The organism is Methylophilus sp. UBA6697 (assembly GCF_002454655.1).
In the GTDB taxonomy this organism is placed as follows: Bacteria; Pseudomonadota; Gammaproteobacteria; order Burkholderiales; family Methylophilaceae; genus Methylophilus.
On the sequence record NZ_DKJH01000005.1, the window covers coordinates 57,672 to 115,342 of the forward strand.

Sequence of the window (57,671 nt, forward strand, 5' to 3'; positions counted from 1 at the left end):
GGTTTGATTTTAATGNNGGGGTGCGCTTCTTTATTTCAGCAGCTAGATTTACTCCAGGCTGGTCAAATAGCGCTCGGCATCCAGCGCTGCCATACAACCGGTGCCGGCACTGGTGACGGCCTGGCGGTAGATATGGTCTTGCACGTCGCCGGCAGCAAATACACCAGGAATATTGGTGGCAGTAAAATTACCCTGACGGCCGGTTTGCGTCACAATATAACCGCCTTCCATCTCCAGCTGGCCTTCAAAAATCTGCGTATTTGGCTGGTGACCAATGGCGATAAACACGCCTTTGAGAGCAATATCTTTGGTGGTGCCAGCATTCACATCTTTCACGCGCATGCCGGTTACGCCAGTGTTGTCGCCTAATACTTCATCCAGCGTGTGGAAGGTTTCCAGTACGATCTTGCCTTCCTTGACGCGGTCCATCAGTTTATCGACCAGGATCGCTTCGGCCTTGAATTTGTCGCGGCGGTGTACCAAGGTCACCTTGCTGGCAATATTAGCCAGGTACAAGGCTTCTTCAACGGCCGTATTGCCGCCGCCAATCACGGCGACTTCCTGGTTGCGGTAGAAAAAGCCATCACATGTGGCGCAGGCAGATACGCCTTTACCGGCAAAGGCCTCTTCACTTGGCAAGCCCAGGTATTTAGCTGACGCACCCGTAGCAATAATCAGGGCATCGCAGGTGTACTCACCGTTATCACCAACCAGGCGGATCGGTTTTTCTTTGAGGTGCGTGGTGTGGATATGGTCAAAAATCATCTCGGTATTAAAACGCTCGGCGTGTTGCTGAAAACGCGCCATCAACTCCGGACCCATGACGCCATTGGCATCGGCAGGCCAGTTATCGACCTCAGTGGTTGTCATCAGCTGGCCGCCTTGGGCCAGGCCGGTAATCAACACCGGGTTGAGGTTAGCGCGAGCAGCATAGACCGCTGCGGTGTAGCCAGCAGGGCCTGAGCCAAGAATCATTAAACGGGCATGTTTTGTTGCCATGATGGGATTTCCAGTGTTTGGTGAATTATTTTTATGTAGATGGGGATGGGCATCTGTGATTTAAATGCCCATCTCACTTAATGTCTTTAAAGAAAGGTTTCAGTCGCCTTACTCAAGCAAACTGCGTAACATCCATGCTGTTTTTTCATGCAGTTGCAGGCGTTGGGTCAGCAAGTCAGCCGTGGCTTCGTCAGAGGCTTTTTCTGCTGCCGGAAACACACTGCGCGCCGTGCGGCAGACTGCTTCGTGACCAGCAACCAGTTCACGGATCATGTCGTTGGCTTTAGGTACATCAATGGTTTCTTCAATCGAGGTCAGTTTGGCAAACTGGGCATAGGTGCCAGGCGCATACACGCCCAATGAACGAATACGCTCTGCCACCAAGTCAACCGCCAGTGCCAGCTCGGTGTACTGGGTTTCAAACATCAGGTGCAAAGTGTTGAACATTGGTCCAGTGACGTTCCAATGAAAATAGTGCGTTTTCAAATATAAAGTGTAGGTGTCAGCCAGCAGTTTGGACAAACCCTGCGCGATTTCCTGGCGATTTTCATTGTTAATTCCGATATCCATATGCTCTCCATGGGTGTGATTTATAGATGTGATTTGTTTATTTTAGAACCTCGTCTCCCTGACTGCAATTTGATTTTGCTATAATCATTTAAGTTCACTCTTGCAAAGAAAGAGACAACATATTGTTTTTTAATAAGAAAAAAGTTGCTAACGTCCGTCTTGAAAAAGTTTCGACGGAGAAACAGCTGCGTGATGCCAAACTGCTGCGTGAGGTGTCATGGATTGCGCTGGCCGCATTGGGCGTGTTCCTGGCGGTGATTTTAGCGACTTATTCGCATGAGGATCCAGGCTGGACACATGCGATTGGCGAACATGACATCATCCACAATGCGGGCGGGACTGTGGGCGCCTGGGTGTCAGATATTTTCCTCTCTTTATTTGGTTTCTCATCGTGGTGGTTTGTGGTGCTGGCCTTTTACATGGTCTGGCTCATGTACCAGCGCTTGCATCTGGACCCGGTTGAAAAGCATGACTGGTGGTTGAATGGTGTCGGCTTTGCCCTGATGCTGCTGGCTTCTGCAGCACTGGAGTCTGGTCACCTGGTGAGTTTTCCGGCCGATTTCCCGCTCAAGCAAGGTGGCGTGATTGGTAGTGGCATTGATCATCTGCTACGCAATATGTTTGGATTTGCTGGCTCTACCATGCTGCTGCTGGTGTTGTTTGCCATTTCGTTCAGCCTGTTTACCAGCTGGTCACTGATCGCCATGAGCGAGCAATTGGGCGAGTGGGTGATCCAGTTTTACCAGTGGAGCCTGCTCAAATACCAGGATAGTCAGGACCGTAAAGTGGGTCGCCAGGCATTGCAGGCACGCGAAGAGTTTGTCGAGGCCGAGCGCAAGCGGGTTGAAGACCGCAAGCCGGTTGAAATTACCGTGCCGGAAGTGGTGATTGAACCCAGTGAACGTGTGGTGAAAGAAAAGCAGGCTGTGTTGTTTGCTGCGATTGAGCAGGAAGGCTTGCCGCCACTGCATTTGCTGGATGCGCCTAACCAGTCGGTTGAGTTGCAATCTGCCGAAACACTGGATTTCACCTCGCGCCTGATCGAGCGCAAGCTGATGGACTTTGGCATTGAAGTCAAAGTGGTCACGGCACAACCTGGCCCGGTGATTACACGCTATGAGCTGGACCCGGCCCCCGGCGTGAAGGGTAGCCAGATCACCAACCTGGCCAAAGACCTGGCGCGGGCGCTGTCTGTGATCAGTGTGCGCGTGGTCGAAACTATCCCTGGCAAAAGCTTTATGGGCCTGGAGATTCCTAACCCTAAACGCCAGATTGTGTCGCTGTCTGAAATCATGGGTAGCCAGGCTTATGCCGACCAGAGCTCGCCGCTGGCGATTGCCATGGGTAAAGATATTGCTGGCAAGCCGATTGTGGCCGACCTGGCGAAAATGCCGCATGTGCTGGTGGCAGGTACCACCGGTTCCGGTAAGTCGGTGGCGATTAACGCCCTCATTTTAAGCTTGTTGTATAAGTCAGAAGCCAGCCGCGTGCGCATGATCCTGATCGACCCGAAAATGCTGGAGCTTTCAGTCTATGAAGGTATCCCGCATCTGCTGGCGCCGGTGGTGACGGATATGCGCCAGGCCGCTAACGCATTGAACTGGTGCGTGGCAGAGATGGAGCGTCGTTACAAACTGATGTCTACGCTAGGTGTGCGTAACCTGGCCGGGTATAACCAGAAGATACAGGAGGCGAAAAAGCAGGGCGTCTCGATTCCGCATCCGTTCAGCTTAACGCCGGATGAACCAGAGCCATTGGAAGAAATGCCATTGATCGTGGTGATGATCGACGAATTGGCCGACCTGATGATGGTGGTGGGCAAGAAAGTGGAAGAACTGATTGCACGACTGGCGCAAAAAGCGCGTGCTTCAGGCATCCACCTGGTGCTTGCCACACAGCGGCCATCGGTAGACGTGATTACCGGCCTGATTAAAGCCAANNGACGTATTGACCGGCCTGATTAAAGCCAACGTGCCGACACGCGTTGCGTTCCAGGTGTCGAGTAAGATTGACTCGCGCACCATTTTAGACCAGATGGGCGCTGAGACTTTGCTGGGGCAGGGCGATATGCTTTACCTGCCGCCAGGCAGCGGTTATCCGCAGCGTATTCACGGCGCGTTTGTCAGCGATGGCGAAGTGCACAATGTGGTCAATTTCCTCAAGGCACAAGGCGAACCAAACTACATCGAAGGCATTCTCACCAATGAGACTGAGGGTGGCGATATGGATGCCTTGCCGGGTGGCAGTGATGCTGGCGGTGAAAAAGACCCGTTGTATGATGAAGCGGTGGCGATTGTGTTGAAGACACGCCGTGCCTCAATTTCATCGGTACAACGCCAACTGCGTATCGGTTACAACCGTGCTGCAAGATTAATTGAAGATATGGAACGTGCCGGACTGGTCTCTGCCATGCAAAGTAATGGCAATCGTGAAGTACTGGTAAAAGCTGGAGGGGACCATGAATAAAAAATTGATCAAAGCGCTGATCGCGTTTAGCGGCTGGTGTGTGATGTCAGCGGCATTGGCCGATGGCGTCGATGATTTAAAACAGTTTTATCAAAGCACACAAGCCATGCGTGCCAACTTCAAGCAAACGGTGTTTGACCAAAAAGGGCGCAAATTGCAAGAGGTCAACGGCACCATGTTGTTGCAGCGCCCGAACAAGTTTCGCTGGGATTATCAAAAGCCTTACGAGCAGCAAATTATTAGCGATGGCCGTCAGGTGTTTTTGTTCGATGTCGATTTACAACAAGTCACGGTGCGCACGGTGGATAAAGTGTTGGGCACCAGTCCGGCCGCATTGCTGGCGGGTGGGCCAAATGTCGAAGAAAGTTTTCGCCTCTCGCGTTTGCTCGATTTTGAAGGGCTGCAGCGCGTGCAGGCTAAACCCAAGCAGAAAGACAGCGGTTTTCAGGTGGTGATTATCTCGTTTGACCATAGCAAATTGGCCGAAATGCGCCTGGTGGATGCTTTTGGGCAAAGCACGCATATTGTGTTTTCCAATGTTGAGGCCAACCCAAGCCTGAATACCAACCAGTTCCTGTTCTCGATTCCCAAAGGGGTAGATGTGGTGGGCGAATAATCGCCTGCGCATCAAAACTAGCATGTCCTCTCTGTTTGAACCACAAACGCCTGCTTCTGCGCCTCTTGCGGAGCAGCTACGCCCCAAAATCCTGGACGAAGTCGTTGGGCAAACGCATTTACTCGGTGAAGGTAAACCTTTACGTCGCGCGTTTGAGTCTGGCAAATTGCCATCCATGATTTTGTGGGGGCCACCGGGTGTCGGTAAAACGACCTTGGCACGCCTGATTGCACAAACCGCAGAGGCTGAGTTTGTGCCTTTGTCCGCTGTGTTGTCGGGCATTAAAGATATCCGCGAAGCCGTAGAGCGTGCTGAGCACACCTTGCAACAAACCGGGCGTAACACCATTTTGTTTGTCGATGAGGTGCACCGGTTTAATAAAGGCCAGCAAGATGCTTTTTTACCGTATGTTGAAAGTGGCCTGATTACGTTTATTGGGGCAACTACCGAGAACCCTTCATTTGAGGTGAACAGCGCACTGTTAAGCCGTGCTCAGGTATTTGTGCTGAATGCATTGACTGAGGACGAACTGGCCGAGCTGTTAGAGCGCGCACGGCTGAAGGTGGCGCCAGACATCACATTGGATGATACTGTCACCGAGCAAGTATTAGCCTACGCTGACGGCGATGCCAGGCGCTTGCTCAACTTCGCCGAAGGCTTGTTCAATGGGGCTGTCTCGGCCAAAGTTGACAGCATAGACGAGTCTTTTTTGCAGTCGACCATGGCCAGCAAGTTGCGCCGATTTGACAAAGGTGGCGAAGCTTTTTATGACCAGATTTCTGCCTTGCACAAATCCGTGCGTGGCTCTAACCCGGACGCGGCGCTCTATTGGTTGATGCGTATGCTGGATGGCGGTGCCGAGCCCTTGTACCTGGCGCGCCGCATTATCCGCATGGCTTGGGAAGATATCGGCCTGGCCGATCCACGCGCCATGCAGATCGCCAACGACGCAGCACTGACATTCGAGCGCCTGGGTAGTCCCGAAGGTGAGCTGGCGCTGGCGCAAGCGGTGATTTACCTGGCCGTGGCCGCTAAAAGCAATGCAGGCTATATGGCCTATAATCAGGCCAAGGCCTTTGTGGCGCAAGACAAGTCCAGGCCGGTGCCGCTACACCTCAGAAATGCGCCGACCAAACTGATGAAAGCGCTGGATTACGGCAAAGAATATCGTTATGCGCACAATGAGCCTGGTGCCTATGCGGCGGGCGAGCATTACTTTCCAGATGATTTGGAAGCCCAGCCATTTTACCAACCCACACCACGTGGTTTGGAAGGTAAAATAGGCGAAAAATTGCAGCACCTGAAAGAACTGGATAGAAAAGCGAAAAAGTAATTCTGCCGCAGATAAACGCAGATGCACGCGGATAAAAATAGAAAGCATATATGTTAGATATACAACAACTGAGAAATGATTTGGATAATGTAGTCGCCCGCCTGGCGGCACGCAAGTTTGCTTTTCCGGCAGCGGAGTTCACCGCACTGGAAGCACAACGTAAAACCATTCAGACCAATACCGAGAATCTGCAAGCCAAACGTAATGCTGCTTCCAAGCAAATTGGCATTGCCAAGTCCAAAGGTGAGGATGCCAGTGCGATTTTGGCCGAGGTGGCTGGTTTGGGCGACGAGCTAAAAGCGGCAGAAGCGCAGTTGAGCGAGATTCAGGCTAGTATGCAGGCGCTGATGCTGAATGTGCCTAATTTGCCGCATGACAGCGTGCCTGTGGGCCAGGATGAAAGCCAAAATGTAGAAGCACGTCGTTGGGGCACACCACGTAGCTTTGACTTTGAAGTCAAAGACCATGCTGACGTTGGCGCACCATTGGGATTAGATTTTGATACCGGTGCCAAACTCTCTGGTGCGCGTTTTACGCTGATGAAAGGCCAGATTGCCAAATTGCATCGTGCGATTGCCCAGTTTATGCTGGATACGCAAACCGACAAGCATGGCTATACCGAGTGTTACACGCCTTATATGGTTAACCGCGAAACTTTGGTTGGCACCGGCCAATTGCCCAAGTTTGAAGAAGACCTGTTTGCGACGCCGCATAATGACAGCAAACTGTACCTGATCCCCACTTCAGAAGTCACGCTGACCAACACCGTGCGCGACGAGATTGTGGCGGCGGATAGTTTGCCGATTAAATTAACCGCACATACGCCTTGCTTCCGCTCAGAGGCGGGTTCTTATGGCCGTGATACCAAAGGCATGATTCGTCAGCACCAGTTTGATAAGGTTGAAATGGTGCAGATTGTGCATCCTGACACCAGCTATCATGCGCTGGAAGAGATGGTTGGCCATGCGGAAGCGATTTTGCAGGCACTGGAATTACCTTACCGCGTCGTTTCATTATGTACTGGCGATATGGGCTTTGGCGCGGCTAAAACTTATGATCTCGAAGTCTGGTTACCTGCGCAGAATACCTACCGTGAGATTTCTTCTGTGTCTAATTGCGAAGCGTTCCAGGCGCGCCGGTTACAGGCACGTTTCCGCAATGCTAATGGTAAACCAGAGTTGTTGCATACCCTGAACGGGTCTGGTTTGGCGGTGGGGCGTACGCTGGTGGCAGTGTTGGAAAATAACCAAAATGCCGATGGTAGTGTGACGATTCCTAAAGCTTTGCAGCCTTATATGGGTGGCAAGACCTTGCTAAGCGTGTAAGTTTAATCGCTGTGTTTAAGATGCCTTGGCTAACAACCAAGGCATTTTTATGTCTGCAATCTTGTAAGGGTCTACGCCTGGATCATAAATCGGGAAGTATTTCTGCATGATCTGGTAATAGCTTCTCACCAGCTCTGTATAAATGACCGGCGCGCCACAGCTACAGTAACCATGCCTGGCGTTGACGTAGTAAGCCGGGTCATTCAGTAGTTGGTAGCCGCGTTTCACGTCTGCCCAGCTGTCAGGATTCAATCCTAGTTTCTGCGCGATAATCCGCGCGTCTTCCAGATGGCCAACACCATTATTGTAGGCGGCCAGCGTCATAAAGGTGCGATCAGGCTCGGGGATGCGTGACGGAATGCGGTCTTTCATCCATAACAGGAATTTGGCACCGGCCATCACACTTTGCTTAGGGTCCAGCCGGTCAGTGACATTCATCATGTTGGAGGTTTGCTCGGTCAGCATCATCAAACCGCGCACATTGGTTGGCGAGGTGCTGTAATTATCCCAGTGTGATTCCTGATAGCTTAATGCCGCCAGCAAGCGCCAGTCTATGTCAGTGATTTCCTGCGCGCCTTTAAATAAACGCACATACCTGGGCAGCAGCGTTTGTGATTTGCTTAAAAACGCGGTGACATCCACAGGCTTCAAGCGTTTGGTATGACCATGGTAACGGTCCAGCAGGTTACGCAACGTGCCATCTTTTTCGATTTTCTTGAAAAAGGCCTGTACTTGTTTCAGTCGTTCTTCACCATGTAACTTGTTGAGCGCCCAGCCAATTTTATCGGCCTGGCCCAGCATCATGCCCGCATCCAGTTGCGGGTAGTTGTATTGCATGATGGCGATGAGGTGATTGTCTGCTACCGTAAAGTCGATCTCATTACGTGCAACAGCTTCGATCAGTTGCTCAGAACTGAGCTTGTCCGTTTCTTTCCAGGTGAGTGTCGGTGCTTTTGATTGCAACTCACGCATGCGCTCGACAAAGCTGGTACTTTTAGGCAGCACAATGCGCTTTTCAAATAAGGCATCGGCGTTATTGGGCTCACTATTCTTGTCACGGTTATACACCACCATGGCCTGCACCTGGTTAAAGGATGGGCCGAACAAGACCTGGCGCTTGCGTGCAGGTGTGATGCTGATGTCAGCCGCAGCAATGTCAGCATCGCCTCTCAATAGCGTCGGGAACACTTTGGCAAAACTGTCGACGACGATGAATTCGAGTTTGTAGGGCGGGCCCAGAAATTCGACAAAGCGTTTGGCGAGGTCATATTCCAGGCCGGCATAGTTATTCTGGCTGTCGATGAAGTAAGTACTGGGGCTGTTGATGGTGACAAAGCGGATGGTATACGGATCTGGCTTGGGTTTGGTTTGTGCCAGGTGTTTTTGGCCACTGTTGTCACTACAGGCGAGCAAGGTGACACATAGCGTGATCAGCATGGTTTTCAACCACACTGACCATATTGACTTGCCTGAACAGAACTGCATAAGACCTGAGTGGCGCTTAAACGCGAGTCTCAATCTGCCCTTGGTCCGCAATCAGGATGGTACTTGCCAGTTTGGCAAAAATGCCGTGTTCAATGACGCCGGGGATATTGTTAATCAAGGCATTCAAGCGATCGGCATCCAGGCTGGCATCAAAGCGCATGTCGAGCACCAGGCTGCCGTAACTGGTGATAGATAAACCGTCTTTGGCCACATTCTGGCGCAGCTCACCGACGCCACCAATGGCTTCCAGGCTGCGTTTGGCCGCTTGCCAGGCAAAAGGCATCACTTCAATTGGAATCGCAAAGTTTTCACCAATACGGCTAACCAGTTTGCTTTTATCTGCAACGACAATGAACTGTTTGGCTGCCTTGGCCAGCAGCTTTTCCATCACCAGGTCATAGCCACGGCCTTTGAGTAAAGCATTGTCTGGTGTGATTTCGTCTGCACCATCCACATACAGGTCGATCTGGCTGAGTTGCGATAAGCTCAACACGGTGAGTCCGGCGGATTGCGCCTTGATCATGCTGATATTGGAACTGGCAACGGTGGTGATGCGTAAGTTCTCGGTGCGCTGGCGCTCGGCCAGTGCGTCGATAAAGTAATTGGCTGTGGATCCTGTGCCCAGGCCTACGATCATGTCATTTTTAACGTAGCTGGCGGCTTCCAGCGCGACGGCTTGTTTGTCGTTCATCGTTTATTCTCCGTGCTGGTATCTCTGGTTCGCTCGGGCGTCTTGCGTGTCATTCAGTCACTGTCTGTGGACGCTTACAGTTATAATAGCAAACTCGGCAGATTCGCCAAGAAATACTCGTCTAACCCAAGCAATAAGATTCTAATTTTTTATGGCAGTTTCACTCCCCGTTATCGGGCATCCACAGCGTTTTTCTTTTCAAAGTCAGGGCCTGGATAGCCGGGCATTGGCCGAACTGGCCTGTGGTTTAAAAGCAACAAATACACCGTTGGTGGTGCTCACCGCGAGTGCGTTTGAAGCGCAGCGCCTGATGGACGAGATTCCATTTTTTGGCAAAGACATTCAGGTACATTTGCTGCCAGATTGGGAAACACTGCCTTACGATGTGTTTTCGCCCCACCCGGACTTGACCTCTGAACGCCTGGCTACACTCTACCAACTGAGCCAGAACCAAAGCAATATCGTGATCGTGCCGATGGCGACGGCGTTGCTCAGGTTGCCGCCGGTGGCTTACCTGGCGGCGCATACTTTTATGCTCAAAAAAGGCCAGAAGCTGGATGTGGATGCTTTGCGCAACCAGTGCGCGCAAGCGGGTTATCACCACGTGAGCCAGGTGATGGGGCCAGGCGAATTTAGCGTACGCGGTGGCCTGGTTGATTTGTATCCCATGGGCAGCGTGTTCCCGTACCGGATAGACCTGTTCGACGATGAAATCGAAACCATACGCACGTTTGATATTGATACCCAGCGCAGCGTGTATCCGGTCCCTGAGATCCGTATGCTGCCAGCGCGTGAATTTCCCATGGATGAAGCCGCGATCACACGCTTCCGCAGCCAGTTCCGCGAGTATTTTGAGGGCGACCCTCAACGTGCAAAAATCTATAAAGACGTTAGTAAAGGCACGCCTAGTGGCGGTGTAGAGTGGTATCTGCCTTTGTTCTTTGAGCAAACGGCTACCTTGTTCGATTACCTGCCTGCACAAACCGTGTTGTGCCTGCATGGTGACCTCGATAAAGCCGCGCAAACCTTTTGGACAGATGCCAATAGCCGCTACAAGCTGATGGCATATGACCCCGAAAAACCGATTATGCGGCCGGAAAGCCTGCTGCAAAAAGCCGATGAGTTTTTCAAGCAAACGCATGCATTTGCCCTGGTGAACCAGCAACTGGATATTAAGAAGAGTTTGCCTGCTGTCGATGTCGACCGTCGTGCAGAGCAGCCGTTACATAAGTTGCAGGGCTTTATCAGTCAGTTTGGTGGACGTGTGTTGATCGCGGCTGAGAGCTTGGGCCGTCGCGAAACCATTGCCCAATTATTCGCAGAACACGGCCTGACTTTCTCATTGGCTGAAGACTGGGCCGGATTTGCACAGTCTAATTTCCCGGTGATGCTAGGTGTGGCGCCACTGCATCAAGGCCTGGTCGATGGCGAATTGGCGGTGATTACTGAAGCTGAGTTATATGCCAGCACGGTGCGCCAGCAGCGCCGTCGCAACCAGGAAAAAGCGCGCAATGCCGAGGGTATGCTTAAAGACTTGTCCGAGCTGCGGCTGGACGACCCGGTGGTGCATGAGCAGCATGGGGTAGGGCGTTATAAAGGCCTGGTCAATATCGATTTTGGTGAAGGCGAAACCGAGTTATTGCTGATTGAATACTTTGGCGATGACAAATTGTATGTGCCAGTGTCGCAATTATTCCTGATTTCACGCTACTCCGGCGGCCCGCCAGAGAGCGCGCCATTGCATCGCCTGGGCAGTGGTCAATGGGACAAAGCCAAGAAAAAAGCGCTCAAGCAAATCCGCGATACGGCCGCAGAACTATTGAATCTTTACGCCCAGCGTGCGTCACGCCGCGGCCATGCGTTTACGTTGAGTCTGCATGATTACGAAGCTTTCTGTGAAGGTTTCCCGTTTGAAGAGACGCCAGACCAGCTGGAGGCGATTGAAAACGTCATCAAGGACATGCAGTCCGGCCGCCCCATGGATAGGCTGGTCTGCGGCGATGTGGGCTTCGGTAAGACCGAAGTGGCGTTACGTGCTGCGTTTGTTGCTGTGATGGGTGGCCGCCAGGTGGCGGTGTTGGTGCCAACCACGCTGCTGGCCGAGCAACATTATCAGAACTTCTGTGACCGCTTTGCCGAATGGCCGATCAAGATTGCCGAGATTTCACGTTTCAGGACTGCTAAAGAGCAGGCCGAGGCACTCAAAGGCCTGGCTGATGGCAGTATCGATATCATTATCGGTACCCACCGGTTGATCCAGAAAGATGTACAGTTCAAAAACCTGGGCCTGGCCATTTTGGACGAAGAGCACCGTTTTGGCGTACGCCAGAAAGAGCAGATGAAAGCGCTGCGTGCCGAGGTTGATGTGCTGACACTGACGGCGACGCCGATTCCGCGCACCCTGAGCATGGCGATGGAAGGCTTGCGGGAATTTTCTGTCATTTCGACACCGCCACAAAAACGCCTGGCGATCAAAACTTTCCACACGCCATATTCCGACGGCATTATCCGCGAAGCGGTGATGCGTGAATTCAAGCGTGGCGGCCAGGTATATTTCCTGCATAACGAGGTGGATACCATCTACGTGATGAAGGAAAAACTGGAGAAAATTGTCCCCGAAGCCCGCATCGCAATCGGTCACGGCCAGTTGCGTGAGCGCGAGCTCGAACATGTCATGCGCGATTTTTACCAGCAGCGCGCCAACCTGCTGCTGTGTACCACCATTGTCGAAACCGGGATTGACGTACCCACCGCCAACACCATGATTATTAACAAAGCCGATATGTTCGGCCTGGCGCAATTGCACCAGCTGCGTGGTCGTGTGGGCCGCAGCCACCATCAGGCGTATACCTATTTACTGACTGACCCGGACCGCAATATTACGCCACAAGCGCAAAAACGCCTGGATGCGATCCAGTTACTGGAAGATCTGGGTGCTGGCTTCCACCTGGCGATGCATGACCTTGAGATTCGCGGTGCAGGGGAGTTGCTGGGCGATAGCCAGAGCGGTGAGATGCAAGAAATCGGTTTTAATCTGTATTCGGATATGCTCAATCACGCCGTCAAGCAGCTCAAGGCCGGTAAAGAGCCTGACCTTGATGCGCCATTAGGCGTGACGACGGAAATCAATCTGCATACGCCTGCGTTATTGCCAAATAACTACTGCCCCGACGTGCATGAGCGCCTGGTGATTTATAAACGCCTGGCCAATTGTGAAGATGATGACGCACTCGACGCCATGCAGGAAGAGCTGATTGACCGCTTTGGCCTGCTGCCAGAGCCTGGTGAAGCATTGATCGCCTGCCATCGTTTGCGTATCGCTGCTAAACCGCTGGGCATTATCAAGATTGATGCTTCAGATGCTGCCATCCAATTACAATTTAATGTCAAAGCGGACCTGGATCCGATGAAACTGATCAGCCTGCTGCAACGTGATAAACGCTGCCGTATGAATGGGCCCGATAAATTACGTGTGAGTGTACAACTGGGTAACCTCAATCACCGTGTAGAATTAGTCAAAACTTTATTGAAGGAATTTATGTAATGTTGGAAAAACTATTAGCTGCGGTGGCCACCTGGATCATTAGTGTCATTTCAACCATGGGCTACGGCGGCATTGTGTTGCTGATGGCGATTGAGTCTGCGTGCATCCCATTACCTTCCGAAATCATCATGCCGTTTGCCGGGTTTTTGGTGACTAAAGGTGAAATGACTTTGTGGGGGATTGCGCTGGCTGGAGCAATTGGCTGTGTGGTGGGCTCTATCCCGGCTTATTATCTGGGCATGTATGGTGGCCGTCCGTTGGTCGAGAAGTTTGGTAAATATGTGCTGATCAGCAAAAAAGACCTCGATATGGCTGACCGCTGGTTTGCGCAGCATGGCGAGATTATCATTTTTATTGCCCGCTTATTGCCTGCGGTACGGACCTTTATTGCATTCCCCGCCGGTGTGGCGCGCATGAATATGACGCGCTTTGTGGCATATACCTTTGTTGGTTCTTTGATTTGGTGCTTTGTACTTGGCTATGTGGGCATGAAGGCAGGCGAGCATTGGGAGGATTTAAAAGTCTACTTCCATGAGTCGCATTATGTGATTGCTGCATTGGGTCTGGTATTCGTGGCCTGGTATGTGCGCAGGCATTTTAAAAATGAGGCTGAGTAATCAGTCGGCTTCAAAAAAATAAAAAGGCCGTTATGCGGCCTTTTTATTTGAACTGTCTAATCTATGACATCAACCAATGGCAGCACTTGCCGCTTTTAGGCGAGCATGGTTTCTGCCTCTGAGCTGTCAGCCTGATCATCATCCGCGGTGGCTACAAGCGCTAACAGGCTGAGGTCTGCATGCACAATCACATACATTGGGGTCGAAGGGTCTACAGTGGCGTTGGCAGCCACACTTGCCAACATGAGTGCACTGCAAGCGAATACCTTTGATAACACAGATTTCATCCATCACTCCACTGAATTGATATTGAAATAAGACTCTATCAAAGCTAGGCAAGAGATTTAAATAGCTCTTTAAGGCCAACGATTTAACAATTTAAATGGTGTACCCAGGTGAGCGGCGTCCTGTGAGTCGGTATTTGAACGGGCACAGAGCGCACTCATTTCCAAGTGACCACTTGAGACAAGACTCTACGCGTTTTCACTTTCGGCTCGTGTTTACGGTAGCCAAAGGCGACCATATAAGCCAAACCATATTCCTGTAAATTAACGCCAAATTGCTCGGCCAGCAGGGCGTCAGTTTCTTTTTGTTTAAAGCCTTCAATTGGGCATGAGTCTATACCGCGCATGGCCGCCACTGTCATCATATTTGCCAATGGCAGATAGCATTGCTTGCTGGCCCAGTCGAACAGTTTTCGTTCATCTGTGAGGTCAAAGTCTGATTGCTGGAACTGCTTGTAAAAGCCCAGGCGCATATTGGCGATGTCTTCCGGGTGGTGCTGCACGTCACGCATAAATTGTGGCAAGTAAGGGCTATCTGCATCCAGGAACGGCGATTTCATCGCCAGGCACAACACAAAATGGCTCGCTGTATCCAGCTTGAGCGGTGCGCCCCAGGCATGTTGTTTAAGGCTTTCGCGCAGTACCTTGTCTTGTACCACGATAAAATGCCAGGGTTCAAAACCGAATGAGCTGGGTGAGAGGCGGGCGGCTTCCAGAATCAACTCAAATTCTGCGGCGGGAATCTGTTTGCTGGCATCAAACTCCTTACAGGCATGGCGGAAATTGAACGCGTCCAAAATAGCTTTTTTTTCTATCATCATGTTTCCTTAGGGCATCTCAACAGGCGCTAATTGGCCTGTGCTTAAAAATAGAATTGCGGTTTTAACCGGCAGGCCTTCAGCCTGAAATAACTGCGCATAGTCAGCCAATTGCAATTTGAATGTGCTGGCTAATACGGTGAGATCATCCTTGGCTGATACTGGCATGGATTTATAGTCGACAATCCAGCGTACGCCATCGGCGACAAACGTCCGGTCTATGACCTTTTTACCTGCGCTGAGTTGCTCAATCGCCAACTCTGAGGCCGCTTGTGTATGCGGCTGTAATACCCAGCGCCCCTCTGTGGATTGCAACGTGGTTGTTAACAGCGTTGCCACCTGGTTCGCACCCTGGCTTGCTTCGTTGTCCGTATAACCCTGTTGTTTAAACCAACGCTGCATAGGGGGATGCAGCGATAGAAATGCATTTTTCTCATGCGTTTGCCAGGCCGCCAATCCTTGTTCAGCCACCAGTTGTAAATACAAGTGGGCGAGGGTGCCGATATCAGCCTCCAGTCGGCTGGCTTTACTTTCACTGGCTTCCACTTGATAGCCTGTATTTGCTTCGTGCTGGCTGGCCTGTAGAATCGCTGGCGTGCTGGCCTCGCGTAAGCGGATCAGCTTGGGCATAAATTGGCGAATATCGGCTTCTTGCTGCGCGCTGGGATAACGGCTGACGATATCGTGTTCGCTGGTAAACCACGCTTGGATAGCAGGCCAGAGCAGGTGCAGAAAACTGTTTTTGCGTGCTTGTGGTTCGCCGCTTTTGTCTGGCTTGGCGGCACCCAGTAAATGCAATTGCCGCTCGGCGCGGGTCGCTGCCACATACAGCACGCGTGCATCTTCATAGCTGGCGCGGGTTTTATCCAGGTCGTTTAAATAGTCATAGGCGGTGATGCTGGCCTGCTGGCGTTTGAGCACTGTGGGCACAAACGGTGCGGCGACCAGTTCGGTATGGCCATTCTCCATGGGGACTTCTTCCCAGATCACCAGCTTGGCGTCATCGGGTGGGTTTCCGCCGTCGAGGCCGGGCAGGATCACGGTATCAAACTCCAGTCCTTTGGATTTGTGGATGGTCATGAACTGCAAACTGGCATCGGCCTTGGCGTCGGGTGCGGCGTAGAGTTTTTGTACATCTTCAGCCAGTGCTTGCGGATTAAACTGGCCGTGTTGTTCTAATGCGGCGATACGGGCAAAAAAGGCCTGCACATCCTGCACATCACTTTCATTCCACAGGCAATGCGCGCCGCCCAGCCGCAGCCAGGTGTTATGCACCCAGCGGCTGACCGAGGTGCGGCCACGCCAGTGTAGTGCGCTTTGCATCACGTCGCGCACATGGCGCGCGCGTGCCTGACCATCTTCACTCAATCGCGCAAGTACTTGTTCATTTTGCAGCAGGCTGAGCACACTGCGTTGGCCATCCTGTCCAATCAGCGCATGCATATCGGCCAGCGTCAGCCCGCACCAGGGTGCACGCAATAGTGCCAGCCAGTGCACGCGGTCGGCGCGTTGATGCAGCGCATGCGTCAGCGTGAGCAGGTCCTGCACAATCTGGCGATTGGCTAATTCTTCAATTTCTACCGCCTGGAAGCTTAACTCGCTGTGGTTCCTGCGCATTTCCGTCACCAGTGCATGCAAATGTTTGCGCGCGCGTACCAGCACGGCAATGCTGGCGCCAGGTTTATCGGCGCGTGTTTGCTGGATGATGCGGATAATCTGCTCGGCTTCCAGGTGACGGATATCTGCCGGTTCTTCGTCTTCGCTATTCACTGGCGTGATCAAGGGGTGCACAAATACACCCGCACCCGTGGCCTCGGAGCGCGTGGCAACAAATGGCCGGTAAGCAATGGCGCCTTGCTGTGGCGCATCGTGTGCTGGCAGCATGCCGGCAAAGGTCTGGTTGATCCATTCCACCACCGGCGGGCAAGATCGGTTATTGCGCCACAGTTTGAGCGGTGTCAGCGCAATATCGGCGATGCCGTGGAGTGCGGCATTGAGAAACAGGCCGACATTGGCTTTGCGGAAGCGGTAAATTGACTGCATGGGGTCGCCGACAGCAAACAGCGTACGGCCATCGCCCGGCTGCCAGCCGCGTGTCAGTGCCTTGAGCAGGTCGATCTGCATCGGGCTGGTATCCTGAAACTCATCGACCAGTAAATGCTGGATGCGGTAATCTAGCCGCATGGCCAGCTCGGTGGCTTCATCGCCTTCTTGCAGTGCCTGAAACGCGCGTTGGGCGATTTCGACAAAGTCGACTTCATTTTGCGCCTGAAAACACAGCCACAATTGCGCGGCGGCAATATTCAATAACTGGCTCAGCGCCTGAATCATGGCATCGTCTGCACCATCAGCATCCGGTAACAGGCGGATGCGTGCCAGGTGACGTTCATTGTCGCTGTGCTGGGCCAAGTCAGCCAACAGTTCAGTCAGGGCTTCTTTATAGGGCTTGGCCTCGTCGGTCGCTGGCAAGCCCATGTTTTTATCCAGCCGTTTGCGCAAGCCACCACTACTGGTGAGTAGCAATTCTGTCAGCGCGCGCCAGGCAGGCAGGTCTTCTATGCTGGCACTCAATGGTATTTGCCAGTCCAGTAAAGCCGATAACGCATGCTCAGGCGGTAATTGGCTGGCCGCGTAACGCGCAATCGGCATCAGCGCTTGTTGCAGGCGGGCAGGGATGGCGTTCAGCGCTGCTTGCAATTCGCTTTCTATCAGATAAATCAACGCCGTTTGTGCCTGCGTATGGTCTTTGGACTGACTTAAATGCAGCCATTGCTCACGCTTGGCCAGCATGGACATGAGCAGGCTTTCCAGCCTGGCCTGGTCATTATCCATATAGCGCAGCACGCGGCGCACAGGTTCGCCCAAGCCGTCTTCATCCATGGTTTGCAGCGCCAGGCCAGCTGCTTCACGGTAATACGCCCAGGCATCTTCGGTGACGGCCGGTTGTGTGCCAAAACGGCTCAATAAGGGCATTTGGCGCGCCAGGTTGGCGCACAGCGAATCGATGGTGTAAATGCGCAGGCGCGCCGGGCTTTCCAGCAAATGCCATTGCAATTCAGCTGAACGCTGCAAGGCTTGTTGCCCCAGGGCATAAGTGATTTGTTTATGCGGTGCTTCCGGCAGCACGCCAGCTGCGGCCAGCAACAGGCTATCCAGGATACGCGCCCGCATTTCCGACGCAGCCTTATTGGTAAAAGTAATGGCGATAATTTCTTCTGGTGCCTGCACCGTTTGCAGCAGCTTGAGAAAGCGCTGCGTCAGCAGCTCGGTTTTACCGGCACCGGCCGGGGCTTCGACAATAAAGGATTCGATATCCAGCGCACGCTCACGGTTGGCCGCATCCAGCGCCAGCGCTTGCTGGAAGTCAGACTCAGTCATTTTCATGCGCCGCCTCCCGCCTGAAGGTGCTCAAATTGCAATTGCCGTTCTGGCAGACGCAACAAGGGCAGCACATCGCAATAGCCCAGGTCTTGCTCCGACTCAAATACCACGGCGGCTTCACCCGCTTTGAGTGCTTGCGCTGTGCGCGTGATCTGGGTGTGCCAATGCGCCAGCACCGATGGCCAGTCAGGGAACTGTGCAGGGTCAAACAATTTATTCTTCTCGTGGTTAAAGGCTTTGATGCCGGGCACAATGTCGTCTTCGGCGGCAACACCGGCAAAGCCGCCATCGGTCAGTCGCAGCTTGCCAAAGCAGACGGCGGCAATGTCGGCATCTTGTAGCAGGAAGGCGGCGTAAATCGGTAGTTGTGGTTCGCTGATCTTGTCCGACGCCCAGTTTTTAAAATCGGGCATGCTGCCGGTTTTGTAATCCACCACTACCAGGCGGCCATCATCCAGCGTATCGACGCGGTCAATCACCAGTTTGACCTGGATACCTTCAATCAGCGGTTTGTAGACTTGTTCGACTGAGGTCACAGCGAACGCTTGCGGACGTTCGCGTTCCACCTCCCATAACCAGGTCAGCGCCAGTTTACTCAGGCGCTCGGCTTCCAGTTGGCAAAACACGACAGAGAACGGTTGCGCGAATTCAGTATTAAACACAGCGATGACATCAGCCGCAATCTGGTCCAGTTGGGTTTTTAAAGCTTCTATATTGACCGTCTGCCAGTCTAGTGTCGATTGTTGCGACCAGAACGCCGCCAGTACGCGGTGAATCAGGTCACCGCGTTGCATGACATCCAGCCCGTTATGCGGCGTTTCCAGTTTGCGTGCCTTGAGGCGGTATTGATAAAACGCCCAGGCCGGGCAGAGCGCCTGCGCGCGCAGCAAACCTGTGCCGCCGCTGATATGTTCGCCTTCCAGGATGGGCGGGGCCTGATGGTCATCCAGCCATTGCCAGTCTTGGGTGCTATTGCCTGCCAGCGTTTCCGCCAGCGTAGCGGCCCCTGCGGTGGCAGTTATTTCCGGGATGGCCTGGATAAGCGGGCTCATGCGCAGCAAACGGTCACCATCCTGGCGGGCCGATGAAAAAATGATTTGTTTGGCCGAACGTAGCAGGCGCTGGTGAATCTGGCTGGCAAATGCCATTTGCACTTCGCTGCTGGCGTTGGGCGTGCCTGCCTGCCGTTGTAATTCAGCTGGGATCAGCGCGTTGGTGCGTGACAATGGCGGCCATACATGGTCGTTCATGCCCATCACCCATACGCCATCCAGCGGCTGTGCACTGGCTTCCAGCATGCCCATGACGGTGATATTCGGTAATCGCACGGTTTGCGGCTGGAAGATTTGCGCCTGGCACAGTTGCGATAGCCTGTGCAAAGCACTCATGGCATCGATAGGCCCCAACCAGCCATCGAGCGCCGCCAGTTGCGTCAATACTGCTTTAAACTTGGTCTGGCATTGATGTTCATGGCTGGATAAGCCGCGTTCACCCGGCCAGTGCGTGGCTGTCAGTAGTTCAGTAAAACTTGCCACCCAGGCAGAAGGGACTTGCTTGCGTGGCGTTTGTTTGGCCTGCGTTAACAAGCTGGTGAGGTCTGCGTGCAGCGCAGGGCACAGAATCGGGTATTCATCCTGCTGCTTGCGCGCCACAAAGCGGGCAAAGGTATAGGCGTTGACTTGCAGCGGCAACTGGCGGCGCATTTCGGCATCCAGTGCGGCGCGCGCGTCGGCTTCATAGAGTGCTTGTGACCAGTAAATATCAGCCAGTAAGGCAGACAGTTCGGATTGAGGCAATGGCGTGGCCTGGAATGCCAGGCGCAGCACATTCAGTGCGCTATGCACTAACGGCCAGCGACTCAACGGCAGCCCGAGTGAAAACTCATAACAGCGTGGTAATTCTGCCTGCGCTGGATGCAGGGCTTCGGGGTGGAAGGTATCGTCGAGCAGGTTGGCCAGGATTTCGCGTTGGCTATCCAAATCGGGCACGACCAGGGCCAGTTTTGCTTGCGGGTCAGCGGCTAGTTGTTGCTGCGCCCAATGCACCGCCGCGCGCATTTCGTCCATGGCCTCGGCAAATGTCATGCGTTGTGTCTGTTGCGCAGGCACGCTGTTGTCAAATGTTGTGATCTGCACGCCTGCGGATTGCAGTATGGTGATGAGTGTCTGCACATGCGGGTTGATGCGATCAAATCCAGCCAGTTGTATGTTGGCAGGTAAGGGCAGTGCATGCTGACTGAGTTGTTCGAGCTGCCAGGTCTGGTAACGCACGCTTTCCAGAGTGCCACTTTGCTTGCATAAGGTTTGGAACTGCTGGCGCCACTGTAGAAACTGCCGTGTTTCCTCGCTGACTGTCGCCATGTCCAGGCTGATATTCCACTCAATCAGGTAGCGGTTGGCCTCCATGGCCGCGCTGGCCAGACCATTGGTATTAAATAAATCGATAGCCGCATGCTGGCGTAAACAGTGCTGAATCGCCTGTTCCCAAAGCAGCGCTTCTTGTGTACTGGAAAGCATGCCCAGAGGCGCTTGGGCGATGTCGATTTGCCCACACAAGATGGCGTACTCCAGGCGCTGGTTGAGCCAGTCTTGCAACGGGAATACCTGTGGCGCTTGCCATTGTGACTGGCCTTGTTGTTGATAGGATTGCTGTAACCATTGCCGGATGCCTTGTGCCAGACGTGCCGAGGCGCAGAGAACCACAGGTGCGGTGTCGGGATTGGCAGCAAGCGTCATGAATAGATATCAGCAGGAATTATTATGTTCAGCGCAACATTTTATAAGATAATGCGATGAACAAACGATAAAAAACTTGCGGAGTAGTGACATGTCGGCTTTTGCCAAACTTTTAAAATGGGTTTTCTGGATAATCCTGCTGCCGGTCATATTGCTTGGTCTCTATACCTGGGGCAGCCTGAGCTGGGTCTACTCTGATGGTGAGCGCATCGGCTATGTGCAAAAACTGGCTCATAAAGGCTGGGTGTGTAAAACCTGGGAAGGCGAGTTGGTACTGGTGACTGTGCCGGGCACACAGGCTGAGAAGTTTTACTTTACTGTGCGCGATCCTGCCGTGATTAGCAAAGTGAATCAACTGGCCGGGGAGCGGGTACGCGTGATGTACAAAGAGCATAAAGGCGTGCCTTCAAGCTGCTTTGGCGAGACCAGTCATTATGTTTATGATGTGGACGTCATTAAAGAAGATTGACGCGTAGCGTGTCACTTTTTGTTGTTGCCAGCTTTATTCAGGCCTGCTGCTGGTCGGTTGAGCGTTTGCCACGGGCAGGCGAGTCGGTGGCAGCGACTGCTATGGCTAGCGAGACTGGCGGCAAAGGCTTCAATGTGGCCGTGGCCGCCCGCCGACTGGGAGCCCCAGTATCGGTCATCATCGCACTCGGTGAAGATGCCGCAGCAGAGGCTGCTTTACAGGTATTGCAACAACACGCTATTGCGCCGATTTACGCTTATCGGCTGTCGCCACAATCAGGCCATGGCGCAGGCTTGATCGGCGCCGACGGCGCCAATATGGTCAGTGTCTATCTTGGCCCTAACCGTTTGTTAACGGCAGCGCATGTTGCCAATGCGGCAGCCTCTATACAAGCGGCAACACTGGTCTATGCACAGTTTGAGACTTCATTGGCGGCGATTGAGAGCGCTTTTGCATTCGCCAGGCAAGCCGGGCGGCAGACTGTATTGAATCCTTCTCCCTGGCAGGTAATTCCGCCTGCTCTACTTGCGCAGACCAGCATGCTTATATTAAATCAATCTGAGGCAGCACAATTGCTGGCGTGGCCTGCCGAGCTTATGACGCAGACGCCTGAGATCGCAATGAATGCATTACAACAAGCGATCAGCCGGTTTTACCAAACGTGGTCAGGCGAGTTGCTGGTGGTGACGCTTGGGGCATGGGGTAGCGTGGCCATGACGCAGGCCGGGGAGTGGATTATTTCACCCGCGTTTGCGGTCTCGGCAGTCGACACACTGGGGGCCGGGGATGCTTTTGCTGCGGCGCTGTGCGTGGCCTTGGCGCGTGGAGATGCGTTGCCACAAGCATTACAGTTTGCCAACGCTTGCGGCGCTATCGTTGCCCAACAGCCGGGCGTGCTAGGTGCCTTGCCAGACGCCGCGCAGGTCAGCACATTCATGTATCAGCGCCAGGCTACACTTCCAGTTTGATCCGGTAAGTATAGGCATCACCACGGAAGGTGCCCTCCACGTACTCCACCAGTTGCTGCTGTTGCGAGTAAGACTTGCGTTTGAGCAGCAAGCACGGGCTGCTTTGCCTGAAATCAAACACTCTGGACTCTTCATCGCTACTCATCACGGCTTCTATCGATTGCTCCGCCCAGCTCAGCTTAATGCCACATTGCTGCTCGAGGTGGTTGTATGCCGATCCCGAGGTATCCCAGTCTGCCATGCCAGGCGCCAGTGTTAAATCATACCAGGCCACTTCGCGCGTCATCGGCACTTCATTGCCCAGGCGGATTCTGATCAGGCGCAAGAATGTCGAGGTAGAGGGGCGCTGGAAAATAGAGGCGATGGTACGGTCAGTGACTACCTCATGCGAAACAATGCGTGTGGAAGCGGTAATGCCTACTTCACGCATTTCTTCGGTAAAGCCTTTTAATTTACCCAAGGACGGACAGATTTTTGGCGCTGCTTTGACCAGTGTGCCTGCACGGCCATCGCTATCGATTTGTCCACTGGCACGTAACTCTTCATAGCAGCGGCGCACCGTTGTTCTACTGAGGTTCAGTGCTTCCGCCAGCATACGCTCTGAAGGCAAGCCGCTGCCATTTTCAATGGCCCCGGTTTCAATCAGCGTCAGGATATTGCGTTTGAGCTGTTGATAGTAAGGTTCAGAGGTCTTTTCACTGACCTTGAGCCTGGTAATCAATTCATCGTAATCATGCATCATCTCTGCATTATAAAACGACAAATCAATGGATGCGCATGCATTTCCGACGGTAACTTGTTAACTTAATTATTTATATTGTAAATATTTATTGCATTTATAAATCTGTTATGGAACCATATAGATACCAAAAAAATACCATAAAGGGAGAGTGCCATGACTGAGATTCAACAGAAGTACCAAGCGCTGGGAGGCGAGCAGGGGCCGTTAGGCCGTGCAGTAAACGAGGAGCAAGCCACGCCTAACGGCTTAGGTTTTTTTCAGGATTTTGAACATGGCATGATTTTCTATCATGCTGATTATGGCGCGCATGTGTTGTCTGAGGCGGTAGAAAACAAGTGGAAATCCAGCATGCTGGCCAATGATATGGTGACCGGGACGCAGCAGGCAATTCGTGATTACATGGGGTTTCCTATTTCAGATACGCTGCCGACGGGCGAGCGCGGTGAGGCCTGCTACTTTGAGCGCGGCATGATCGTCGTCAGGGCAAGTGGCAGCAGTGTGGTCATCTATGGCGAGTGTTATCAGGCATATCGTGCGCATGGTGACCTGCAGGGTGCGCTGGGTTTGCCGTTGAATGATCAGAGACTTTCCGCTGGCGGTGGTTATGCCGTGCAATGCGATCAGGCCGATATTTACTGGCATCCAGCAACAGGCGCATTTGAAGTACACGGCGCCATTTTGCAGAAGTACCGCAGTATGGGCGCAGAAAATGCATTTCTGGGTTACCCAATCAGTGATGAGCAGCCGGTATTCAATGGCAGCCAGCAAATTGGTGCAGTGAGTCATTTTCAATCCGGCACGATTTACTGGAGTGCTGCAACCGGGGCGCATGAGGTGCATGGGGATTTGCTGACAGCTTACCAAACCCACCATCACGGCCCGGCGGGCGAACTGGGCTTCCCTCTCTCAGATGAAACCAATTCGCCTAGCGATGTATGCCGTTTCAATAATTTTCAACATGGCATTTTGGTATGGCAGGCGGCGAATCGACAAGTCAGTTTGATTAACCGGCTCAAATTGGTGGTCACCCGGTTGGAAACGGATGAAGACGATGATGACTTACTGGTACGTACGCAAGTGCTGATTGATCATGTGCAAGGCCAGCAAAAACGCTTTGAAAAGCAGTTTGGCGAATATTCTAATCAAGGCACCAAAACCTTTAGCAATCCTGATGAAGGGTTTATTTGTGATTGCCCGATTAATGATGGCAATGCCATTTTGACGGTGAATATGCAGGCGTTTGATGTAGACGCTGGCTTGAACTTCAACGATGACTTGATTGCACAATTTAGCAAGTCATTTGGCATTGAAACCCTATGGGATAGTTCTTTGCCAGACCTGCAAGGCAATGATCTCGGGACGTTTGCGCGTGGCCCGGATGGCAAGTTCCGCGCCAGTTTTACCGTGTTTACAGATCAGCGTGTGGTGGACCCGACCGATAGCAGCCATTTCAGGGAAAACCTGTTCTGGAGTTTTAAAAATCCTAAGATTGCCGAGCTAAGTTTTGACACCTGTGCCGCTACCTTTAGTGATCTTGAGGCTGATGATACCTGGTTTTTTCATCCGTTTAACAAGGCGTTTTATGAAACGGTATACAAAGGCGCAGCCAAAACCGGCACTTGTTTTGGCATGTGCCTGGAGGCTATTTATGCGTTAAAAGGGGTGTCCAGTTCACGGCCATTTATTTCACAATATGGTTTTGATGCCCAGCGTACCAGGGATATTTCCATCAAGTTCGGCTATCAACTGGGCGGTAGCCAGGTGGGCTACATGATTGATGCGATCAAAAGTGGCCGCATGTGGGATCCGGTACAAAACTTTGAGTTTTCGCAAGCGGCGTTTGAGCAGAAAAACTATAGTCTGTTGTGTTTATCCGAAGATATCTCGCCGGTGGGCGGCCATGTCGTGCTGCCTTATCGCTGGGAAAAACGCAGTGATGAAGAGTGGCGTATTTATGTCGCCAACCCCAATTCGCCTTTCCCCAAAAGTAACAGCAATGAAGGCGGGGATAAGGTGATTACCATCAACCCCAAAACTAATACTTTTGTCTATCAGCATGGCAAAGAGAAAACGTGGAAAGGCGGGCAGGGCTTGTTTAATGGCGGGCGCATGTTTGCCATGCCGTTTAGTGAGTTATCGACGCAGCCGAGAACACCGTTTTGGGAAGCATTTTTGACCTTTATTACCGGCGGCATGTATTTGATTTTTGCCAGCGATTCGAGTGAGCTGGAGCAGGTCAGCAATGAGCAAGGTGAGACCTTGATCAATGCCGATGGCAGCTTGAATACTGATCGGGTGACGCGTATTAAAAACTTGTTCCCGGTTGAGCACCACGCGCAGAGAACATTTTCTGATGTCGCCAGACAAGTAGGCAAAATCAAAACCAGTCGCAATCTGAGTCAATTGTTTAAACGTCAGCAGTTTAATCTTTATTATCTGAACCAACCTTTAGTGCGCGGCAAGATGTATCCCGATGTGGTCTTGCATGTGAACCCCGATTTGGTGAGAACATTTCCCCGGCAGGCGCCAGAACAAAGCCCAACTGCGCAGCGTATAGGCAAACTGTCGACCAAGTTTAAAACCGGCATTCATACACAGCCACTCACTCACTCCGCTGCCAGCGATACGACACACACAGTCGCTCGTGATGTCAGCGAGCATGTACAGAGTTCGGCGATGTTGGGCGAGGTGTTGCGCAATAAACGGGCACTGACACTGAAGGTACGCAATCAAGCGCAGGGCGATTACCAGTTAGGGTTTGTCTCAGGTGGAGCAAAGCTGATGTTGACGGCCAATTCAATACAAAATAGCAGTGATATGGTCACCTTGTCTCTGGCTGGTAGCCGGCAACAATCATTTGTGTTTCAGGCAGGCGATCAAACCGCGAACAAGCAGCTGACGCTCACGCTCACCAGTTACGATAACCAGCGTCGCTATGAGCTCAGTGGGCTGCAACTACAAGCACAGCAAACCATACAATTGCAACATGATAATGCCTGCCGCAGTGTACGTTTGCAAAGTGCTGGCCAGCCAGTGGCGTTTGACTTGAAAGTGTTTGTCAATCATCAATCCGCAGCCGCGATGAGTAAACGCGTGGAGTTCCCGGCGGATGTGGCCTTGAACTTCAGCCCGCTGGATTGGACCGCACTGGAGCAAGGCGCGGTGGATACTGCATTAGAGTTGCAGTTGATTAATCCATTGGATGGCAAGTTAATCGAAACCAGACGCTTGTAAGACATGGCGTGACGTCAGCTGTCAAACGACCATGCGCCAGTGAGGGCGCATGGTCGTTTAGCCTGAAGATTAAGCAATCAGGCGTAAGGAGTCGAATTCATTCGCCTCGTCGGCATTGATTTTGAATTGGTTCACGGACTCAACCAGCGTGTGTACCTGTTCCAGCATGCTTTCTGCGGCGGCGGCCGCTTCTTCTACCAGTGCGGCATTCTGCTGCGTGGTTTCATCGATGGATGTCATGGATTCGTAGATTTGTTCCAGGCCGCTGCTTTGCTGGCTGGAGGCGGCAGAAATCGCCTGTATACTGTGGGAAACTTGCTGTACGGCGTTGACAATTTCATGCATGGTGTGGCCTGCCTGGCCCACTTGCTTGGCGCTGGCGTTGGTTTGCGAGACGGAGGCGGCGATCAGCTCCTTAATCTCTTTGGCTGAGGCGGCCGAGCGTTTGGCCAGGTTACGTACTTCGCCGGCAACTACCGCAAAACCGCGGCCTTCTTCGCCAGCGCGTGCGGCTTCTACGGCAGCATTCAAGGCCAGGATATTGGTCTGGAAGGCGATGCTGTCAATCACGCTGGTAATTTGCGCAATTTGTGCCGAGGTTTCATTAATCCCTTGCATGGTGGTGGTCAATGCATTGAAGGCTTCCCCCCCTTGCAAGGCCATCTGGTTCGCCTGGTTCGCTTGCAGGCTGGCTTGTTGGGCATGCTCGGCGGTTTGCCTGATGTTAGAGGTCAAGGTTTCCAGGTTAGCTGAGGTCTCCTGCAAGGCATTGGCTTGCGTTTCAGTGCGGCGCGACAGGTCATTGTTGCCTTTTTCAATTTCGGCAGCCGCGACATGGATGGTTTCAGCCGCTTGCTTGACGGTTTGTATCGGCGCCACCATACGTTGCAGAATTTCTTGTGAGCCTTGCAGCACTTCCCTGAAGTCCCCCGCGTGAGTCGTGACATCTACCAGGCTATACAACTGCCCCTGCTGTGCTTCGCCTGCGATCTGGCGTGTGTCTTCTACCAGGCGGTTCACCGCCAAAATGCAGGTATTCAGGTTGTTAATCAGCACCTTGAAGTCGCCGTGGTATTGATTGTGGATAGGTGCAGGAATATCACCGGCGGCAATACGTTTGACGCAATCTGCGGCCACATGCAACGGTGAAACTACCGCATCCAGCGTCTGGTTAATGCCCTGGATAATTTTGCGGAAGTCACCCGCGTGCGCTTCAACGTCGACGCGGGTATTTAATTGGCCTTGTTGTGCTGCAGAGGCCAGGTGGTGTACATCCGCAATCAGTTGATGGATGGCGCCTGTGCAATGCTTGAGGCTGCTTTGCATCAGGTTAAAGTCACCCACAAAGTGCTCTTCAATCTGTGTTGGAATATGACCTGTGGCCATCTGGTCCAGGTAGCGGGCAGTGGTTTGCAGAGGCACGACGACGGCGTCCAGGGTCTGGTTAAAACCTGCCACAATCTGTTGAAATTCCCCCTGGTGGCGTGACACATCGACGCGAATATTCAGTTGTCCCTGTTCGGCGGCCTGCGACAGGGTATGCACGTCGTTCATCAACAGGTTGAAGTTTTGGCGCACCTGCTCAATGCTTTGATTGATATAGCTGCGCTGGCCGGGGAAGGTTTCCAGTGGCTGGTTGAAATCGCCCTGGCCAAAGGCCGTCACCACTTGCAGGGATTTTGTCTGTGCCAGAATATGTTCTTCTACCATCTGGTTAATGCCGGTGGTGAGTTGCTGATACGCACCGTTAAATGATGTGCTATCAATGCGGTAATCAATCATGCCGGCGCGGTGCTGGCTGGACATCTCGTTGAGTGATTGCACAATGCTTTGAATGGTCGATTGCATACGATGCATTTCACGCAGCAATTTCCCGGTTTCGTCATTGCCCGTCGCTGCGTCTTGACTAATGAACTCACCGTTGGCGATATGCTGTGACAAGGTCAATGCCTGCTTGAGCGGCGTGGTAATCGAGCGTGTCATTTTCCAGGCGATGGCCATCGCCATTACCACCGCAATCAACAAGGCAATTTCAATTTGTTTATTGGCTTTGGCAATGGTGGAGGCAAACTGGCTCGAGGCATCAGTCACGCCTGCAATATTCATATCCATCAGCAAGCGCAACGAGTGGCTCAAGGGCTTGTCTGCACCTTTCACCGTGCTGTCAATGTCAGTCACGCTCATGCCGTCATTCTTCAACGCTTCGCAGCGTGCTATAGCGTCGCGGTAAGTGGTAATGGCCAGGGTAATATTGCCTAGAATCTCTTTCTCTTGCTGATTGAGTTCGCCTGTCGCCGCATAAGCCTTCATGGCCTGATCAATATCATCCATACTGTGCTGAAATTTGCTGGCTTCACGTCCGCCACGTAGCACATAGTTTTTAAAATGATGCACCGCATCGCCCAGGCCTTTGCTGGCGTTTTCAATCTGTGTCCTTTTCACCAGCTGTATGTTTTCAAAATGCTGCCAGGTGTGATGAATGTGGTTGAAGCCACGCCAGGCGATGACAAAAATAAAGGTGGTAAACAGGATCAGCAGCGCGTAACCCAGAAACAGCCGGGTGCCTACATTCAAACGGGCGATAGATTTTTTCATGCAATTCCTTACGATAACTCTTGGATAAATCAGCAACATTGCGTTGCCATGCACATCACGCTTTGTGACGCACAACTCATTTACGTAAAATAAATTGGCAAATGAAGCCTTTTCAAGAAAGCTTCACAAAAGATTCATAAAGCGACGTTGCTGGCCAAGCAAAAGGCAGTGATGGCTGCCGCAGGAATACGTTGTATGATAGGCGCTGAATAGATCGGACGTGGCGATAACTACGTACGCAATGGAATTGGAATGACATGGCTGAACAAAAAAATTACATTACGCCGGAAGGCTACGCCGCGCTGGAAAAAGAGTTTCAATACCTGATCAAGGTGGATAGACCCGAGGTGGTGCGTGTGGTGAGCTGGGCCGCTGGTAATGGTGACCGCAGCGAAAACGGTGATTATATTTATGGCAAAAAGCGCTTGCGCCAGATTGATGGGCGGATTCGTTTTTTGACCAAGCGCATGGATGCCGCAGAGATTGTCTACAGCAATACGCAGACCAATACAGAGAAAGTGTATTTTGGTGCCTGGGTGACGCTGTTTAACCTGGGCGATGACAGCGAAATGACAATTCGTATTGTTGGCCAGGATGAACTGGACCCGACGCAGGGCTATATTTCATGGGTGTCACCGATGGCAAAAGCGCTGTTAGCCAAGAATTTGGGTGACACCATACGCGTAGTGACGCCGGGCGCAGACACTGAATATGAAATTATCGATATCCGCTATGAGTAACGCGCTTTTAAAAAATGTAAGCCGCGACTTGAACTAATTCAATTTTGGCCTTATCTTACGGTTTAATATGCGTAAACGTCTTTGCCTGTTGCTGATTTGCTGGTTGCCATGCTTTGTCATGGCCGCTAACGTCATGTCTTTGCAAATGGCGTTGGCCGAGCACGCCTTGACGTCTGTTGCCCAGGCGCCATCAGCCGAGATGCCTTGCCATCACATGGCAGACGATCATCAGCAGATGCAACACGCGACTGACGACCATGCGCCCGCCAAGCACCATTGCACGGTGTGTGGCTTTTGCATGGTCAGTACCGGCGTTGCCCATTTAGAGACTTTCCCGCGCGTTGCCATCATTGCACAGACGGCTGCTGCCCCGTTGTTTGAGGCAGATCCCGTGCATTCACAAACTTATCCCCCTGCCATCAAACCACCCATATTCAGTTAACACACAGGACAAGTCCGTCCACGTTTTGTTTGTTTGATTGAATAGGGAGGCTTTATGCTTAAGCAACGCACTGTTGCACTCGGCGCCATCCTTCTAGGCCAGATTGCTTTGTCACTGCACGCAGCGGCACTGATGGGCTTTGAAGACAGCGCCATGCTTATGACCGAAATCGGTCGCTATAACCAGGAATGGATGTTGAACTACTCGCCTGCACTCGGGCATGCCATCGGCGTTGAGCAGATGCGCATGTCGGGCAAGGGTGAGCAGGCGACCACCATTTCCGGTATCAATTACACCGGCCTCATTAAACGCTGGAACATGCCTGCGGCGCAAGCCAACGTCTGGTTTAACGGCAGCGTCGGTGAAGCCCGTGGTCAGTATGACGGTTTTGCCTATACACCCAGCCTGCAGTTTGATGTCGAATCTACCCGGCTGTATTTTTTGGCCAAGGCCCGCATGATTCGTGCGCCCAATATGAACTACGACAGCGCTGCCGTGCAGGCCGGGTTTTCATTTTATGAAACCGGCTTTCACCAGACGCAACCGTGGTTTGTGATAGAGGCCAAGACCATGCGTAACAATGATCCTGGGCTGCAAATCACCCCGGCACTGCGACTGATTAACAAAAACTATTTTCTTGAATTTGGTGTGACCAATCCATGGCAGGGCGAGGGCTTTGCGCCGCGCCTGAATGCCATGTTTGTGTTTTAACCGATGCTATTTTTAAAGGATATTGAAATGAAAAAACTATTAGTGACTTTGATGTTATCTGCTTTAACCCCAGCTGCGTTTGCTGTGACTACGATCAAGGCCGAAGTCAACGGCATGGTGTGCGCGTTTTGTGCCAAAGGCATAGAGAAAAAACTCAATGCTTTGCCGCAAAAACAAGCCGCCTTTGTTGACCTGAAAAGCCGTGTCGTTGCTTTGCAATTAAAAGACGGCCAGGATGTATCAAATGAAGCGTTTAGCAAGGTGATCCAGGATGCCGGATACTCAGTGGGTAAGCTGGAGCGCGTCAACCAGACCGTGGACGCCATTCAGGCAGAAGTGGCCAAGGCAGAGAAGGCGGGCGGCAAGTGATGGCGGCAGAAATAAACCCTCTGCAAGCCAGCCGACGGCTGAATCTACTATCGTTATTCACCAGCGGTTCCACGCTGATTTGCTGCGCATTACCTGCGACACTGGTGGCCATCGGTTCTGTGGCAACGCTGACTAGCTTGATCAGTTATTTTCCACAACTGATCTGGATCAGTGAGCATAAGCCGCTGGTCTTTGGGCTGGCTGGTGCGATGCTGCTGATCGCTGGGTGGATGCAATGGCGCGCGCGTTTGTTGCCGTGCCCCACTGATCCACAACTGGCAGCGTTATGTACGCAAACACGACGCCAGAGTGTGTGGATTTACGGGTTTTCGGTGGCGATTTTTATGATTGGTGCTTTTTTTGCATTTGTTGCGCCTTTATTGATTGATTGAATTATCTGTTAGATGCGCATTGCGCATGAAAAAAGCCGACTGCATAGTCGGCTTTTTTCTTGTCACCTAAAGCTTATTTTGGCGCTGCCTGAGGTTCAGGTTCAGCGACGAAGATCTCCACGCGACGGTTTTTCGCGCGGTTCGCTTCGGTGTCGTTTGCGGCTAATGGTTCATGTGAGCCGCGGCCATCAATGGTGATGCGGTTAAAGGCAATACCGCGTTCGGCCAGATAACTACGGGCACTGGCAGCACGATTCACCGATAATGGATCATTGATGGCATCTGAGCCACTGCTGTCAGTATGACCGACGATGGTGACGCGTGCGGCAGCGTTGTTTTGTAAACCGGTCGCAAATTTATCCAGGATGGGGCGGAAATTCGGTTTGATATTGGATTTGCCTTTATCAAATGAAATATCACTCGGAATTTCCAGTTTCAGCTGGTTATTTTCCGTTTTGGTCACGGCCACCCCTGTACCTGCAGTGGCCTGTTCCATTTCCTGTTTCTGTGCTTCCATCTTTTTGGACCAGATGTTGCCAGCAATCGCACCAGCACCAGCGCCTACAGCGGCACCAATGACTGCCCCTTTGCCACCACCGGCAACGGCGCCAATGACACCGCCCGCAGCAGCGCCAATGCCCGCGCCTTTAGCGGTGCCTTTTTGGGTTTCGCTCATGTTTGCACAACCAGACAAGCCAATCGCCGCTGTTAATACTGAGACTGTAATAATTTTATGCATTTTTTTCTCCCTAACAAGTATTTGTGACTTTAGTTTGTCCAGTAAGGTCACAGTAAGTTCAGTCCTCAGTTTAGACTAATTGCGTATAATCTCAATGCTGATTAAAGCCAAGCGTTTTTGTGCCGTTGAATAGCCAGATAAACGTAAGTTGCATGCAGTCGCAGATTCATTGATAGAGAGATACACACAGGTCAGTATTGATGGTTCCACCAGTCATATTAGATATTGAAGCTTCAGGTTTCGGCGTGGGTAGTTACCCGGTCGAGATTGGCTACGTCGATGCAAATGGCGACGTATGGAGTGCACAGGTGCAACCAGATGCTGACTGGCTGCATTGGGATAAAGAGGCTGAAAAGCTGCACCAACAGTCCCGGCAGTCATTAGAGGCACATGGTCAAACTGCAAAGGAAATTGCAACGCACCTGAACCGTGTGTTTGCTGGTCAAACCGTGTATACCGATGGCTGGTACCAGGATTTTGTCTGGTTACATAGCCTGTATGAGGCCGCTGGCTTCAGCCCGCGCTTTAAGCTGGAAGATTTAAGTGTCACCTTGACTCCTGAGCAACAGGCTGTCTGGCATGAAACCAAGCAATCCATACGTGACGCTTTTGCATTGCAGCAGCATAGAGCTTCTACTGACGCCAAGGTGTTGCAACTGACCTGGTTAAAAACAGCTGAAATGGCGACTGTACTGACTGAATAGTGTTTATGATCGCGTCAACAAAGCCCCTGATCATCGCCGATAGGGGCTTTGTCTTTTAGTGCTTGCTTTCTGCTTTTTTACTTGCAGCTTTTCTTCGCATCTACTTCAAACTCAATATCGACATCGGTCCAGGTCTTGCCTTGATGGAAGGCCTGGGTACAAATGCGCCCGAACTTCTCAAAAGCACTGCCGCCATTGAAGTCCTTGATAATATCCAGCGTACCTTTGGCGAGTAAATGACCATTTTTCTCAGTGATTTTCATCGGCACCACTTTGGTCACGTCATTCATGGTGACAGCCAACTGTAAGTCATTGCCCTGGATTTTCTCAATTTTGGCGGTAATCTTGCCCGGGTTGGCAAAGTTTTTGAACAGGCCAGTCACGACATTCATATTGCGGATGCTTGCCAGTGCCGGATCCCAGGTGCCACCTTTGCCATTATTTAAATCATTTGAGGTATCCAGCGAGGTGCTGTCGATCTCAATGGTCGCGCCTTCGAGCTTGCCGGTGGCAGAGGCCAGTTGATATTTTTTAAAGGTATTCTTGGTCACGACATAGGATTTGTCTGGCGCACCAAATGCGGTGAAGGAGAATTTAAAGCTTTTTTCATCTGGGGTGTAAGTACAGCTATTCGCCCATACTGCGCTGCTTAATAAACTGCCGATAATTGCTGTTAATGCACGTGCTTGCCACATATTCATATTAATTTCCTGCCTTATTTTTGATCTGGTTAATATCGTCATGGATTGCGATTACTCGCTTATTTATAGTAATGATAATCATTATCAATTGCAACAGATGTAGTGAAATTAAGCAGGGATAGGTCTGTAAGTCGCTTAAACAAAGGCTTATAGTTTGGCTCCGGGCATGACGCCATATGGTTATCCGCTACATGAATTAAGATACAATCAATGACTTTTTAGCGGTATCAATGCTTTTGTCAGATGACTCATCCAGCACAAACAACATTCACGTGGGATATTTTTTGCAAGGTCGTCGATAACTTTGGCGATATAGGCGTGTGCTGGCGGCTGGCGCGCCAACTGGCCGATGAATACGAAATCAGTATGCGTTTGTGGGTAGATGATCTGGCGCTGGCGCAGCAGTTTGCCGGGGCAGGGCATGCGCGTATCCAGTTGCAGCATTGGTCCGAAAGTGCTGACTTTTCACAAGTGGCCGATGTGGTGATAGAAACGTTTGGCTGCGGTTTACCTGAGACTTACCAGCAACACATGCTCGGCCAGCGCTCGATTTGGGTCAACGTTGATTATTTGTCGGCAGAAAGCTGGGTGGACAGTTTTCACGCACAACCTTCGCCGCAAGCCAATGGCCTAGTGCGTCATTTCTTTTATCCTGGCTTTACCTCGAAGACAGGGGGGCTACTCCGTGAAGCTAGTTTACCTGGATTGCAAGCCAGCGCTGCTTGGCATGATTTAGGCTTGGCGCCAGCCCCTGATCAGCTCACTATATCGTTATTTTGTTATGCACATGCGCCATTGGCTGCGCTGGTGGAAAGCTTGCAGATTTCAACTGTACCTGTACGTGTATTCGTGCCACAGGCAGTGGCCCCCATGTTGGCTGCTGTGCTTGGCGTAAACAATGTGCAGGTAGGTGATCGCATCCAGCGCGAACAATGCGAGTTTTTGGTGATTCCGTTTTTGTCGCAAACCGATTATGACCGTTTGCTGTATTTGTGCGACTTTAATTTTGTGCGCGGTGAAGATAGCTGGATTCGTGCCTTATGGGCGGGCAAGCCGATGATCTGGCTGCCTTATCAGCAAAGCGAAGACACGCATCTGTTAAAACTCAACGCGTTTATGGCACATTATCTGGCGCAGGCTGATGCGCCGCTCAGCGACGTCATCTATCATGCCATGCTGGCGTGGGCGCAAGGGGATTGGCAAGCCGCCGATTGGCCGTCTTTGCAAGCCGTGCTGCCGCAGTTTACGCAGCACGCCCATGCCTTTAAAGTGAGCCAATCCCAGCAGGCTGACCTGGCGACTAACTTGGTGATTTTTATTGAGAAATGTCGTGCACATCGGGTATAATTCCGCGCTTTCAAATCCCGCATACAAATTAAGGCTTATTTATGAAAATCGCTCAAGACCTCCGCGTTGGCAACGTAGTGATGATTGGCAACGACCCGATGGTAGTTGTAAAAACCGAATACAACAAATCCGGCCGTAATGCGGCTGTGGTGAAAATGAAAATGAAAAACCTGTTGACTGAAGCGCCAAGCGAAAACGTTTATAGCGCCCAAGACAAGTTTGATGTAATTGTGCTGGAAAAGAAAGAAGTGACTTACTCCTACTTTGCGGATCCAACCTACGTATTTATGGACGCTGAGTACAACCAGTACGACGTGGATGCTGAATTTATGGAAGATGCGCTGCCATACCTGGAAGATGGTATGCCATGTGAAGTGCGTTTCTATGACGGTAAAGCCATTTCTATCGAGTTGCCAACCACAGTCGTGCGTGAAATCACTTACACCGAGCCAGCTGTAAAAGGCGATACGTCAGGTAAAGTCATGAAACCAGCCAAGATTGCGACTGGTTTTGAAATCCCGGTGCCACTGTTTGTGAGCCAGGGCGACAGAATTGAGATCGATACCCGTACTGGTGAATACCGTAACCGTGTCATGAAGTAATTCAGCCAGTATCGGCGCCCAAAACCCCGGCTTTCCGGGGTTTTTTATTGCCTGTCGATGACACGCGTAAAGGCGGATGCTTGAGGCAGGGAAGTATTGTGACTATTGTCGGGAATCATTCACTATTTGCCGTTAATTTTTTTCAATGACAATCGCTGACAGCTTTACATCATTTCAACCTTGGGGGATGCAATGCGTTATCAGCGAGTCAATGAAAAACACACTGTTCTGAAATCACTGTTTGCTTGTTGTGCCTTGTTGGCCAGCATGCAAGTGCTTGCTGAAGCAGACCCACGATCACTCAAACACCCTGTGATCGGTTATTGGGAATCGCGATTGCCTGAGACTGGCTGTTTGGAAAGCTATTGGTTTAAAGAGGATGGCAGTGCCGTGTTTACCAGTGGCGATGAACAACTGGAAGCGCATTATGAGGTGACATCACAGCCCGATGAACATGGGTTCTTCAAGCTGAATCATCGAGTAATGCTCAGTAACAAAGCGCAGGATTGCACCCGACAAACGTCGGAAGTGAATAGTGAGCAAACCAGTTTTTTATTATTTAAACCAGATGGCAGCAGTTTTATTTCCTGCGATAACGATGACCCTTCGCTCGCAAGCTGTTTTGGGCCCATTGAGTTAAAAAATAACGCGAGCAGAAGTCTGCACTGAAGCGGATTGGCCCAGGCAAATGCGGCAGGTGAGCATAAAGCTGCTCAGGCGAGTGATGCCCGTGTTAGTAGTCTGTATGGGGCTGACAATCGGGCATTCCAGCCAGGCCATTATTCATGGGCTGACATTTCCGGGAATGGCTATTTCCACCGTCAAGTTAAGTGTTCAGCATGCCCATTTTTTGCACTCGGCAGAGAAGTGGGAGTATTACGATTCGATTTGTAGTGCCGCGATTGTGGGCCTCAAACCACTGACACTCATTACGGCCGCGCATTGCCTGAAAGAGGTACGTTTGACCGGCGCCATGAGTTTGCCTATGCTTTCTATTGCGCAGCCTGAGCTGCTGGGCATAGAAGATATTAGCCTGAAACAGGCTTTTTACCGGCCGTTTGAGGTGGTTGCAGAGGATTTAACCCAAGACGTTGCTGTGCTGGTGTTTGAGGCAAAAGTGACCAGCCTGATACAACCTTTACGCATTCGGCTTGGCGATGCCTTGCCTGACCTGCTGATGATCTGCGGTTACGGGCGAGGGTATGGCGAAGCCGATACGCGGCATCCGCGTTGCGGTGAACGCAAACCTGTGCGTGATTTATCCGACTTTTATCAGGTATTACCCAAAGCATACCGCGAGATGGATGAGATGCTACATCTGCAAGCGCAAACCCAGTTTGCGTATACACAAGAACTGGTACATGCCGAAAAAGCCTTGCTGGCCGTGAATCGCCTGAATGAAATGGACCAATATGACCATACGATTGCCATGCCTACGCTCGGTGACTCAGGCGGGCCATGGCTGGTGCTGAATGCTCTGGGCCAATACGAACTATTGGCGATTACCAGCCTGGTCGAGCGTTTTTACAACCCGAGTGCTCATTGGCCGTTCTTCCAGAAGCAGGTGCCGCTCTCCGAATACCCTTACATTGCCTATGGTTTGCGCTTGAGCCATCCCGAAGTGCTGGGGTTCTTACAATATGCGCAGCATAGCGGTGCCGATATCCAGTTCACTTCGGCACCGTTGCTGCCACGTACGCGCCAGCCTCAATAAATAGCCAGTCTGGCAATCAGGCATTCAATTTGGCATTAATCTCTTGCTCAGCCTCTAACCAATAGTCCATATGGGAATGGCCAAAGCCTTTTTTTTCGGCAATATAGTAGGCCGCAACCTCAATCATTTTGTAACGTTCTTCACTGGTGATAATCGCAGGTTTAACGGTTTTCTTGCGCGTCACTGCCGGTTTTGCTGATTTGTCTGAAGCTGGCTTGGGTGCTGCTTTTTTTGCGGAGGTGGTTTTTTTAGCGGATGATGCCGTGGTTTTGGTAGCTGCCATACAATAATTCTCCGTGGTCTAGAGTTAAATGAAATAGCGTCGACTTGTGGTCGCTGTAAAGCTATATTAAGAGGGAGCTATGCCCAGCGTCAAGCCTAAATCGGTATTCGATTTGATCTGGATTAAATTCAACCGGTTCATTTTTGTGTTTGAGGTTGAATTATTGGCCGCATCAAGCTTTAAAAAGGCCATTGCACCAAAAGCAACTTCCAAAGCCACGGCATTTATGCTGTAGTTACTCGCTGATTTAATTTGAAAGACGCTATGTATAAAAAAGCACTCACTTCACTGATTATATTGTTCTTTATGATGGGCTTTATTACCTGTCTAAACGATATCCTGGTGCCGTATCTTAAAGCGGTTTTCGATTTGAGTTACAGCCAGGCTGCGCTGGTGCAGTTTTGTTTTTTTGCGGCCTATGGCCTGACGTCAATCCCGTTTAGCAAGCTGATTGAAAAGGTCGGTTACCAAACCGGCATGGTGATTGGCTTTTCGCTGGCGGCATTAGGCTGTCTGCTATTTTATCCGGCAGTGGCATTGCATGCTTATCCCTTGTTCCTTGGCGCTTTATTTGTGCTGGCCTCAGGTATCGTATTGCTGCAAGTGGCGGCTAACCCATGCGTGTCTGTGATCGGCCCTAAAGAAACAGCTTCTTCACGCCTGACCATGGCGCAAGCGTTTAATTCTTTAGGCACTTTTATTGCGCCTTTCTTTGGCGCTTATTTCATCCTTTCTGCACTGGCACATTCCAGCCATGCAGAAGGCGTGGTTTATCCTTATTTGTTCATTGCTGGCGTGCTGGTGGCGATTGCCCTTGTGTTGTCGCGCCTGAATCTGGCCGGAATGGACAGCGCAGAAAAGGATGAGAGTCTCTGGCGTGAGGTGTTGGCTGACCGTGGACTGATGTTAGGCATGGTGGGTATTTTTTGCTATGTCGGGGCCGAGGTCGCGATTGGTAGTTTTCTGGTCAACTACATTAAAGAGCTGACACAGATGCCAGAGGCAGAAGCCGCATCATTGATTGCGCTGTACTGGGGCGGTGCCATGCTGGGGCGTTTTATTGGTATTTTTACGCTCAAGGCATTTGCCCCGGCTAAAGTGCTCAGTGTGCATGCAATACTGGCGATTATTTTGATTATTTACTCCATGAACGCGACCGGCATGCTGGCTGTCGTCAGCATGGTGCTGGTCGGTTTGTGCAACTCCATTATGTTTCCGACCATTTTTACACTAGGTATTAAAAGCCTCAAGTCTGGTCAGGAGAAGAAAGGCTCAGGCCTGCTGGCCACTGCCATTTTGGGTGGTGCGATGGTGCCGTTGTTGACTGGGTTGTTGGCCGATCGCATAGGCTTGCATCATGCGTTCGTGTTGCCGGTATTGTGTTATGGTTATATTGCGTGGCTGGGAGTGAATCATCTCAAAGCCCGTTAACGACTAAATAAAAAAGCTGCCCTTTAGGCAGCTTTTTTACTCTCTGATAGATATTAGGCAGACGTGCCGCCTACCGTCAATCCATCAATTTTCAATGTTGGCTGCCCAACGCCTACCGGCACACTCTGGCCTTCTTTGCCGCAGGTGCCAACGCCGCTATCCAGTGTCATGTCATTACCGATCATGCTGACTTTGGTCAGCACATCTGGCCCATTACCAATCAGGGTGGCGCCTTTGACCGGGTAGGTAATTTTGCCGTCTTCGATCATGTAGGCTTCGGCGGCGCTAAACACGAATTTGCCGCTGGTGATATCGACCTGGCCACCACCAAAGTTAGCTGCATAGAGGCCTTTTTTCACCGATTTGATAATCTCTTGTGGGTCTTTGTCGCCATTGAGCATATAGGTGTTAGTCATGCGTGGCATGGGGATATGCGCATAGCTCTCGCGACGCGCATTGCCGGTGAGACCCATACCCATAAGACGTGCGTTGAGCGTGTCTTGTATGTAGCCGCGCAGGATGCCGTCTTCAATGAGCACGGTGTTTTGTGGCGCGTTACCTTCATCATCCATGGTCAGCGAGCCACGGCGGTCCTGTATCGTGCCGTCGTCGACGATGGTGATGCCTTTGGCAGCCACCTGCTGGCCGATCATATTGCTGAAGGCGCTGCTGCCTTTGCGGTTGAAATCACCTTCCAGGCCGTGGCCAATCGCTTCGTGCAACAAAATGCCTGGCCAGCCGTTGCCCAGTACAACTGTCATACTGCCAGCCGGGGCAGGGCGTGCTTCCAGGTTGACCAGCGCCTGATGCGCAGCTTTTTGGGCGTAGTCTTGTAATACTTCATCGGTGAAGTAGCTGTAATCGAAACGCCCACCACCACCGCTGGAGCCTTGCTCGCGGCGGCCGTTGTGCTCGGCAATCACTTGCAAGGATAAACGCACTAAGGGCCTGACATCGCCAGCCATCACGCCATCACTGCGTGCGACTAATACGACTTCATATTCTGCGGCAATTGACGCCATCACTTGCGTGATGCGTGGATCTTGTGCCTTGGCATAACGCTCGAGTTTCTCCAGTAGTTTGACCTTGGCATCTGCGCTCAGGCTGGCAATCGGGTCTTGCGGTAAGTAGAGCGGCGTATGGCTGCGGGTGATAATGCTGTGACCGGTTTTTTCCTGGCCCAGGTTTGCAATGGCGCGCGTGGCCTGTGCCGCCTGTTGCAAGGCGTCGAGGTGGATGTCGTCAGAATAGGCAAAGGCGGTTTTTTCACCACTGACTGCGCGTACGCCCACGCCCTGGTCGATATTGAAGCTGCCGGATTTGACCTGACCTTCTTCCAGGCCCCACGATTCGCTACGGCTGTATTGAAAATACAAATCGGCATAGTCGATGTTGTGCGTCATCATGCCGGACAATACATTGGTTAAAGCGCTGTGGTCTAATCCGGCCGGGCGCAGGAGTAAGTCGTTGGCAGTGGTGAGTAGCGTTTGCATAGTTAAGTCACTTGTTTTAATCGTGAGTGTTTGAGTCAATCTGAAGCAAAGAGTGCCAGCATGGCGCTCAGTGTTTTCATTAAATCGCCTTAATGGTTTTGTGTTTGAGCGCAGGTAAGCTCTGGCGCAGGTTTTTAATATAATTGCGGTTGACGTTGGCCACCACAATGCCAGAGCCACGTGGCAGGCGGTCCAGCACCACGCCCCACGGGTCTACAATCATGCTGTTGCCGTGTGTTTCGCGGCCAGACAAATGGTAACCACCCTGGGCTGAGGCAATCACATAACTGAGGTTTTCTACCGCACGTGCACGCACCAGGGTTTCCCAATGCGCTTTGCCTGTGGTTTCGGTAAAGGCGGATGGCACCACGATCATGTCAACGTCGCCCATGGCACGGAACAGCTCCGGGAAGCGCAAATCGTAGCAAATAGAGAGGCCGATGCGTCCAAACGGCGTGTCCACCGTTACTACGGTATCGCCTGGCTCTATGGTGTTTTCTTCATGGTAATGCTCGGTGCCCATGTCCAAACCGAACAAGTGGATTTTGTCATAGCGCGCGACTTGCTCGCCTTTGTCGTTGTAGACCAGGCAACTGTTACGCACTTTGTTGGCATAATTGCTTTCGAGTGGCACACTGCCTGCAACAATCCAGAGTTTAAAGGCCTTGGCTGTTTTGCTCAAAAACTGCTGAATCGGGCCATCATCCGGCTTTTCGCGGATAGTGACTTTGTCAAAATCTTTGAGGCCCATGATGCAAAAATACTCTGGCAGCACGACCAGCTTGGCACCGGCTTTGGCGGCCATTTCAATCAGGCGTTTGGCTTCTACCAGATTGGCAGCCACATTAGGGCTGGACGCCATTTGAACCGCGGCCACTTTGACAATGTCATCATTGGCGGCTGATTTCAGTTTTTTAGTTTTCTTCTCTGCCATGGCAAGTTTTCCGTTGAAATAATAATGTGGTCATTAGTGCAGCGTTTTCAAGGGCTGAGCAGGTGCAGGGGCCTTTTTATCAACCTCTGCCTCTTGCGGATTATCCCAGGTGCCTGTAATCATATACTCACTGGCACTGATTTTGTTAAGCGGGTCCTTGAGTAATTTTTGTGCGACAAACGCAGCCACGCCGACAATCGGCCCACCCGCCAGCGCCGCCAGGGAAACCGAATCGCTAATATGTGGCACCACTTTCACCCGCAGGCGTTGCGTTTCTGTTTTTAAATTGGTCTCACCCTTGATTCTGGCTTCGGCGGCCGGGCCGGTCATAAACAAGTCATCACTACGCAAAATGCCGTCCTTGATATTGGCGGTAGAGTTGATCTTGTCAAACGCGAAGCCTTCGCTAAATAGGTCACGGAAGTCTAGTGTTAAGCGACGTGGCAGGCTTTGCAAGCTCAATAAGCCCAGCAAACGGCCAACGCCTGGCTGCACTTTCAAAATCTGGCCTTTTTCCAGTTGCATGGTGAAGTTACCATCCAGCCTTTCCACCGCGAACTCGTGCGGGCTGCCTGGCCAGCCCAGCTGANNCTGACCATTCATATTGCCAGTGCCGCCTTTAACCATTTCGCCACCTGGTTGAAAACGCTGCAGGGTTTTGCCCAGGTTGCTTGAAGTCAGGTTGAATTTGAGCATGGTTTGCGGGCTGCGTACCGAGTTACGCCAGGTGCCGTCGGCTGAGAGCTGGCTATCGCTGTTGCTGATGTTCATGCGCTGTATTACCCAGCTTTCACCGCTGTTGTAGGCTTTTAAATCCAGGCTGCCCAATTGTTTGTCGCCAAACTGAAAATCTTGTGCGGTGATGTCCAGTTCAGGGTAAGTCATGTCCAGGCGCCGCACTTCTGTCGGATTGGTGTTGTTATCGGTGTCCATGCTGCGCGGAATACGCAGGTAGTTTAATTTGGCCACCAGTTTGCTGGGTTTACCTGAAATCCAGTCTGCATCGCCTGCCAGTTCCTGGCTTTGTATCGCCAGTTTGAGTCGATCATTGTCTGGAGCAATATTCAGCTTGATTTGATGCAGGTTGCGGTCAAACACATGCAGGGTGCCCGCAGTCAGTTCTATTTGATTCAATGCCAGTGAGGAGGATTCCGCAGTCTGGTTGCCACTACCCTGGTTGAGATAGGCCAACCACTCATCCACGTTAAGCTTTTGAAAGTCTGCGCGCAAATTAATGCCATCTCCGGTTGGTAAACGAGGCGGTGTATTGATCGCAATTTCACCGGCGCTGACAGCGGCTGGGCTATTCGCATTACGCAAAAAGTTGGCATGAATCCAGTCGTTGTAATGAATCGCGATTTTGTCTGGCTGGTTGCTTTCCTGGCGGAAACGTATCGTCAGGCTGGCGGGAGTCTCTACGCTTTTCTTTGCGGGGTCTGGCAGGTCGATTGCCATGCCGATCAACTGTGAGCGGATATCCAGCCGGATATTCGGCGCCTGGATCAACAGATTGCTTTTCCAGTCCGTCGTACCGTGCAAAGCGCGGGTAATCGGGTTGTTATCCAGTTTTTTGAGCGCAGCATCGGTGATGCGGCCACTGCCTTGAATAATCACGGATTTGTCAGATCGGGTACTCAGGCTGACGCTGGCAGGATTATCAAACATCGATAACTGTATGCCTTGCGCTTGCAGGCCTTTTTCGTTGAATTTTAAATGACCATTAATATTGCTCATTTCCGGCATGGCAATTTGCGGGTTGGCGGCAATGTGACCATTTTTTATGTTGTAATCGCCTTGAAACTGGCTGGCGTCGACATCGTTGAGGGGCACTTGCAATGCCAGTTTAAGTTCTGCATTACCTGTGGTTTTCAAAAAGTCGGTAAAGCCCATAGTGACTTGTCTTACCGGGCTGGTGTTGACGAACTTCACACCTTGCTCGACGGTGCCGGTGGCTGCCGCTTTGACGTTAAGCATAGGCCAGTCGGCATCCAGTAGCGGAATCTCGACCTGTGCTTGCGTAATGTGCTGGCCGACCGTGCTGCCGTTTTTAACGGCGATATCCATGCGCTTGCCCTCAAACTTGAGGAAGGCGTCGATATTTTGGATGACTGGCCAGTCAGTGCCATATTCCAGGCTGGCACGGTCTACTTGAGCCGTCACACGAAACAGGCCCAGGGATGGATCAGATTGCTGCGCCTGGTTGACGTAAGGGAAGTCACTGACCCGGCCTTTGACGATTACTTCACCACGCCGGATTTGGCCACCGAGAATTGAGCTATCCAGCCAGTGCAAGGTCGTTTCACCCAGAATCAAGGGGTAGTAAAACGGCGCAAATTTTGCATCGCCACGCTCGATTTGGCTTTGTAGTTGTATGGTGTCGCCGCCTGCTGCGCCTAACTGGTATTCCATATTGGTGCGCAAGGCCAGGTGAGGGTTGCTAAACTGCAGGTTGCGGGTGCTGATCAAGGTTTTCTGGCCGTTATGACTCCACTCCACTTCACCCTGCAAACGGTCTATGGGTAATGGCCAGCGTAGCAGGCCAGCCAGCTCAATAGTCGCCTTGCTAGTATCCAGTTCCACGCTGCCTGCATTGGGGTGTAGTGATAGTTGCCCAGACCAGTTATCCAGACCAGGAATGCTGGCATAAGCTTGCGTGTGCAGCGCATTGAAGTTGGCTTCTACAGCGTAATCACGCCACTGATCTTGTTGATATAGCCAGCGCGCTTTGATTTGAGAGGCATTGCCTGCGGGCGCCATATTTTCCAGGTATGTTGCTATTTTTGAGTCAGGTGGTAACCATTGCGCAAATAAATTGCCTTGGGTCAGGCTGAATTTTTTAACCGTGATTGTGCCTTCATGGCCTTTGTCATCCCATTGCAGCTCACCATTGCTATCCTCTAGTACCAAACCAGGCTGGACGTTGGCAGAAAAGTGCTTGAGCGTGACCATAAAGCGTTGCTCAACACGTTGCCAGCGCAACTCTCCAGCTACGGTTTTGGCGACAAAGGTTTGTGGCTCATTGGCGGGTTTGACTGCTACATCGCTCAGTTGCACTTGCGCAGCCAGGCGTTGCAATTGCAGTGCGTCGAATGCCAGCGTGGTGGTCAGGTTGCCTTTGCCCGCATTCACCTTGAGTGGCAGGTCTAACCAGGGGCTCCAGGCGGCTAAATCGGTTTCTGGCAAACGTAGCGAAATTTCGCCATGCCATGCTTCAGGTTTAGCCACATCATGACCGACCACGACTGATTCCAGGGTGATACGCTGCTTTGTCCCGGTTGAGACCAGGCTGTCGATATGGATGCTATGACGGTGCAGCAGGCGCTGCCAGACGGGCGTTAATATTTCAATATTCAAATCTTCAAGCAACAGCGGCGGTGCCTGGCGTTTCTCGTCTAGCCAGGTGATGGTGGCATGAGAGACTTGGATGCGTCGTTGCGCCAGCAGCCAGTTGGCAAAGGCCGGGTTGCCTTGCCCTGACATGGAGATGCCTGCGAGAAACAGTTCACCATTGGCTGTACGCCTGATGACTAAGTTAGGCGCGTCTATGCTGAGGCTGACCAATGAAGGCGAAAGCAGAACCAGGCTGCTCCACGACAAACGGGTAGTCACCTGCGATAACTCAAGCGCAGGGCGGTGCTCGGTATCAAACACAGTGACTTTGCCCAGTGTCACTTGTGGTGCCAGGCCGCGCCAGCGAATGCCAATGTGGGCGATGGTGACTTGCTGTTTGAGCGATTGGCTCAGCGCTTGTTCAATGCGGCCTCTGTAGTCATCAATATGTGGAAACACATAGAACTGAATGACGCCAATAATGCCTGCAAGCATGACAAAAATAACAATCATGAGTGAAACCAGCCAGCGTTTGATTTTTTGCAGAGGCATAAGGACGTTGAACAAGGGTTGAGGAAGTTTTAGTGATAACTGACCATTTTACTCGAAAACAGTTGCGCAGCCGCAGCAGAACTGCCTGTTGGCTGCGGAATTATTCAGCATGAGCATGAATGATTCGTTTAAAATGCCACTCTTTTGCAACTTCAGTTTTTAAATGAAAGTGATTGTCAGTGATTCAGTTTAAACAACTGACTTTTTCCAGAGCAGGTAAAACGCTGGTCGAAGCGGCCAGTTTTCAGTTGCATCCGGGGCATCGCGTCGGCCTTACCGGCGCCAACGGTGCGGGTAAGTCGACCTTGTTTGCTTTGCTGCGTGGTGAGCTCACGGCAGATGTAGGTGAGTTGCTGATGCCGCCGCAATGGGTGATTGCGCATGTGGCACAGGAAACGCCTGCGCTAGCGCAATCTGCACTCGAATATACCCTGGATGGCGATGAGGAGTTGCGCACCTTGCAAGCACAGCTTGCGCAAGCCGACGCAGGTGAAAGCCATGACCCGTTACATGTCGCCGAGTGGCACCAGCGGCTGGCGGATATTGATGGCTATAGCGCAGAAGCCAGGGCCAGTGCCTTATTGGCCGGTCTGGGGTTTTCTCAATCACAGTTGAGCCGCCCAGTCAGCGATTTTTCCGGTGGCTGGCGCATGCGCCTCAACCTGGCGCGCGCGTTGATGTGTCGTTCGGATTTGTTATTGCTGGATGAGCCGACCAATCACCTGGATATTGAAGCTGTGATCTGGCTGGAAGGCTGGCTGAGCGCTTATCGTGGTACCTTGCTGCTCATTTCGCATGATAGGGAATTCCTCGATAATACCGTCAATCATATCCTGCATATCGAACAACAGCAGCTCACTTTATATCGTGGCGGCTATAGCGATTTTGAGCGCCAGCGGGCTGAAAAACTGACATTGCAGCAAGCCAGTTACCAAAAGCAACAGCAGCAAATGGCGCATTTGCAGAAATACATTGATCGTTTTCGCGCGCAGGCGACCAAGGCACGCCAGGCGCAAAGCCGTATCAAGGCACTTGAACGCATGGAGCGCATCAGTGCCGCGCACGTAGACTCTCCCTTCAGCTTCAGTTTTCGTGACCTGGGTTCAGCGCCGGATCCCTTATTGGTGATGAATCGGGTCGCACTGGGTTATGCGGGACAAACCCTGGTGAAACTTGAGCATCTGGCGATTCGTCCTGGCGAACGTATTGGCTTGCTTGGTAAAAATGGTGCTGGTAAATCCACCTTGATTAAAGCGCTGGCACAGTCAGCAACCCTGTTGTCGGGCGAACGCGTGGAGGGCAAGGATTTACGTATAGGCTATTTTGCTCAGCACCAGCTTGAACAACTGGTTGCCAGTGACTCACCGTTGCAACATTTGCAGCGGCTGGATGCCACTGCGAGAGAGCAGGAGTTATTAGATTTTTTAGGCGGTTTTGATTTCAGGGGTGAAATGGCCAAAGCAGCTTGCGGGCCATTTTCTGGTGGCGAAAAATCACGCCTGGCATTGGCCATGCTGATCTGGCAACGGCCTAACCTGATTTTGCTGGATGAGCCGACCAACCATCTGGATATTGAAATGCGGCACGCTTTGTCCATGGCTTTGCAGGCGTATGAAGGCGGCATGGTGATGGTGTCGCACGATCGCACGCTGCTTGCCACTTGTTGCGAAAAATTTGTGTTGGTGGCTGATGGCCAGGCCAGTGTGTTTGATGGCGACCTGGAAGATTACAAAGTGTCTTTGCTGAAGACAGCGCAAGCAGAAGTCGCTGCGAGCCGACCTGCGGCAGTCAAGCAGAATAGTTATCATCAGCAGAAAGCTGACAGGCAGGCGCGCCTGGTAGAGCGCAGGCCTTTGCTCAAAACGCTGGCTGCGTTGGAAACCCAATTGACCAAGCTCACGCAAGAAAAGCAGGACGTTGAACACCGTCTGGCTGATAGCGCGATTTACGATGTCGAGCAACGCGAAACATTGCAGGCCTTATTGATTGCGCAAGGTGAGAATCAAAAAAAACTCGATTCGATCGAGGAGCAGTGGCTGGATGTGCAGGAAAAACTGGAAGCGCTGCCTGAGATTGAGTAACACGACGATATTAATAAAGGGATCATCATGGAAATGACTTATGAAGAGCGTTTGAGATTCATGCATCAGCTGTGTCAGGCGCAGACGCATGCCGGGGGCCAGTCAGAGGCGCAAGCCGTGGCCGCTTTTGCCAATGGGGATGTCGAAGACTCGGTGCATTATCTGGCGAGTTTTTTGACTTTTAAAGCGATTCAGTCTGCGGATCGCCACCCGGCAGAAGAATTGCAAAATGATTTTGACATGCTAGGCGTGTATCAATGCTTTGGCTTGATGGTCTACGCCTTCTTGTTTATGCCGCTGACGCAGGAAGGGCTGCAACCCGACTACGATAGGGCACAGATTACAATCGGTAAAACCTTGTTTGACGGGCTTGCGCCAGAAATGCTGGCCGAGATTATTGAATCCGGTTTTCATAAATTTAAACTGATTGCCGAAGCAGAGTCTGAGCATTGGCAGGAATATCGTGAAAATCTGGATAAAGTGACCATTAGTTATATGATTGCGACCACCGATGATGACAGCCCGCATAGCGCGGAAGATGTATTGCCACTGTTTGGGCAATTGCTGAGTCAGTTGTGTGAGGCATTTACGGCTGATTAGCGATTTAGCATCATAAAACTTTAATGTATAATTTAAAATTGTTTAACATTTTTGATACAGTTTGAAAACTTGGGTAAAGTTAGGCCATTTACGCTTGTTAATCAATTTAATTGTTCATAATATTCCGAGGCTAAATATTAGGATAAGCCTTGTGTTATCTTTTAAAAAAGGACATAAATGAGCAAGCTGCTGTTGATTGACGATGATGTTGAATTAGCCAATATGCTGAAGGAGTTTCTGACGCAAGAGGGCTTTGCGGTGACGACTGCGCATGATGGATTGACGGGTGAGCAATACGTACTTGCCGGTAAATTCGACTTGGTGATTCTTGATGTAATGATGCCAGGTCAGGACGGATTGCAGACGTTACGGAATGTCAGACAACATTCTGATATTCCTGTGCTGATGCTCACGGCTAAAGACGACAACGAGGGCCGCATTGAAGGTTTGGAAGGCGGCGCGGATGACTACGTGCAGAAACCTTGTCTGCCAAGAGAGTTGGTTGCCAGAATTCGTGCGATTTTGCGTCGTCACACCAGTGACACGCCAAAAGGCAACGATATCGTGGTTGGCCAACTGGTCGTTTCAAGTGAACGTAGAAAAGTGTTTTGGGTGGATAAGCCGATTGTGTTTACCAGCACCGAATTTAGCCTAATTGAAATTCTGGCTAAACATGCAGGTACTATCGTCAGCAAAGAAGATTTGTCCATTAAGGCACTGGGCCGTCCGCTAGTGAAGTATGACCGTAGTATTGACGTGCATTTGAGCAGTATCCGTCAAAAAATATCAGAAGTATCTGGCGGTGTGAATGTGATACAAACCATTTACCGCGTCGGATATCAACTTGTTAGAGAGTAAGTGATTTAATGCGAGGGTTATGGGGCGCCTGTTCTGGAAGTTATTTTTAGCATTTTTTCTGGCGCTCGTCTCCACCGATCTTATCGTTGGTAATATTATCGAGTGGCAGGCCCATCAACAAACACCTGAGCATCATGAAGTCTCGCAGATTTGTTCGTCTGGAAGCAACTGTGAGACAACGCCAAATGCGTTAAAGGCTGAACCACTCTCCGCCAAGACCGACCAGCGCTGGACTGAGAGGCAACTCTTTAGTTTGCCTTTCTCTGTTTTGATATACAGCCTCATCTCCAGCACGATTTTTGCCGGCGTCCTGGCCTGGTCTATTTCGCATCCCATCAAGTTGTTGCTTGAACATTTAAAGAGTGCCGCAGAAGGCGATCTGCTAGTCAGGGTCAGCCCTAAAATCAAGGCCAGCCATGATGAGTTTGCTGAGCTTGGTGAAGCGTTTGATTTGATGGCATTACGCCTCAATAATATGATCAAAAGCCAGTCCAAAATGCTGCACCATGTTTCCCATGAGCTACGCTCGCCACTGGCCAGGATACAGATGTCGGTAGGCCTGGTGATGCAAAATCCAAAAAAAATGCAAAGCTCTTTACAGCGTGTGGAGCTGGAAGCTGTGCGCATGGAGCGCATGATTTCTGAGTTACTGGAAATCTTTCGTTTTGAATCAGGCATGCAAAAGCTGCAAAAAACTGAGGTGGATTTAAAAGGGCTATTGACCGGTATTGTGGGCGATGTGCTCTTTGAGAAGCATGAAGCCAAGCTGCATCTCGAGATGCCAGAAGATGCTGTAGTGGTAGATGGCCAGCTGGAGTTGCTGCAGCGGGCGATCGATAATGTGATCCGCAATGCCGTGAAATATGGTCCGGAGAATGGCGTGGTGGCGATTGAATTGCAACACAGCGCACGCACGGGGGAGGTGATTCTGGAAGTGCAGGATCAAGGCCAGGGCGTGGAACCGCAGGAGCTGGAGCAGATTTTCAGGCCATTTGTACGCGGTCGTCGCGCATCACAAGTGGATGGGCATGGCATTGGCCTGGCGATGACCAAGCATATCGTTGAGGCGCATGGTGGTTTTGTCAACGCAACCAATCTTAATCCACATGGTTTTATGATACGTATCCATTTGCCTGAAAAGCATGAGGCACCTAGCGATCAAGAGTCCAAAAATTGGATGTAACAATGCTAAAATAGCGGGTTTACGAATAACGCAGACAATTGCCGGATACTTTATGACAGCACAACACTCCAACCCAGACAACGCGACAGAGTCAGTCGTTGATGAGAACCACGTGATTGCAGAGCGTCGCGAAAAGTTGCGCTTGCTGCGCGAACAAGCGCAATCAGCACAAGTGGCTACTTTTCCTAACGACTTTAAGCCTGAGCATAAAGCGGCTGTTTTACAAGAAACGTATGCTGCCAGCGAGAAAGAAACGCTGGATCCGCAAGAGATCGTCGTTGTGGTTGCTGGCCGCATGATGCTGAAACGTGTGATGGGCAAAGCCAGTTTTGCAACGATTCAGGACAGCACCGCACGTATTCAATTGTATGTCGCACGTGATGAAATCGGTGAAGCGCTCTACGAGAGCTTTAAGCACTGGGACATGGGCGATATTCTGGGTGCGCGCGGACGTTTGTTTAAAACCCGCACTGGCGAGCTTTCTGTGCATGTCACCGAGTTGCGTTTACTCACCAAGTCACTGCGCCCATTGCCGGAAAAATTCCATGGTTTGCAAGATCAGGAAATCAAATATCGTCAGCGTTATGTCGATTTGATCACGTCTGAAGAAACACGCGCCACGTTTAAGGCACGCTCAAAAGTGGTGGCGGCGATTCGTCAGTTTATGAATGACAACGAATTTCTCGAAGTAGAAACTCCTATGTTGCACCCGATTCCTGGTGGTGCGTCAGCCAAACCATTTGTTACGCATCACAATGCATTAGATATGCAGATGTTTATGCGCATTGCGCCAGAGCTTTATTTAAAGCGCCTGATTGTCGGCGGCTTTGAGCGCGTATTTGAAATCAACCGTAACTTCCGTAATGAAGGGCTCAGCGTCCGCCATAATCCTGAGTTCACCATGATGGAGTTCTACGCCGCTTACACAGACTATCAATGGCTGATGGACTTTACCGAGCAATGTATCCGTGCCGCAGCGATTGCCGCGAACGGCACTGCGGTGTTGAGCTACGCTGGCAAAGAAGTGGATTTAAGCAAGCCGTTTGAGCGTTTGACCATTGTGGGCGCGATCCAGAAATATGCGCCGCAATATACGCTGGCGCAACTCAATGACGCTGACTTTATCCGTCAGGAGTTATTGAAGTTTGGTGTGAAACCATTTGCTCACGCAGGCCTGGGCTCATTGCAGTTATCCCTGTTTGAAGAAACCGCGGAAAGCCAACTGTGGCAGCCTACTTATATTATCGATTACCCGGTGGAAGTTTCACCGCTGGCACGCGCTTCGGATAAGCAGCCTGAAATCACCGAACGGTTTGAGCTGTTTATCACTGGCCGCGAAATGGCCAATGGCTTTAGCGAGTTGAACGATGCTGAAGACCAGGCAGCGCGCTTCCATGCGCAAATGAAAGCCAAAGAAGCGGGTGACCAGGAAGCCATGTACTACGATGCGGACTTTATCCGTGCTTTGGAATATGGCATGCCGCCGACCGGTGGTTGCGGCATTGGCATTGACCGCCTGGTGATGCTGATTACCGATAGCCCGAGCATACGTGATGTGATTCTGTTCCCACACATGCGTGCAGAGAGCTAAACTCATCAAAGTATCATAGAGCCACCCAGTAAGGGTGGCTTTTTTGTTACTAGTAGTCTGTTTGTAAGAAATTTGTAAGGTTTGTCATCAAACTGTCATATTGAAAATTCAAAATACGTCCCGGATACACACATGTAATCTTATAACAGGGGATAAAAATGAATTTGAAGTTTCGTCGTTTGTTGATGGCAACCTTGGCTGGTGGTCTGTTAACAGGTTTGACGTCTGTCTCGCATGCTGATTCAACGACTGACCTGGTTCAGGCATTGATTAGCAAAGGCGTTTTGACTGAAGAAGAGGGCGCTTTGTTGATGAAGGGCCGTACTAATGAAGTTGAAGTGCAGAAAAAGAAGGAAAGTAAGAACTGGACTAGCCGTGTGAATATCCGTGGTTATGTGCAGAACCGCGTCACGGCAATGATTGGTAATGATGGTGATAATCCTGCCCATCCTGTCGACTTGTGGTCTGATCGCTCAGTAGGTACCGATGACTCAATCAACCCGGATAAAAACTTTTTGATTCGTCGTGCGCGCATCATTATTTTTGGTGATTTTGGTGACCACTTAAGCTACTACATTCAGCCGGACTTTGCATCGTCCGCTAGTGGCACTAACAACATTGCACAGCTTCGTGATGCTTATGGTGATATCAATATTGATAAGGCGAAAGTACACCGCGTGCGTGTGGGCCAATCTAAAGTCCCTTATGGTTTCGAAAACTTGCAATCGTCTTCTAACCGTTTGGCGATGGATCGTGTAGACGCAATGAACAGTGCGGTGCGTGATGAGCGTGACACGGGTGCGTTTTACTACTACACACCAGAAAACGTTCAAGCATTATTTAAAGAAATCAACGATAAAGGCCTGAAGCATTCTGGCAACTACGGTATGTTGGGTGCAGGTTTGTATAACGGACAAGGCGCAAACCGCAGTGACGTAAACGACAATTACCATGTGGTAGCGCGTGCTACTTACCCTTGGAAGACGCAATCCGGCCAGATTTATGAAGCCAGTATTCAGGGTTATCATGGTGAGTATGCGCCGACAACAGGTCGTTATAACTTCAACGGTAATGCTAACGTGAGTTCATCTGCGAATACTGGTGCAACACGTACGCCTACCATTGCAACTGCAGATGCCAAAGGATTTAAAGATCAACGTGTTGGTGTGAGTTTTGTGATGTATCCGCAACCATTTGGTTTACAAGCTGAATGGAACTGGGGTACCACACCAGGTATGGATGCTGCTCAAAATAAAATTGCAGAGAAAAGCCTGCAAGGTGGTTACGTACAAGCGATGTACAAGATTGATAACTTCCAATTCCTGGAGACGAATGGTACGTTGATTCCATTTATCAAATGGCAATACTTTGATGGTTATAACAAAGCAGAAACCAATGCGCCTGAGAACCACGTTAACGATTGGGAGTTAGGTGTTGAATGGCAACTTGCACCAGAGGTCGAAATTATGGCTGAATACCATCATATGAAGCGTAATAACCTGGTGACTGGTAACCGTGCTGGTACGCTGGATTATCAAAGCTTTACCGCAGATGCATTGCGCGTACAAGTACAGTACAACTTCTAATAACAGACGTATCAAAACTTAAATTGAAATCCCGCAGTCTTGCGGGATTTTTTTTATTTCATATATAGTTAAAAGTAATATAAAAATAACGAATAATTATTTTTTAAAATATNNATATGAATAGTCTGAAATAATGCCCTTCATTCAATGCAGTGAGGGGCATCATGTCTACAGTATTAAACAAACCGGAAACACAAGCTGACGAAGCCTTGTTGGCGATTGTTGCGGCGGCCATTGCGGCTGTGCAGAAGGATACCGGTTATGGTTCTATTGAAATTACAGTACATGATGGGCGGGTGACGCAAATTGAACGGCGTGAGAAAGTGCGCTTTGATCACCAGATAAAACCCAAGAAGTAGTTGATAAGATTTTACTGAGCACTGACCAGGCTGCTGGAAGTCATTAATTAACGGGAGATATACATGCAGTTAAAGAAATTAAGTCTTGCACTGGCAACCGCAGGTGTGTGGTGGCTGGGTAATGGCGTGGCCTCGGCGGCACAAGAGGTACAGCTGGCAGAGACGCAAGTAGAGGATGCTGAGCAACAAAAGAAAGTAAAAGCACGCCTGGAAGAAATCAAGGCTGAAGAAAAAGCGGCTGCCAAAGCAGCAAGTGGCTATTACGTTGAGCGCCGTAGTTATGGCACACAAAAAGAAACCGAGCCACCAAAGTATGTAAAACAGGCTAACAAAACCTGGCTGAAAGATTTTGATGCATTTGCTGATGTTGACTGGCTTGACCTTGGTTTTGAACATCGCATACGTGCTGAAAGCCGTCAAAATGACTTCCGCCGCGCACAAGAGAATATTGATGAACCAATCTTGCTACGTACACGTGCTTATGTCGGTTTGAAGAATATTTTGGATCCATTCCGTTTCGCGGTTGAAGTGCAAGACTCCCGCCGTAATCATAGTGATTACAATGACAGTACTGATCGTCGTTTATCTAATGACCCAAAAGATATTGATCATGCTGACTTCATTCAGGCTTATCTGGAGTTGTATTTCAAAGAAAGCATTTTTGGTAAGGATGATTTAGGTAATAACCGCCCATTCTGGGTACGTGGTGGCCGCCTGGCTTGGGAAGATCTGGATCGTCGTTTGATCGCCCGTAACGAATGGCGTAACACAACTAACTCTTTCCAAGGTATTCGTGCCAATATTGGTGAAAAGAAAAATGACTGGCAGTTAGAGGCCTTTGCAGTACAACCTGTGCAGCGTTTTGCAAATCAGCTTGATCAGGTTGATCATGCCCAACAGTTTTATGGACTTGTAGGTGATTGGCGTGGTTGGTCAGAGTACGTGACCATACAGCCGTACTACTTCTATCTGAAGCAGGATGGCAGCAAGGTGCAATATGACGGGAATGGTACAGCTTATACAGATCGTAGCGTATATAGCGCGGTGCGACAGGCTCAAGCACAAATTGATCGCGAGATTAATACTGCTGGTATTCGTGTGTTTGGTATCTTGCCTGGTACACAATGGGACTATGATGTTAGTTATAACAAGCAGTGGGGTAATGTACAACGCTTTGTGAATAATGGCGGAACACTTACTTTAGCGAATGGTCGTTATATCACTGTGGATCATGATGCTTACTCCTATAACGCCGAAGTGGGCTATACATTTAATAAGCACGCATGGAAACCACGTTTTAGCAGTTCTTACGGTGTAGCCAGTGGTGACACCGTTTCCAGTGGCAATACTGCTACCGACAGATCCGACAGCCAGGGCTTCGATCGTTTATTCGGTTTTGCTCGACCATGGTCTAACAATGACTACATCCAAATGAACAACATTCGTGCTGCCAAAGTGCGTGCAGAGTTCGATCCTAAAGTTCCATTCTTGGATAACGTGAAAGTAGATACAGGGTTTAGCTGGTATCGACTCGACAGTTCAACGGATCGTTGGGGGGCAGGTAATAACTTGGTTGATATTACAGGTAAATCTGGTGCCGATTTGGGTAAGGAGTTTGATTTTAGAGTTCGCTTCCCACTGAATCAGTATGCTGCGTTGAATGTGGGTTATGCACACTTCTGGGCAGGGGATTTTGTGAAAAATGCAATCAAGATTGCCTCAAACAACAATGATCCAACCCGTTCACTGGATTCTGACTTTTTCTACACAGAATTAACACTGTACGGCTTCTAGTCAAAGGGATAGATATGAAATTAAATCATAAAATTAAACAGGCGTTATTGGTGGCAACACTGCTTGCGCCGCTAGTGAGTTGGGCTGCCGATGTCAACCTGCTCAATGTGTCATACGACCCGACCCGTGAGTTGTACCAAGACTACAACGATGCATTTGCCAAGTACTGGAAAGCTAAAACGGGCGACAATGTGATTATCAAGCAATCACACGGTGGCTCAGGCAAGCAGGCGCGTTCAGTGATCGATGGCTTGCAGGCTGATGTGGTGACACTGGCTTTGTCTTACGACATTGACGAAGTGGGCAGCAAAGGCCGTTTGTTCGGGCCAGACTGGCAAAAACGTCTGCCGCATAACAGTTCACCTTATACATCCACCATTGTGTTTCTGGTGCGTAAAGGCAACCCGAAAAACATCAAGGACTGGAATGATCTGGTGAAAGCAGGGACTTCGGTGATTACACCTAACCCGAAAACCTCGGGCGGTGCACGCTGGAACTACCTGGCTGCTTATGCTTATGCGCTCAAGCAGAACAATAACGACGATGCCAAGGCCAAGGACTTCCTGAAAAAGCTGTTTAAAAACGTGCCGGTGCTGGATAGCGGTGCGCGTGGCTCAACCACCACTTTTGTCGAACGTGGCATTGGTGATGTGTTGCTGGCTTGGGAAAACGAAGCTTTCCTGGCGCAGAAAGAGTTGGGCCCGGACAAGTTCGATATCGTGGTGCCTTCCTTGTCGATTTTGGCTGAACCGCCTGTGACGGTGGTTGACAAAAATGCCAAGCGACATGGCACCGAAGCGGTTGCAAAAGCTTACCTGGAATATTTGTATAGTGAAGAAGGCCAGGAAATTGCGGCGAAGAATTACTACCGCCCGACCCTGGAGTCTGTCGCCAAGAAATACGAAAAACAGTTTCCAAAGGTCAATTTGATCAAGATTGATGAAACGTTTGGCGGCTGGCAAAAAGCACAGAAAACACATTTTGCCGATGGTGGCGTGTTTGACGAGATTTACCAGAAATAAGATTTGATCAATAGAAAAAGGCATTTACCCAATGCCTTTTTCTTTCTCTACAACAAGGAGAGTGTTTCATGTCAAAAGCATTAGTGATTGGTGGTGACCGCATTGAAGGCATCAAACAGGTACTGCAGGCGCAAGGGATCGATAAAATTGATCACTGGACCGGCAGGAAGCCTGGCGATGTGAAACGCGAGCTACCGGCAAACGTGAATGTGATTGTGTTGGTCACCGGCTGGCTCAATCATTCCATGATGTACCGCATCAAGCATGTGGCACACAAGCGTGGCCTCAAGGTCGTGTATACACGCAATAGCGCGGATGGCATGCAGCGCGTGCTCGAGGCGGCCTGATCATGCGCTTTACCGTGACTTGGCCCTAATTATTAATTTTTTTTAAATTAGGTCTAAATTTATCCGTTTGTTTAACCGATAACACTATTGAGATTTAAGGTTTAATGACCTGACTCAAGAATCTTTTTTGCTTGTGGCAGAGAATGATGCAGTGATAGCGGTTAAAGGGTAAATAATGAGTCAAACTGGGATTGGCGAACTGGCAGCGCCACTCAACGAAAATATAACGCAGCGGCAGTTTATGCGTCATCGTCTTGTGCGTAAAGTGCAGGACAATACCCATTTCTTGGCCATGGCCAGCATGGTCTGTGGCTTGCTGGGTTTTCCGCATTATCTGTTAGACGTTGATAACAATGTCTGGCTGGCACAATTACTGACTTATCTCACCTTTATTCTGGTCAGCTACAATTTGCTGCTGGAAAACGGTCGCACCAATCTGGCCATGCTCACCATGTCACTGGTCACCATCAGTTTGTTCATGGTGCAACTTTCTCCTTACGCCGCCGATTTTAACGATACTGCGCAGTTACTGCGCATCGCGAATGATATACAAGTGCAACAAGACTCGAGGCTGGTGGAATATGCCTCAGGCGCTTTGCTGGCGTGTCTGATTGCCATTTCCTATCTATTCCAGCGTTCTGGTTGGCTGGCCACCAGCCAGGCTATTTTGTGCGTCGCTGTCATGATTCCATTGATTCCGCTACTGGGGTTTTTGTGTGGCATTGCACGTCCTTATGGTCTGATGCCACCGCTGGCAACCTTAAGTGGCTTGTTGTGTGCCTTTGGTTTATTGGCCAGGCACGCGTCGCATCCGCCCATGAGTTACTTGTTGCTGATGGATGACAATGGCAAGCAGATACGCTTCAGTATCGTTTTCTTAAGCTTTTTCGCCAT

The 57,671-nt window shown here is 50.9% G+C and carries 47 protein-coding genes and 1 pseudogene (1 of these 48 only partly in view); 31 read left to right on the forward strand and 17 right to left on the reverse strand.

Going from position 1 to position 57,671, the window contains the following annotated elements; translation table 11 throughout:
• Positions 1-48 precede the first annotated feature (48 nt).
• Entirely contained in the window at positions 49-999 is a 951-nt protein-coding gene (gene trxB / locus B3355_RS03165; protein ID WP_292780089.1) for a thioredoxin-disulfide reductase, read from the reverse strand.
• Between the two features lie 108 nt (positions 1,000-1,107).
• Positions 1,108-1,569, reverse strand: a complete 462-nt coding sequence (locus B3355_RS03170; protein WP_019882731.1) for a Dps family protein — start codon at positions 1,567-1,569, stop codon at positions 1,108-1,110.
• A 122-nt stretch (positions 1,570-1,691) separates the two neighbouring features.
• On the opposite strand from B3355_RS03170, the pseudogene B3355_RS03175 reads away from it, so the two are divergent.
• From B3355_RS03175 to serS, 4 genes and pseudogenes are all read left to right on the forward strand, one after another.
• Positions 1,692-4,035, forward strand: a pseudogene (locus tag B3355_RS03175) (DNA translocase FtsK).
• Positions 4,028-4,651, forward strand: coding sequence for an outer membrane lipoprotein chaperone LolA (gene lolA / locus B3355_RS03180; protein WP_292780091.1), 624 nt, complete (start codon positions 4,028-4,030; stop codon positions 4,649-4,651). The pseudogene B3355_RS03175 and the gene lolA overlap by 8 nt, the downstream one beginning before the upstream one ends.
• 22 nt (positions 4,652-4,673) lie before the next feature.
• Positions 4,674-5,984, forward strand: a complete 1,311-nt coding sequence (locus tag B3355_RS03185; RefSeq protein WP_292780094.1) for a replication-associated recombination protein A — start codon at positions 4,674-4,676, stop codon at positions 5,982-5,984.
• Between the two features lie 50 nt (positions 5,985-6,034).
• Positions 6,035-7,309: a serine--tRNA ligase gene (gene serS, locus B3355_RS03190; protein ID WP_292780096.1), complete on the forward strand. Its 1,275-nt coding sequence runs from the start codon at positions 6,035-6,037 to the stop codon at positions 7,307-7,309.
• A gap of 15 nt (positions 7,310-7,324) precedes the next feature.
• Here serS and mltF read toward each other — a convergent pair whose 3' ends face one another.
• Positions 7,325-8,746, reverse strand: coding sequence for a membrane-bound lytic murein transglycosylase MltF (gene mltF / locus B3355_RS03195; protein WP_292780098.1), 1,422 nt, complete (start codon positions 8,744-8,746; stop codon positions 7,325-7,327).
• Positions 8,747-8,810: 64 nt separating this feature from the next.
• Positions 8,811-9,485, reverse strand: coding sequence for a ribose-5-phosphate isomerase RpiA (gene rpiA, locus B3355_RS03200; protein WP_019882723.1), 675 nt, complete (start codon positions 9,483-9,485; stop codon positions 8,811-8,813).
• Between the two features lie 151 nt (positions 9,486-9,636).
• Here rpiA and mfd point away from each other — a divergent pair, with 151 nt between their 5' ends.
• Both mfd and B3355_RS03210 read left to right on the forward strand, forming a co-directional pair.
• Positions 9,637-13,029 carry a transcription-repair coupling factor gene (gene mfd / locus B3355_RS03205; RefSeq protein WP_292780101.1) on the forward strand — a complete coding sequence of 1,131 codons (3,393 nt, stop codon included), beginning with the start codon at positions 9,637-9,639 and terminating at the stop codon, positions 13,027-13,029.
• A complete protein-coding gene (locus tag B3355_RS03210) occupies positions 13,029-13,646 on the forward strand; it encodes a DedA family protein (protein ID WP_047517408.1) in 618 nt (205 codons plus the stop codon). The genes mfd and B3355_RS03210 overlap by 1 nt, the downstream gene beginning before the upstream one ends.
• Positions 13,647-13,741: 95 nt before the next feature.
• Here B3355_RS03210 and B3355_RS03215 read toward each other — a convergent pair whose 3' ends face one another.
• The 4 genes from B3355_RS03215 to B3355_RS03230 form a co-directional block, all read right to left on the reverse strand.
• A complete protein-coding gene (locus B3355_RS03215; protein ID WP_292780105.1) occupies positions 13,742-13,933 on the reverse strand; it encodes a hypothetical protein in 192 nt (63 codons plus the stop codon).
• 155 nt (positions 13,934-14,088) lie between these two features.
• Entirely contained in the window at positions 14,089-14,751 is a 663-nt protein-coding gene (locus B3355_RS03220) for an NAD(P)H-dependent oxidoreductase (RefSeq protein WP_292780107.1), read from the reverse strand.
• Positions 14,752-14,757: 6 nt separating this feature from the next.
• A complete protein-coding gene (locus B3355_RS03225; RefSeq protein ID WP_292780110.1) occupies positions 14,758-18,132 on the reverse strand; it encodes a UvrD-helicase domain-containing protein in 3,375 nt (1,124 codons plus the stop codon).
• On the reverse strand, positions 18,129-20,864 hold the full coding sequence (locus tag B3355_RS03230) for a PD-(D/E)XK nuclease family protein (protein WP_292780112.1): 2,736 nt from the start codon (positions 20,862-20,864) through the stop codon (positions 18,129-18,131). Before B3355_RS03230 ends, B3355_RS03225 begins: the two co-directional genes overlap by 4 nt.
• 91 nt (positions 20,865-20,955) lie before the next feature.
• Here B3355_RS03230 and B3355_RS03235 point away from each other — a divergent pair, with 91 nt between their 5' ends.
• Positions 20,956-21,333 carry a hypothetical protein gene (locus B3355_RS03235; RefSeq protein ID WP_019882711.1) on the forward strand — a complete coding sequence of 126 codons (378 nt, stop codon included), beginning with the start codon at positions 20,956-20,958 and terminating at the stop codon, positions 21,331-21,333.
• An 8-nt stretch (positions 21,334-21,341) separates the two neighbouring features.
• Positions 21,342-22,301, forward strand: a complete 960-nt coding sequence (locus B3355_RS03240) for a PfkB family carbohydrate kinase (RefSeq protein WP_292780115.1) — start codon at positions 21,342-21,344, stop codon at positions 22,299-22,301.
• On the opposite strand, the gene B3355_RS03245 is transcribed toward B3355_RS03240, so the two are convergent.
• On the reverse strand, positions 22,285-23,043 hold the full coding sequence (locus B3355_RS03245; RefSeq protein ID WP_292780117.1) for a GntR family transcriptional regulator: 759 nt from the start codon (positions 23,041-23,043) through the stop codon (positions 22,285-22,287). The genes B3355_RS03240 and B3355_RS03245 overlap by 17 nt on opposite strands.
• A gap of 153 nt (positions 23,044-23,196) precedes the next feature.
• Here B3355_RS03245 and B3355_RS03250 point away from each other — a divergent pair, with 153 nt between their 5' ends.
• Complete coding sequence (locus tag B3355_RS03250) at positions 23,197-26,277, forward strand: LGFP repeat-containing protein (RefSeq protein WP_292780119.1); 3,081 nt, start codon at positions 23,197-23,199, stop codon at positions 26,275-26,277.
• A gap of 69 nt (positions 26,278-26,346) precedes the next feature.
• On the opposite strand, the gene B3355_RS03255 is transcribed toward B3355_RS03250, so the two are convergent.
• Entirely contained in the window at positions 26,347-28,872 is a 2,526-nt protein-coding gene (locus B3355_RS03255) for a methyl-accepting chemotaxis protein (protein ID WP_292780121.1), read from the reverse strand.
• Positions 28,873-29,129: 257 nt separating this feature from the next.
• Here B3355_RS03255 and greB point away from each other — a divergent pair, with 257 nt between their 5' ends.
• From greB to B3355_RS03280, 5 genes are all read left to right on the forward strand, one after another.
• Entirely contained in the window at positions 29,130-29,612 is a 483-nt protein-coding gene (greB, locus tag B3355_RS03260) for a transcription elongation factor GreB (RefSeq protein ID WP_292780123.1), read from the forward strand.
• A gap of 67 nt (positions 29,613-29,679) precedes the next feature.
• Complete coding sequence (locus tag B3355_RS03265; RefSeq protein WP_292780125.1) at positions 29,680-30,054, forward strand: DUF2946 family protein; 375 nt, start codon at positions 29,680-29,682, stop codon at positions 30,052-30,054.
• Positions 30,055-30,108: 54 nt separating this feature from the next.
• A complete protein-coding gene (locus B3355_RS03270) occupies positions 30,109-30,765 on the forward strand; it encodes a hypothetical protein (RefSeq protein ID WP_292780127.1) in 657 nt (218 codons plus the stop codon).
• Between the two features lie 27 nt (positions 30,766-30,792).
• The gene (locus tag B3355_RS03275; protein ID WP_047517437.1) at positions 30,793-31,134 is read left to right on the forward strand and encodes a heavy-metal-associated domain-containing protein; all 342 of its coding nucleotides are present in this window, start codon (positions 30,793-30,795) and stop codon (positions 31,132-31,134) included.
• Positions 31,134-31,526 (forward strand): hypothetical protein, encoded by a 393-nt coding sequence (locus tag B3355_RS03280; protein ID WP_047517440.1) that lies wholly within the window; start codon positions 31,134-31,136, stop codon positions 31,524-31,526. Before B3355_RS03275 ends, B3355_RS03280 begins: the two co-directional genes overlap by 1 nt.
• Before the next feature lie 73 nt (positions 31,527-31,599).
• Here the strand turns inward: B3355_RS03280 and B3355_RS03285 are convergent, their stop codons facing one another.
• Positions 31,600-32,265: an OmpA family protein gene (locus B3355_RS03285; protein ID WP_047517442.1), complete on the reverse strand. Its 666-nt coding sequence runs from the start codon at positions 32,263-32,265 to the stop codon at positions 31,600-31,602.
• A gap of 200 nt (positions 32,266-32,465) precedes the next feature.
• On the opposite strand from B3355_RS03285, the gene B3355_RS03290 reads away from it, so the two are divergent.
• A complete protein-coding gene (locus B3355_RS03290) occupies positions 32,466-32,969 on the forward strand; it encodes a hypothetical protein (RefSeq protein ID WP_019882700.1) in 504 nt (167 codons plus the stop codon).
• Between the two features lie 77 nt (positions 32,970-33,046).
• On the opposite strand, the gene B3355_RS03295 is transcribed toward B3355_RS03290, so the two are convergent.
• Positions 33,047-33,670: a YceI family protein gene (locus tag B3355_RS03295; protein ID WP_019882699.1), complete on the reverse strand. Its 624-nt coding sequence runs from the start codon at positions 33,668-33,670 to the stop codon at positions 33,047-33,049.
• Between the two features lie 243 nt (positions 33,671-33,913).
• Between B3355_RS03295 and earP the strand changes: the two genes are divergently transcribed.
• The 4 genes from earP to B3355_RS03315 all read left to right on the forward strand — a co-directional run bounded on the left by earP (position 33,914) and on the right by B3355_RS03315 (position 37,333).
• Entirely contained in the window at positions 33,914-35,017 is a 1,104-nt protein-coding gene (gene earP, locus B3355_RS03300) for an elongation factor P maturation arginine rhamnosyltransferase EarP (protein WP_292780135.1), read from the forward strand.
• A 41-nt stretch (positions 35,018-35,058) separates the two neighbouring features.
• On the forward strand, positions 35,059-35,619 hold the full coding sequence (gene efp / locus B3355_RS03305; protein WP_019882696.1) for an elongation factor P: 561 nt from the start codon (positions 35,059-35,061) through the stop codon (positions 35,617-35,619).
• Between the two features lie 192 nt (positions 35,620-35,811).
• Positions 35,812-36,288: a hypothetical protein gene (locus B3355_RS03310; RefSeq protein ID WP_292780137.1), complete on the forward strand. Its 477-nt coding sequence runs from the start codon at positions 35,812-35,814 to the stop codon at positions 36,286-36,288.
• Positions 36,289-36,343: 55 nt separating this feature from the next.
• Complete coding sequence (locus B3355_RS03315; RefSeq protein ID WP_292780139.1) at positions 36,344-37,333, forward strand: hypothetical protein; 990 nt, start codon at positions 36,344-36,346, stop codon at positions 37,331-37,333.
• Between the two features lie 16 nt (positions 37,334-37,349).
• On the opposite strand, the gene B3355_RS03320 is transcribed toward B3355_RS03315, so the two are convergent.
• Both B3355_RS03320 and B3355_RS03325 read right to left on the reverse strand, forming a co-directional pair.
• Positions 37,350-37,616: a DUF2934 domain-containing protein gene (locus B3355_RS03320; RefSeq protein ID WP_019882691.1), complete on the reverse strand. Its 267-nt coding sequence runs from the start codon at positions 37,614-37,616 to the stop codon at positions 37,350-37,352.
• Between the two features lie 66 nt (positions 37,617-37,682).
• Positions 37,683-37,835, reverse strand: coding sequence for a hypothetical protein (locus B3355_RS03325; protein WP_292780141.1), 153 nt, complete (start codon positions 37,833-37,835; stop codon positions 37,683-37,685).
• 45 nt (positions 37,836-37,880) lie between these two features.
• Here B3355_RS03325 and B3355_RS03330 point away from each other — a divergent pair, with 45 nt between their 5' ends.
• Complete coding sequence (locus tag B3355_RS03330; protein ID WP_292780143.1) at positions 37,881-39,047, forward strand: sugar MFS transporter; 1,167 nt, start codon at positions 37,881-37,883, stop codon at positions 39,045-39,047.
• Positions 39,048-39,100: 53 nt separating this feature from the next.
• On the opposite strand, the gene tldD is transcribed toward B3355_RS03330, so the two are convergent.
• From tldD to B3355_RS03345, 3 genes are all read right to left on the reverse strand, one after another.
• Positions 39,101-40,540, reverse strand: coding sequence for a metalloprotease TldD (gene tldD / locus B3355_RS03335; protein WP_024930992.1), 1,440 nt, complete (start codon positions 40,538-40,540; stop codon positions 39,101-39,103).
• A gap of 79 nt (positions 40,541-40,619) precedes the next feature.
• On the reverse strand, positions 40,620-41,474 hold the full coding sequence (locus B3355_RS03340) for a carbon-nitrogen hydrolase family protein (RefSeq protein ID WP_019882687.1): 855 nt from the start codon (positions 41,472-41,474) through the stop codon (positions 40,620-40,622).
• 33 nt (positions 41,475-41,507) lie between these two features.
• Entirely contained in the window at positions 41,508-45,356 is a 3,849-nt protein-coding gene (locus tag B3355_RS03345) for a YhdP family protein (RefSeq protein ID WP_292780147.1), read from the reverse strand.
• A gap of 179 nt (positions 45,357-45,535) precedes the next feature.
• Here B3355_RS03345 and B3355_RS03350 point away from each other — a divergent pair, with 179 nt between their 5' ends.
• The 11 genes from B3355_RS03350 to B3355_RS03400 form a co-directional block, all read left to right on the forward strand.
• Positions 45,536-47,437, forward strand: coding sequence for an ATP-binding cassette domain-containing protein (locus B3355_RS03350; protein WP_292780149.1), 1,902 nt, complete (start codon positions 45,536-45,538; stop codon positions 47,435-47,437).
• Positions 47,438-47,464: 27 nt separating this feature from the next.
• Positions 47,465-48,037 carry a hypothetical protein gene (locus B3355_RS03355; RefSeq protein WP_019882684.1) on the forward strand — a complete coding sequence of 191 codons (573 nt, stop codon included), beginning with the start codon at positions 47,465-47,467 and terminating at the stop codon, positions 48,035-48,037.
• Positions 48,038-48,214: 177 nt separating this feature from the next.
• Positions 48,215-48,895: a response regulator transcription factor gene (locus B3355_RS03360; RefSeq protein WP_019882683.1), complete on the forward strand. Its 681-nt coding sequence runs from the start codon at positions 48,215-48,217 to the stop codon at positions 48,893-48,895.
• Positions 48,896-48,914: 19 nt separating this feature from the next.
• Entirely contained in the window at positions 48,915-50,078 is a 1,164-nt protein-coding gene (locus tag B3355_RS03365) for a sensor histidine kinase (protein WP_292780152.1), read from the forward strand.
• Positions 50,079-50,130: 52 nt separating this feature from the next.
• On the forward strand, positions 50,131-51,669 hold the full coding sequence (lysS, locus tag B3355_RS03370) for a lysine--tRNA ligase (protein WP_047517461.1): 1,539 nt from the start codon (positions 50,131-50,133) through the stop codon (positions 51,667-51,669).
• A 158-nt stretch (positions 51,670-51,827) separates the two neighbouring features.
• Positions 51,828-53,255, forward strand: coding sequence for a porin (locus B3355_RS03375; protein ID WP_047517467.1), 1,428 nt, complete (start codon positions 51,828-51,830; stop codon positions 53,253-53,255).
• Positions 53,256-53,419: 164 nt separating this feature from the next.
• Positions 53,420-53,614 (forward strand): YezD family protein, encoded by a 195-nt coding sequence (locus B3355_RS03380; protein WP_019882677.1) that lies wholly within the window; start codon positions 53,420-53,422, stop codon positions 53,612-53,614.
• Positions 53,615-53,677: 63 nt separating this feature from the next.
• Entirely contained in the window at positions 53,678-55,408 is a 1,731-nt protein-coding gene (locus tag B3355_RS03385) for an alginate export family protein (protein ID WP_292780156.1), read from the forward strand.
• 14 nt (positions 55,409-55,422) lie between these two features.
• Positions 55,423-56,430: a sulfate ABC transporter substrate-binding protein gene (locus tag B3355_RS03390; RefSeq protein WP_292780158.1), complete on the forward strand. Its 1,008-nt coding sequence runs from the start codon at positions 55,423-55,425 to the stop codon at positions 56,428-56,430.
• Between the two features lie 68 nt (positions 56,431-56,498).
• Positions 56,499-56,777 carry a DUF2325 domain-containing protein gene (locus tag B3355_RS03395; RefSeq protein ID WP_019882674.1) on the forward strand — a complete coding sequence of 93 codons (279 nt, stop codon included), beginning with the start codon at positions 56,499-56,501 and terminating at the stop codon, positions 56,775-56,777.
• A 175-nt stretch (positions 56,778-56,952) separates the two neighbouring features.
• On the forward strand, positions 56,953-57,671 hold the 5' end (the start) of the coding sequence (locus B3355_RS03400; RefSeq protein ID WP_292780163.1) for an EAL domain-containing protein. 946 nt of this gene lie beyond the right edge of the window; the window shows 719 of its 1,665 coding nt (coding positions 1-719); its start codon is at positions 56,953-56,955; its stop codon lies off the right edge, out of view.

What these genes read in the sequence shown, in the direction of transcription:
- B3355_RS03170 (WP_019882731.1), bottom strand. Translation starts at nt 1,569, where the DNA reads ATGGATATCGGAATTAACAATGAAAATCGCCAGGAAATCGCGCAGGGT.
- B3355_RS03250 (WP_292780119.1), top strand. Translation starts at nt 23,197, where the DNA reads ATGACTGAGATTCAACAGAAGTACCAAGCGCTGGGAGGCGAGCAGGGG.
- B3355_RS03390 (WP_292780158.1), top strand. Translation starts at nt 55,423, where the DNA reads ATGAAATTAAATCATAAAATTAAACAGGCGTTATTGGTGGCAACACTG.
- B3355_RS03215 (WP_292780105.1), bottom strand. Translation starts at nt 13,933, where the DNA reads ATGAAATCTGTGTTATCAAAGGTATTCGCTTGCAGTGCACTCATGTTG.
- tldD (WP_024930992.1), bottom strand. Translation starts at nt 40,540, where the DNA reads ATGCAAACGCTACTCACCACTGCCAACGACTTACTCCTGCGCCCGGCC.
- earP (WP_292780135.1), top strand. Translation starts at nt 33,914, where the DNA reads ATGACTCATCCAGCACAAACAACATTCACGTGGGATATTTTTTGCAAG.
- lysS (WP_047517461.1), top strand. Translation starts at nt 50,131, where the DNA reads ATGACAGCACAACACTCCAACCCAGACAACGCGACAGAGTCAGTCGTT.
- B3355_RS03230 (WP_292780112.1), bottom strand. Translation starts at nt 20,864, where the DNA reads ATGACGCTTGCTGCCAATCCCGACACCGCACCTGTGGTTCTCTGCGCC.
- B3355_RS03380 (WP_019882677.1), top strand. Translation starts at nt 53,420, where the DNA reads ATGTCTACAGTATTAAACAAACCGGAAACACAAGCTGACGAAGCCTTG.
- rpiA (WP_019882723.1), bottom strand. Translation starts at nt 9,485, where the DNA reads ATGAACGACAAACAAGCCGTCGCGCTGGAAGCCGCCAGCTACGTTAAA.
- B3355_RS03340 (WP_019882687.1), bottom strand. Translation starts at nt 41,474, where the DNA reads ATGGCAGAGAAGAAAACTAAAAAACTGAAATCAGCCGCCAATGATGAC.
- B3355_RS03290 (WP_019882700.1), top strand. Translation starts at nt 32,466, where the DNA reads ATGGTTCCACCAGTCATATTAGATATTGAAGCTTCAGGTTTCGGCGTG.
- greB (WP_292780123.1), top strand. Translation starts at nt 29,130, where the DNA reads ATGGCTGAACAAAAAAATTACATTACGCCGGAAGGCTACGCCGCGCTG.
- B3355_RS03310 (WP_292780137.1), top strand. Translation starts at nt 35,812, where the DNA reads ATGCGTTATCAGCGAGTCAATGAAAAACACACTGTTCTGAAATCACTG.
- B3355_RS03225 (WP_292780110.1), bottom strand. Translation starts at nt 18,132, where the DNA reads ATGAAAATGACTGAGTCTGACTTCCAGCAAGCGCTGGCGCTGGATGCG.
- B3355_RS03365 (WP_292780152.1), top strand. Translation starts at nt 48,915, where the DNA reads ATGGGGCGCCTGTTCTGGAAGTTATTTTTAGCATTTTTTCTGGCGCTC.
- B3355_RS03285 (WP_047517442.1), bottom strand. Translation starts at nt 32,265, where the DNA reads ATGCATAAAATTATTACAGTCTCAGTATTAACAGCGGCGATTGGCTTG.
- efp (WP_019882696.1), top strand. Translation starts at nt 35,059, where the DNA reads ATGAAAATCGCTCAAGACCTCCGCGTTGGCAACGTAGTGATGATTGGC.
- B3355_RS03375 (WP_047517467.1), top strand. Translation starts at nt 51,828, where the DNA reads ATGAATTTGAAGTTTCGTCGTTTGTTGATGGCAACCTTGGCTGGTGGT.
- B3355_RS03295 (WP_019882699.1), bottom strand. Translation starts at nt 33,670, where the DNA reads ATGAATATGTGGCAAGCACGTGCATTAACAGCAATTATCGGCAGTTTA.
- B3355_RS03185 (WP_292780094.1), top strand. Translation starts at nt 4,674, where the DNA reads ATGTCCTCTCTGTTTGAACCACAAACGCCTGCTTCTGCGCCTCTTGCG.
- B3355_RS03280 (WP_047517440.1), top strand. Translation starts at nt 31,134, where the DNA reads ATGGCGGCAGAAATAAACCCTCTGCAAGCCAGCCGACGGCTGAATCTA.
- B3355_RS03355 (WP_019882684.1), top strand. Translation starts at nt 47,465, where the DNA reads ATGGAAATGACTTATGAAGAGCGTTTGAGATTCATGCATCAGCTGTGT.
- B3355_RS03320 (WP_019882691.1), bottom strand. Translation starts at nt 37,616, where the DNA reads ATGGCAGCTACCAAAACCACGGCATCATCCGCTAAAAAAACCACCTCC.
- B3355_RS03220 (WP_292780107.1), bottom strand. Translation starts at nt 14,751, where the DNA reads ATGATGATAGAAAAAAAAGCTATTTTGGACGCGTTCAATTTCCGCCAT.
- B3355_RS03270 (WP_292780127.1), top strand. Translation starts at nt 30,109, where the DNA reads ATGCTTAAGCAACGCACTGTTGCACTCGGCGCCATCCTTCTAGGCCAG.
- lolA (WP_292780091.1), top strand. Translation starts at nt 4,028, where the DNA reads ATGAATAAAAAATTGATCAAAGCGCTGATCGCGTTTAGCGGCTGGTGT.
- B3355_RS03265 (WP_292780125.1), top strand. Translation starts at nt 29,680, where the DNA reads ATGCGTAAACGTCTTTGCCTGTTGCTGATTTGCTGGTTGCCATGCTTT.
- trxB (WP_292780089.1), bottom strand. Translation starts at nt 999, where the DNA reads ATGGCAACAAAACATGCCCGTTTAATGATTCTTGGCTCAGGCCCTGCT.
- B3355_RS03235 (WP_019882711.1), top strand. Translation starts at nt 20,956, where the DNA reads ATGTCGGCTTTTGCCAAACTTTTAAAATGGGTTTTCTGGATAATCCTG.
- B3355_RS03360 (WP_019882683.1), top strand. Translation starts at nt 48,215, where the DNA reads ATGAGCAAGCTGCTGTTGATTGACGATGATGTTGAATTAGCCAATATG.
- mltF (WP_292780098.1), bottom strand. Translation starts at nt 8,746, where the DNA reads ATGCTGATCACGCTATGTGTCACCTTGCTCGCCTGTAGTGACAACAGT.
- B3355_RS03255 (WP_292780121.1), bottom strand. Translation starts at nt 28,872, where the DNA reads ATGAAAAAATCTATCGCCCGTTTGAATGTAGGCACCCGGCTGTTTCTG.
- B3355_RS03330 (WP_292780143.1), top strand. Translation starts at nt 37,881, where the DNA reads ATGTATAAAAAAGCACTCACTTCACTGATTATATTGTTCTTTATGATG.
- B3355_RS03315 (WP_292780139.1), top strand. Translation starts at nt 36,344, where the DNA reads ATGCCCGTGTTAGTAGTCTGTATGGGGCTGACAATCGGGCATTCCAGC.
- serS (WP_292780096.1), top strand. Translation starts at nt 6,035, where the DNA reads ATGTTAGATATACAACAACTGAGAAATGATTTGGATAATGTAGTCGCC.
- B3355_RS03210 (WP_047517408.1), top strand. Translation starts at nt 13,029, where the DNA reads ATGTTGGAAAAACTATTAGCTGCGGTGGCCACCTGGATCATTAGTGTC.
- mfd (WP_292780101.1), top strand. Translation starts at nt 9,637, where the DNA reads ATGGCAGTTTCACTCCCCGTTATCGGGCATCCACAGCGTTTTTCTTTT.
- B3355_RS03385 (WP_292780156.1), top strand. Translation starts at nt 53,678, where the DNA reads ATGCAGTTAAAGAAATTAAGTCTTGCACTGGCAACCGCAGGTGTGTGG.
- B3355_RS03395 (WP_019882674.1), top strand. Translation starts at nt 56,499, where the DNA reads ATGTCAAAAGCATTAGTGATTGGTGGTGACCGCATTGAAGGCATCAAA.
- B3355_RS03245 (WP_292780117.1), bottom strand. Translation starts at nt 23,043, where the DNA reads ATGATGCATGATTACGATGAATTGATTACCAGGCTCAAGGTCAGTGAA.
- B3355_RS03275 (WP_047517437.1), top strand. Translation starts at nt 30,793, where the DNA reads ATGAAAAAACTATTAGTGACTTTGATGTTATCTGCTTTAACCCCAGCT.